The organism is Arenibacter amylolyticus (assembly GCF_002150785.1).
In the GTDB taxonomy this organism is placed as follows: Bacteria; Bacteroidota; Bacteroidia; order Flavobacteriales; family Flavobacteriaceae; genus Arenibacter; species Arenibacter amylolyticus.
This window is the reverse complement of the sequence record NZ_MTAZ01000059.1, coordinates 1-57671: the sequence shown is the minus strand read 5'-3', so window position 1 is coordinate 57671 and position 57671 is coordinate 1. Positions and strand designations below refer to the sequence as shown.

General features: G+C 40.5%; 44 protein-coding genes and 1 tRNA gene (1 of these 45 running past the window's edge). 22 read left to right on the top strand and 23 right to left on the bottom strand.

Annotation, left to right across the window (positions count from 1 at the left end; translation table 11 throughout):
• Positions 1 to 704 carry the 5' portion of a PPK2 family polyphosphate kinase gene (locus tag BV214_RS15525; RefSeq protein ID WP_086478420.1) on the bottom strand. Its footprint begins 175 nt before the window's first position, so 704 of the gene's 879 nt are visible here — the first part of the coding sequence; it begins with the start codon at positions 702 to 704; its stop codon lies off the left edge, out of view.
• A gap of 483 nt (positions 705 to 1187) precedes the next feature.
• Here BV214_RS15525 and BV214_RS15520 point away from each other — a divergent pair, with 483 nt between their 5' ends.
• Positions 1188 to 1910, top strand: a complete 723-nt coding sequence (locus tag BV214_RS15520; protein ID WP_086478419.1) for a hypothetical protein — start codon at positions 1188 to 1190, stop codon at positions 1908 to 1910.
• 100 nt (positions 1911 to 2010) lie between these two features.
• Here BV214_RS15520 and BV214_RS15515 read toward each other — a convergent pair whose 3' ends face one another.
• The 9 genes from BV214_RS15515 to BV214_RS15475 all read right to left on the bottom strand — a co-directional run bounded on the left by BV214_RS15515 (position 2011) and on the right by BV214_RS15475 (position 10728).
• On the bottom strand, positions 2011 to 3174 hold the full coding sequence (locus tag BV214_RS15515) for a sigma-54-dependent transcriptional regulator (RefSeq protein WP_086478418.1): 1164 nt from the start codon (positions 3172 to 3174) through the stop codon (positions 2011 to 2013).
• A 9-nt stretch (positions 3175 to 3183) separates the two neighbouring features.
• On the bottom strand, positions 3184 to 4062 hold the full coding sequence (locus BV214_RS15510) for a DUF6268 family outer membrane beta-barrel protein (RefSeq protein ID WP_140157777.1): 879 nt from the start codon (positions 4060 to 4062) through the stop codon (positions 3184 to 3186).
• Positions 4063 to 4109: 47 nt separating this feature from the next.
• On the bottom strand, positions 4110 to 5447 hold the full coding sequence (locus BV214_RS15505) for an ABC transporter permease (protein ID WP_086478416.1): 1338 nt from the start codon (positions 5445 to 5447) through the stop codon (positions 4110 to 4112).
• Positions 5444 to 6376 carry an ABC transporter ATP-binding protein gene (locus BV214_RS15500; protein WP_086478415.1) on the bottom strand — a complete coding sequence of 311 codons (933 nt, stop codon included), beginning with the start codon at positions 6374 to 6376 and terminating at the stop codon, positions 5444 to 5446. Before BV214_RS15500 ends, BV214_RS15505 begins: the two co-directional genes overlap by 4 nt.
• Positions 6377 to 6615: 239 nt before the next feature.
• On the bottom strand, positions 6616 to 7737 hold the full coding sequence (gene dnaJ / locus BV214_RS15495; RefSeq protein ID WP_086478414.1) for a molecular chaperone DnaJ: 1122 nt from the start codon (positions 7735 to 7737) through the stop codon (positions 6616 to 6618).
• Positions 7738 to 7746: 9 nt separating this feature from the next.
• The gene (locus BV214_RS15490; RefSeq protein ID WP_086478413.1) at positions 7747 to 8337 is read right to left on the bottom strand and encodes a nucleotide exchange factor GrpE; all 591 of its coding nucleotides are present in this window, start codon (positions 8335 to 8337) and stop codon (positions 7747 to 7749) included.
• A 139-nt stretch (positions 8338 to 8476) separates the two neighbouring features.
• The gene (locus BV214_RS15485) at positions 8477 to 9436 is read right to left on the bottom strand and encodes a TIGR01777 family oxidoreductase (protein WP_086478412.1); all 960 of its coding nucleotides are present in this window, start codon (positions 9434 to 9436) and stop codon (positions 8477 to 8479) included.
• Positions 9437 to 9557: 121 nt separating this feature from the next.
• A complete protein-coding gene (gene mnmD, locus BV214_RS15480; protein WP_086478411.1) occupies positions 9558 to 10223 on the bottom strand; it encodes a tRNA (5-methylaminomethyl-2-thiouridine)(34)-methyltransferase MnmD in 666 nt (221 codons plus the stop codon).
• A gap of 1 nt (position 10224) precedes the next feature.
• Positions 10225 to 10728: a DUF4920 domain-containing protein gene (locus BV214_RS15475; protein ID WP_086478410.1), complete on the bottom strand. Its 504-nt coding sequence runs from the start codon at positions 10726 to 10728 to the stop codon at positions 10225 to 10227.
• Between the two features lie 106 nt (positions 10729 to 10834).
• Here BV214_RS15475 and BV214_RS15470 point away from each other — a divergent pair, with 106 nt between their 5' ends.
• A complete protein-coding gene (locus BV214_RS15470) occupies positions 10835 to 11905 on the top strand; it encodes a branched-chain amino acid aminotransferase (RefSeq protein WP_176328536.1) in 1071 nt (356 codons plus the stop codon).
• Positions 11906 to 12031: 126 nt separating this feature from the next.
• On the opposite strand, the gene BV214_RS15465 is transcribed toward BV214_RS15470, so the two are convergent.
• Positions 12032 to 12427, bottom strand: a complete 396-nt coding sequence (locus BV214_RS15465; RefSeq protein WP_086478409.1) for a pyrophosphohydrolase domain-containing protein — start codon at positions 12425 to 12427, stop codon at positions 12032 to 12034.
• A 687-nt stretch (positions 12428 to 13114) separates the two neighbouring features.
• Between BV214_RS15465 and crcB the strand changes: the two genes are divergently transcribed.
• From crcB to BV214_RS15440, 4 genes are all read left to right on the top strand, one after another.
• The gene (gene crcB / locus BV214_RS15455) at positions 13115 to 13486 is read left to right on the top strand and encodes a fluoride efflux transporter CrcB (protein ID WP_086478408.1); all 372 of its coding nucleotides are present in this window, start codon (positions 13115 to 13117) and stop codon (positions 13484 to 13486) included.
• Positions 13487 to 14005: 519 nt separating this feature from the next.
• Entirely contained in the window at positions 14006 to 14344 is a 339-nt protein-coding gene (locus tag BV214_RS15450) for a P-II family nitrogen regulator (protein ID WP_086478407.1), read from the top strand.
• A 32-nt stretch (positions 14345 to 14376) separates the two neighbouring features.
• Positions 14377 to 15627, top strand: a complete 1251-nt coding sequence (locus BV214_RS15445; RefSeq protein WP_086478406.1) for an ammonium transporter — start codon at positions 14377 to 14379, stop codon at positions 15625 to 15627.
• A 112-nt stretch (positions 15628 to 15739) separates the two neighbouring features.
• Positions 15740 to 16807 (top strand): outer membrane beta-barrel protein, encoded by a 1068-nt coding sequence (locus BV214_RS15440; protein WP_086478405.1) that lies wholly within the window; start codon positions 15740 to 15742, stop codon positions 16805 to 16807.
• A 54-nt stretch (positions 16808 to 16861) separates the two neighbouring features.
• Here the strand turns inward: BV214_RS15440 and BV214_RS15435 are convergent, their stop codons facing one another.
• From BV214_RS15435 to BV214_RS15425, 3 genes are all read right to left on the bottom strand, one after another.
• Complete coding sequence (locus BV214_RS15435) at positions 16862 to 17503, bottom strand: DUF1684 domain-containing protein (RefSeq protein WP_086478404.1); 642 nt, start codon at positions 17501 to 17503, stop codon at positions 16862 to 16864.
• 161 nt (positions 17504 to 17664) lie between these two features.
• Positions 17665 to 19077, bottom strand: coding sequence for an alpha/beta hydrolase (locus tag BV214_RS15430; RefSeq protein ID WP_086478403.1), 1413 nt, complete (start codon positions 19075 to 19077; stop codon positions 17665 to 17667).
• Positions 19078 to 19417: 340 nt separating this feature from the next.
• Entirely contained in the window at positions 19418 to 19870 is a 453-nt protein-coding gene (locus BV214_RS15425; protein WP_086478402.1) for an Lrp/AsnC family transcriptional regulator, read from the bottom strand.
• 119 nt (positions 19871 to 19989) lie between these two features.
• Between BV214_RS15425 and BV214_RS15420 the strand changes: the two genes are divergently transcribed.
• Positions 19990 to 20385 (top strand): hypothetical protein, encoded by a 396-nt coding sequence (locus BV214_RS15420; RefSeq protein WP_086478401.1) that lies wholly within the window; start codon positions 19990 to 19992, stop codon positions 20383 to 20385.
• 73 nt (positions 20386 to 20458) lie between these two features.
• Here BV214_RS15420 and BV214_RS15415 read toward each other — a convergent pair whose 3' ends face one another.
• Positions 20459 to 23917 (bottom strand): methylmalonyl-CoA mutase family protein, encoded by a 3459-nt coding sequence (locus BV214_RS15415; RefSeq protein ID WP_086478400.1) that lies wholly within the window; start codon positions 23915 to 23917, stop codon positions 20459 to 20461.
• 249 nt (positions 23918 to 24166) lie between these two features.
• On the opposite strand from BV214_RS15415, the gene purU reads away from it, so the two are divergent.
• The 11 genes from purU (at position 24167) to BV214_RS15355 (ending at position 46539) form a co-directional block, all read left to right on the top strand.
• Positions 24167 to 25018, top strand: coding sequence for a formyltetrahydrofolate deformylase (gene purU / locus BV214_RS15410; protein ID WP_086478399.1), 852 nt, complete (start codon positions 24167 to 24169; stop codon positions 25016 to 25018).
• Positions 25019 to 25119: 101 nt separating this feature from the next.
• On the top strand, positions 25120 to 25827 hold the full coding sequence (locus tag BV214_RS15405) for a DUF4197 domain-containing protein (RefSeq protein ID WP_086478398.1): 708 nt from the start codon (positions 25120 to 25122) through the stop codon (positions 25825 to 25827).
• A gap of 932 nt (positions 25828 to 26759) precedes the next feature.
• The gene (locus BV214_RS16855) at positions 26760 to 27689 is read left to right on the top strand and encodes a helix-turn-helix domain-containing protein (protein WP_176328535.1); all 930 of its coding nucleotides are present in this window, start codon (positions 26760 to 26762) and stop codon (positions 27687 to 27689) included.
• Positions 27690 to 27851: 162 nt separating this feature from the next.
• Positions 27852 to 28034, top strand: a complete 183-nt coding sequence (locus BV214_RS15395) for a hypothetical protein (protein WP_086478396.1) — start codon at positions 27852 to 27854, stop codon at positions 28032 to 28034.
• A 427-nt stretch (positions 28035 to 28461) separates the two neighbouring features.
• Positions 28462 to 29952, top strand: a complete 1491-nt coding sequence (locus BV214_RS15385) for a helix-turn-helix domain-containing protein (RefSeq protein ID WP_176328534.1) — start codon at positions 28462 to 28464, stop codon at positions 29950 to 29952.
• A gap of 713 nt (positions 29953 to 30665) precedes the next feature.
• On the top strand, positions 30666 to 33779 hold the full coding sequence (locus BV214_RS15380; RefSeq protein ID WP_086478393.1) for a SusC/RagA family TonB-linked outer membrane protein: 3114 nt from the start codon (positions 30666 to 30668) through the stop codon (positions 33777 to 33779).
• 11 nt (positions 33780 to 33790) lie between these two features.
• Positions 33791 to 35263 (top strand): RagB/SusD family nutrient uptake outer membrane protein, encoded by a 1473-nt coding sequence (locus tag BV214_RS15375; protein WP_086478392.1) that lies wholly within the window; start codon positions 33791 to 33793, stop codon positions 35261 to 35263.
• An 806-nt stretch (positions 35264 to 36069) separates the two neighbouring features.
• Positions 36070 to 39273, top strand: coding sequence for a SusC/RagA family TonB-linked outer membrane protein (locus BV214_RS15370; RefSeq protein WP_086478391.1), 3204 nt, complete (start codon positions 36070 to 36072; stop codon positions 39271 to 39273).
• Between the two features lie 6 nt (positions 39274 to 39279).
• A complete protein-coding gene (locus BV214_RS15365; RefSeq protein ID WP_086478390.1) occupies positions 39280 to 40875 on the top strand; it encodes a SusD/RagB family nutrient-binding outer membrane lipoprotein in 1596 nt (531 codons plus the stop codon).
• A 955-nt stretch (positions 40876 to 41830) separates the two neighbouring features.
• Positions 41831 to 45037, top strand: a complete 3207-nt coding sequence (locus BV214_RS15360; protein ID WP_086478389.1) for a SusC/RagA family TonB-linked outer membrane protein — start codon at positions 41831 to 41833, stop codon at positions 45035 to 45037.
• 20 nt (positions 45038 to 45057) lie between these two features.
• Complete coding sequence (locus BV214_RS15355; protein WP_086478388.1) at positions 45058 to 46539, top strand: RagB/SusD family nutrient uptake outer membrane protein; 1482 nt, start codon at positions 45058 to 45060, stop codon at positions 46537 to 46539.
• 295 nt (positions 46540 to 46834) lie between these two features.
• Here BV214_RS15355 and BV214_RS15350 read toward each other — a convergent pair whose 3' ends face one another.
• Positions 46835 to 47614, bottom strand: a complete 780-nt coding sequence (locus tag BV214_RS15350; protein ID WP_086478387.1) for an alpha/beta fold hydrolase — start codon at positions 47612 to 47614, stop codon at positions 46835 to 46837.
• A 205-nt stretch (positions 47615 to 47819) separates the two neighbouring features.
• Between BV214_RS15350 and BV214_RS15345 the strand changes: the two genes are divergently transcribed.
• Entirely contained in the window at positions 47820 to 48017 is a 198-nt protein-coding gene (locus BV214_RS15345; RefSeq protein ID WP_086478386.1) for a hypothetical protein, read from the top strand.
• A 3-nt stretch (positions 48018 to 48020) separates the two neighbouring features.
• Here BV214_RS15345 and pyrF read toward each other — a convergent pair whose 3' ends face one another.
• The 5 genes from pyrF to BV214_RS15320 form a co-directional block, all read right to left on the bottom strand.
• Complete coding sequence (gene pyrF / locus BV214_RS15340; protein ID WP_086478385.1) at positions 48021 to 48836, bottom strand: orotidine-5'-phosphate decarboxylase; 816 nt, start codon at positions 48834 to 48836, stop codon at positions 48021 to 48023.
• A 5-nt stretch (positions 48837 to 48841) separates the two neighbouring features.
• Positions 48842 to 49918, bottom strand: coding sequence for a peptide chain release factor 1 (prfA, locus tag BV214_RS15335; protein WP_086478384.1), 1077 nt, complete (start codon positions 49916 to 49918; stop codon positions 48842 to 48844).
• Positions 49919 to 50318: 400 nt separating this feature from the next.
• Entirely contained in the window at positions 50319 to 50777 is a 459-nt protein-coding gene (locus tag BV214_RS15330; RefSeq protein ID WP_086478383.1) for a Rieske (2Fe-2S) protein, read from the bottom strand.
• A 48-nt stretch (positions 50778 to 50825) separates the two neighbouring features.
• Positions 50826 to 52004 (bottom strand): AIR synthase related protein, encoded by a 1179-nt coding sequence (locus tag BV214_RS15325; RefSeq protein ID WP_086478382.1) that lies wholly within the window; start codon positions 52002 to 52004, stop codon positions 50826 to 50828.
• Between the two features lie 90 nt (positions 52005 to 52094).
• A complete protein-coding gene (locus tag BV214_RS15320; protein ID WP_086478426.1) occupies positions 52095 to 54281 on the bottom strand; it encodes a glutamine synthetase III family protein in 2187 nt (728 codons plus the stop codon).
• A gap of 192 nt (positions 54282 to 54473) precedes the next feature.
• Between BV214_RS15320 and BV214_RS15315 the strand changes: the two genes are divergently transcribed.
• Positions 54474 to 55502, top strand: a complete 1029-nt coding sequence (locus BV214_RS15315; RefSeq protein WP_086478381.1) for a glutamine synthetase beta-grasp domain-containing protein — start codon at positions 54474 to 54476, stop codon at positions 55500 to 55502.
• Between the two features lie 105 nt (positions 55503 to 55607).
• Here the strand turns inward: BV214_RS15315 and BV214_RS15310 are convergent, their stop codons facing one another.
• Complete coding sequence (locus tag BV214_RS15310) at positions 55608 to 56546, bottom strand: calcium/sodium antiporter (RefSeq protein WP_086478425.1); 939 nt, start codon at positions 56544 to 56546, stop codon at positions 55608 to 55610.
• Between the two features lie 255 nt (positions 56547 to 56801).
• Here BV214_RS15310 and BV214_RS15305 point away from each other — a divergent pair, with 255 nt between their 5' ends.
• Positions 56802 to 56954, top strand: a complete 153-nt coding sequence (locus BV214_RS15305; protein ID WP_086478380.1) for an SsrA-binding protein — start codon at positions 56802 to 56804, stop codon at positions 56952 to 56954.
• 16 nt (positions 56955 to 56970) lie between these two features.
• Here the strand turns inward: BV214_RS15305 and BV214_RS15300 are convergent, their stop codons facing one another.
• Positions 56971 to 57483, bottom strand: coding sequence for an adenine phosphoribosyltransferase (locus BV214_RS15300; protein ID WP_086478379.1), 513 nt, complete (start codon positions 57481 to 57483; stop codon positions 56971 to 56973).
• 86 nt (positions 57484 to 57569) lie between these two features.
• Between BV214_RS15300 and BV214_RS15295 the strand changes: the two genes are divergently transcribed.
• Positions 57570 to 57643, top strand: a tRNA-Arg gene (locus BV214_RS15295).
• Positions 57644 to 57671: the final 28 nt, after the last annotated feature.

The window sequence follows — 57671 nt, the reverse complement described above, 5'->3', positions numbered from 1 at the left end:
TTAGAGGTTTTATTGATTGCTTCCTCATAACAAACTTGATACTTACCCCATAAAAGACGCTCCTTTAAATCTCCAGGGGAGAATTTCCAGTTTTTTCTTTTTAGTGCCAAGCGTCTTAATAGTCGCTGCCGTTGCTCTTCCTTGGATAAATGAAGAAAGAATTTAAAGATAATGGTTCCATTTTGGGCAAGATGTCGTTCAAAGCTATTGATTTGTTCAAAGCGTGTATCCCAAAACTCTTGATCTAGGTCCGACACCTTATCAATTCCCGGAATATTTTCATTTAGGATGTATTCTGGATGCACCCGTGTTACCAATACATTCTCGTAATGAGTACGATTAAATACGCCGAATTTTCCCTTGGCTGGCAAAGCTATATAATGACGCCAAAGGTAATCGTGTTTTAACTCTAGTGCGGTAGGTACTTTAAAACTATGTACTACTACCCCGCGTGCGTTGAAATCTTTAAACACTTCCCGGATTAAACTATCCTTCCCTGCGGTATCCATGCCTTGGATACAAATGAGTACACTGTATTTAGAATGGGCATATAGGGTATCCTGAAATGCCCCTAGCATTATTCTAATCTCCTTTAATGACTTTCGAAGTTTTTTATTGGAAGTTCCAAAATCATTATAGGTTGCAATGGATTCCAGGTCTATCTTCTCGGTTACCTTATAATTGGCAGATGTTATATTTTTCATATGTTGATGGTAATTAGTTTTACGACTGTACAACCACTTCGCCTAGTTCCATTCGTATATGCAACGGGTTTTCTGTCATACTCAATTCATAAACTATAGTTAGGTCCAGAAAAAAAGGAGTAGTTACAAGGGTAAAATATAAGAAATTATAGTGATGTACTCTTTATTCCTTGTTAACAAAACGATTACCCACCTTAAATGGTGGTTCTATTAAATCTTACAACCAGGTGAATTACCCAATAACCATTTTTTGGAAGCAGCTAACTTTCCAATCAGCATCTATATCCTCCCATTAACCTTTACATAATGGTAACTTATCTACAAAATCCCAATAAAGCATGAACAACACCCACCCAAATACTAATTATTTTACGAAACATACACCATAAAACACCCCTTATCGAATAAATAAGGCATTATATTGGGGTAAGACTATATTTATGGCGTTGTTTCCCCAGATATAACCAATAATAAACCTACGGTATGAAAACTCTTTTTCACCTACTTTGTGGATTAGTCGTCCTGGTTTTTGCTTCCTTCACCACCAGCAAACCATGTGACTATGCCGGGTCTAACATGGGCTACATCCTTACACAGACCAAAAAGGCTATATCTGCCGAAGACCATAAAATGACCAAATTCTTCACCTATAGGGCCCTGAATGCCCTAGAAAAATCCAAACCCAGTTTAGCTGAATGCGGTTGTGAACAAGGGACCCAATTAATTATTGAAGGCTTAGACAATCTTAAGAATGCTACTAAGGCAAGCACTCTTGCCAGTTCTAGAATCCTGTTAAATAAGGCACTGACTAATATAGAAGACGGAACAGAATCATTGGAGCAGCACGACACCCATAACTCGCAATTCAACAGTGACCTCTTAACTTTAAATACGTCCGAATCCATAGCGAATAACAAGGTATTAAAGAAATTGAACAATACGGAATTGCAGAAAAAGATAGACCAATCCTTGAAGCGCTTTAAGGCATCTTTAAATGAAGTGGTCCAATCTGTAGATTGCGAGATGGCCTACAATTATGCTAAGTCGGTCCAAAACCTTTCCGACAAAGAACTTGCGCTACCCAGTCTCAGTGAAGGAAAACGATATTACCATCTAAAAACCAGGGAAATAGTCACCCAAGCCCTGAAAGACCTTGGGGATTGTGCCAAGCTGGCACAGAGCTCAAAGAATCAGCCTGATGATTGATTTCCGCAGTCTAGCCCGCTAAGTTAAAGTGTCGCTTACACCCCCTACAATAGCGGTATAAAGACATTCTTTTTCATTCACCTACTGCCATGGGTCCTTGCTATTTACTGGCAAACATCTTTACATTTTCCTCGGTGACTTCTTTCCCACCTAGAATAATAAGTCTTTCCACTACATTTCGCAATTCACGGATGTTTCCAGTCCAATCGTAGCTTTGCAATAGCGAAATAGCTTTTTTAGAAAATGTTTTTTCCGCTGTTCCCTGTTCCTCTGCAATTTTTTTTGCGAAATGGGATATCAGTAAGGGGATGTCTTCCCGTCTTTCATTTAAGGATGGCACTTCTATAAGTATTACCGCCAACCGATGGTAAAGGTCTTCCCTGAATCTCTTTTCGGCAATTTCTTTTTTCAAATCTTTGTTGGTTGCGGCCACTACCCTTACGTCTACTTTTATATCCTTATCCGATCCTACTCTAGAAATTTTATTTTCCTGCAGTGCCCTCAGCACTTTTGCCTGTGCAGATAGGCTCATATCCCCAATTTCATCTAGGAAAATAGTTCCTTTTTGGGCGGCTTCAAATTTTCCGGCCCTATCTTTCACAGCAGAGGTAAAAGCGCCTTTAACATGACCGAATAGCTCACTCTCAATTAACTCTGACGGAATTGCAGCACAGTTAACCTCTATCATGGGAAAGGAACTGCGTTCACTTTTTTCATGGATCCAATGGGCCACCAGTTCTTTTCCGGTACCGTTGGCTCCGGTAATAAGTACCCTGGCGTCTGTGGGAGCAACTTTCTCTAGGATCTCTTTCACCTTTTCTATCTCCTTGCTCTCCCCGATCATTTCATAGTTCTTACTTACTTTTTTCTTAAGAATCTTATTCTCCACTACAAGTTCCTTACGGTCCAAGGCATTGCGCACCGTAGTCAGGAGGCGGTTTAAATCTGGTGGTTTGGAAATATAATCAAAAGCGCCCAAGCGCATCGTATTCACTGCGGTATCTAAATCGCCGTGACCCGAAATCATAATAAACGGAATTTCGGGCTTCAACTTTTTTGCAGTTTCCAATACTTCCACCCCATCTATTTTTGGCATTTTTATGTCGCAGAGCACAAGGTCGAACTCGCCCTTTTTAATGGCCTCTAGCCCTTGTTGCCCGTTTTCAGCCTCTTCTACCGTATACTTATCATTTTCCTCCGATAGAATTTTCACCAAAACCCTTCTAATAGCGGGTTCATCTTCAATAACCAAAATTTTTGCCATCGTTGTAATTTAAATTCCTATTCTAAAACCAGTCCTAAAATAAAAACTTGGCTCGTCATTCAAAGTAAAAATATCATTTCTTTCTTTATCCCTTAGCACACCATCCTGAAATAGGGTATGTCCAAAATAGCCATAAAGGAACATATTTTTTGCCAAGGTATATTGGTACCCCAAGGTTACCAAGGCTGCAGAACTGGAAATAGAGGAGCCTAGCCCAGAATCTGAACTGATCACCGAACTCTGGAGGTTTACATAATAACCATCTAAAATAAATTCTGTCTGCAACATATGGTTTTCACCTAAGTGATATTTCATTCCACTTTTTGGCGCCCCTACCACATAGGTCCAATTGGGATGAAACCGCTTTTCAAAATATATAACAGGTAGTGGTATCCTTAGGGCAACGGTAGAATTGTACGCTATTCCCAATACCAAGCGTGTTGGTTTGTCGGCCAAGGGCCTATCCATAATAGCCCCCACAGTTGCGTTTATAGAAACATCTCCCTTTTCCAACGGCTGTACAAGGGTAGAGGCGATACGAGGAGTAAGGACCCCCACAAAACGCCAATCTGATCGAAACTGATAGATATAGGCCATATTTATGTCCATCACATGAAAATTATTCAGAATTTGGTCGTTATAGGGCTCACCCCTCATTAAATCGAACGTAATCCTATTGTATTCCGCTCCCACAATAATATTATCTTCCTCTCCTACCTTTATGGGTAGGTTAGCTACGAGTTTTATTCTAGATAGCTTGGCGTCCGCATTATTTCTGGGCATCAACATATACTCCAACCTAAATATATCTGGAGTCTGTGCCATTGCCATTTGGCTAATTATGCCCATTGCAAGGATAGCAACTATCCTTATCGATCTTTTATTCATTTTTGTAGTAGTGTAAAAAACTGGAAGAAATCTGGTGTCAATCCATTTTAGTATTTCAGCCATTTAAACAATTCCTTATAGGAAGGCTTTTTCCCGTACATAAGAATACCTACCCTATAAATTTTTGCGGCCACCCACACAATGCCAATAAAGGTAACAATAAGCAAGGCAATGGACACCAATAACTCCCAAAGGGGAACTCCGCCTTCTCCAATGCCACCAGGAAGACGCATAAGCATCACAATGGGGGACGTAAGTGGAAATAAGGAAAACCCTACTGCGATAGGACCATGCGGATTATTAAATACGGAAAAGAACCCCACATAGATTGCCAGCATCAAGGGCATAATTATAGGAAATATAAACTGCTGTGTATCGGTCTCATTGTCTACCGCTGCCCCTATTGCAGCATATATGGAGCTATAGATTAAATACCCCAGGATAAAATAAATCATGAAAAAGGTGATCAGCAAAACCCATGGAATCCTAAGAAGCTCATTGGCGTACAATTGCATCGTAGTATCCGAATTGGCCATAGATGCTGCTCCACCTATGAGTCCGGGGGTATTTTCTGTTCCTGCGTTCAGCGCCGCAAGATCAATCCCAAAAATCAAGGTAAGAATTCCCAACAACAAGCTGGCAGAAATAATCCAAATTATAAACTGGGTGATACCCGCCAAGGAAGTTCCTATAATTTTACCCAACATCAATTGAAATGGCTTAACAGAAGATATAATAACCTCTACTATTCTACTCGTCTTCTCTTCGATGACGCTTCGCATTACAAACCCACCGTATATGATGATAAACATCATGATTAGGTATCCAAATCCTCCCCCGATAAAAGCTTTAATCTCATTGATTCCTTTTAGGTTTCGTTCTCCGGAAAAGGTGGCGGTATTAATTTCGAATTGCAGCTCCAATCGCTTAAAATCTGAGGCCGAAACCCCCAGTTCCTGTAGCCTTTCCATGCGCAGTCTATTTTCAAAAACCGACTCCAGACTAGATACTACGGAAGATCCCGGAGCATCTTTGGTGAAAAACACGGCTTGCTCTGCTACCTGTTCTACGTCTGGATGATCTGGGAGGTATAATAGTCCGTACAAACCCATTTTAACAATAGAATCCTTTGCGGCCTCCAGTTCCACATTTCTAAAAGAAACATAGGAGGTATGGTCTGTACCTTGAAAGTCGTTGGAGAAATACCCACTTTCGTTCAATATCCCGATAACCCGTGTTTCATTGTCATTCACCTTGGCAAGATACACGATCAGGGCTACCATGGCTACCATAAGAATAGGACTCAAGAAGGTCATTACCACAAAGGATTTATTCCGCACCTTGGCCAAATATTCTCGTTTTATAATGAGTGCTAACTTACTCATGACACCTGTTGATTTTGGACTGTTCTTATAAATATATCATTTGCCGAAGGAATGGTTTCCGTAAAATTATTCACATTCGCCTTCCCAGAAACATGGGTTAAAAAGGCTCCTGTATCCCCCGAAGGCAGTTGTACGGTAAAATTTAATTGCTGCCCGTTATCCACATATTCAAAGGACAGTATCCGAAACTTCTCTTGAAGCTCTTCTAAGACCCCATTGGCATGCGGCACCCCCAAGCCTACCTGAAAAACATTGTTTTTATAGGCATTCTTTATATCGCTTAGCTTTCCATCCAACAATTTTTCCGATTTATGGATTAACGCGATATACTCGCACAGTTCCTCTACAGACTCCATCCGGTGGGTTGAGAATATAATAGAAGTACCATTTTCTTTTAGGCGTAGAATCTCATCTTTGATAAGGTTGGCATTAATAGGATCGAATCCACTGAAGGGCTCATCAAAAATAAGGAGTTTGGGTTGGTGAAGTACGGTAACTATAAATTGGATCTTTTGGGCCATCCCTTTGGAGAGCTCTTGTATTTTTTTGTTCCACCAATCCCCAATATCCAACCGCTTAAACCAATAGTCTAATTTAGCCTTAGCCTCTGTTTTGGACATTCCTTTCAATTGAGCCAGATAGAGGGCCTGTTCTCCCACCTTCATACTTTTATAAAGACCTCTTTCTTCTGGCAAATAGCCAATCATGGCAATGTGTTTTGCCTCCAAGGGTTGGCCATCAAATAGTATGGTGCCTTGATCTGGATAGGTAATTTGATTGATTATTCGGATAAGGGTAGTCTTTCCTGCCCCATTGGGTCCCAATAAGCCATAGATGCTATTCCTAGGAATTTCCAATGATAGGTTGTTGAGTGCCAAATGATCACCATACCTTTTGGTAACCTTATCAGCGATCAAAATATTGTTCATTTTCACAATTTCCTCAAAGATATATAATTGCCACAGAAGAGGGTGGTAGGAAAATTATAAAATCTCTTTTCCCTGGTATTTTTTGGAACAATTAATACAGGGCGGGGTAAGATTAGCAGTGGCCAAAAAAAACAAAACCCACCCTTAACGAATCAAGGATGGGAAAAAAATTGCTATGAAAAAGAAGATATTGGTTACCCAACATCTTCTCAAATATACATTTTTATTTTAAATCCCCTTTAAGAAAACATATCCTTTACTTTTTCAAAAAAGGATTTATCCGATCTTGCAGGGTTAGGCACAAAATTCTCGTGTTCTTGCATACGCTCAAAAAACTCCCTTTGCTCCTTATTAAGTTCTTGGGGGGTCCACACATTTACGTGTACCAAAAGATCCCCACTTCCATAACCATTAAGGCTAGAAATACCTTTACCACGCAATCTTAGGATTTTACCTGACTGGATACCAGCCTCCAATTTTATCCTAACCTTACCGCCTACGGTATCTATTTCCTTAGAGGTACCTAATACCGCGTCCGAATAACTAATATACAGGTCGTAGTGTAGGTTATCCCCTTCCCTTTTTAGGGTTTCGTGCTCTTCTGTTTCAATAGCTACCAAAAGATCACCTGGGATACCATCCCCTGGGGCCTCGTTTCCTTTATTGGGAACTTTTAGCTGCATACCGTCCTCAACTCCCGCAGGAATATTGATACTTACGGTTTCCTCGGAAATTTTTAATCCGTGGGCATCCGCATCACTAGGTCGCTTATCGATGATTTGTCCGCTACCACCACAAGCGCTGCAGGTGGCTGCCGTTTGCATCCTTCCCAAAATAGTATTGGTAATTTTGGTTACCTGCCCTCTACCTCCACAGGTATCACAGGTTTTATAGGTTACCCCTTCGGCTTGGACTTTACGTTTTACTTTTACTGTTTTTTCTACGCCATTGGCAATTTCCTCTAAGGTAAGTTTAACTCGTATTCTTAAGTTGCTCCCCTTAACTCTTCTTTGGCCACCGCCTCCGAAACCGGAAAAACCGCTAAAGCCACCGCCGCCAAAAGCACCTCCGAAAATATCACCGAACTGACTGAAAATGTCGTCCATGTTCATTCCGCCGCCACCGAATCCGCCGCCGCCTTCAAAGGCTGCATGACCATATTGGTCGTAACGTGCCTTCTTATTAGGGTCACTGAGTACCTCATAAGCTTCGGCCGCTTTTTTAAACATATCCTCCGCCTTGGAATCCCCCGGATTCTTATCTGGGTGATACTTAATGGCTTTTTTACGATATGCTTTTTTTATTTCAGCTGCGCTGGCATTTTTTCCAATGCCTAAAATGTCATAATAATCCTCCTTCATACTCTATTTTTAGTTTCCTACGACCACTTTTGGATGACGAATGATTTTATCGCCCAATTGGTAACCCTTTTGGACCACGTCTATAATTTTTCCCTTTAATTTTTTCTCTGGGGCGGGTATTTGTGTTACAGCATCATGTATTTCAGCATCAAAAGCATCCCCTTCCTTCACCTCAACATTCAAAAGCCCTTTGCTCTTAAGTGTTTCCACCAATTTGTTATTGATGAGTTCTACACCTTTAAACATCGCTTCATCCCCAGATTTGGAAATTTCCGCCATGGCTCTGTCAAAATCGTCCAAAACCGGCAATAATGACAAAATCACCTCTTGTCCGGCCGTTTTAAACAATTCCATTCTTTCTTTGGAGGTACGTCTTTTATAGTTTTCGAACTCCGCAAACAAACGTAGAAACTTATCTTTTTCCTTGTCTAGGTCCTCCTGTAGCTTTTCTTCCAAACTAATCTCTTCCTTTAACTCCTCTTCCTTTAACTCCTCTTCCGAGGCAGTTTCCTGGGTAGCGGTTTCTTGATCTATATCCTTCTGACCCTCATTTTTTAGGATCTCATCCTCCATCTCTTCTGTTTTATTTTCCTTGCTCATTTAAAATACATTTAGATACTTCCGATTTCAATTGGCAAAAGTACTGCCAAATCTTTTAAAATGTCATATTGTCATATAAGTTTTCAAAAAAAACATCCGCACAATGCGGATGCAAACCTATCGTCTAATTTTATTGGAGCTATGAAACATATTCTTCCCGATAGGTAGAACCAGAACCACAATTTCGTTCCTTTTTATAAATCTCCCCCAAAGCGGTGCAGATATTGGTGTAGGTAAAATTAAATCCGGTATTTTCTATTTTTTTACTACTTACCCGCTGACTCGCAAAAAGCAAATAAGACATTTCCCCCAAAGCCAACTGCAGGGCTACTTTGGGTATATTGGGTAAGAACAACGGTTTTTCCAGTGCTTTGGCAATCTCTCTAGTAAGTTTGGCATTGCTCACAGGATTGGGCCCCACCCCATTATAAACACCGGTAAGCCCTAATTCCAATATATGAAGGAATATGCCTGCCAGGTCCTTTATATGAATCCAAGATTGCCACTGTTTTCCAGAACCGATCGGTGCCCCCAAATAATACTGTATAGGCTTTGCCATTTTAGGTAAGGCACCCCCTTTACCAGACAATACCAATCCGATCCTTACTTTGGCGACCCTGATATTAAATTTTTCAAACTTATCAACCTCCTGCTCCCATAAGCTTACCACCTCACCCAAAAAACTATCATCTACCGCTGTATCATCTTCTCTGTAGTAGTTAGACGGGGAGTCTGGATAGATCCCCATAGCAGATGCCGATACAATACTATCTATATCGTGATCTTTGAGTTTTTGGAGTGCCTCTGCCAAGGTTTTTAGGGCATCTAGCCTACTTGAGAGTATTTTTTTCTTATTGCTTTTTGTCCACCGTTGTGCGATACTTGCTCCTGCAAGATTCACTATGGCACTTACCCCCTCAAAGCAATTACTGTCTATTTCATTTTCGGCCGGATTCCAATAAAAACCTTTATAGCCCTCTTTAGAAACAATTTTTTCCCTGCTGGTAGTCAGGTAATTCACCGCAATACCCTGTTCCTTACACAACTCAGTAATTGCTGTACCCACCAAACCAGTAGCACCTGTAATTAAAATTCTCATAGCCTATTTCTAAACTTTGGGATAAAGGTATAGGTTTTTGGGCACGACGGGGGTCTATTTAGTGTAGGTTTAACAATCCAACCCCTTAATTCCTAAAGGTTTCCAATAAACAGAACCAATACTACCCTTCTTTTTTAGCGCGCAGCATCTCCCTTTTTCCTGGAGGACCAGGGAGTCTTTCCACGGCAAATCCCACTGAAAGCATGGCCCGCCTTACCGCGCCCTTCGCGGCATAGGTAACCAACACCCCATTAGGTTTTAAGGCCTTGAACATTATTTGAAAAATCTCTTCTGTCCACAGTTCTGGTTGCACCCTAGCCCCAAAGGCATCAAAATAGATTAAATCAAATTTTTCAGAATCGGTGATATCCTTAAAATCTGCCTGATGTTTTAAAAGGGCGAAGTTATCCCCAATCTTATCTGGAGTGCCCCAAGGAATTTGATGTATTTTTAAAAATTGAGGGTTGTACTCCTCAGCGTTCAAGGCGGCACTATAATCCAACTGCGCCAACTCTTCCTCCTTAACGGGATAGGCCTCTACCCCTGTATAATCTATTTTGAGACCGTACTTTTTCGCTTCCAGAAAGGTAATAAAGGCATTTAGTCCGGTACCTAGACCAATTTCCAATATTGCCAGCTCCCGGTCTTTAAAGAGCGCGAGCCCATTCTTTATAAAAACATGATAGGCCTCTTGTATGGCCCCATGTGTAGAGTGATACTGCTCATTCCAGTCCTCTATTTGAATGGTTTTAGAACCATCTGCTGTTGTTATGATTTTTCTTTTCACCCTATTTTTTTAACAATACTCCATCTGCCTCAAAGGAAAAGGTTTTTTTGGGATCTACAATAGCCGCAATCTCCTCTTCCGTCTTACCACCATCCTCGGCAAAATGTCGTTGGTCTTCCACACCCATCTCCTCTACAAATGCCAAACCGTTCACTACCACTTCTTTACCAACAATGTCTTTGGGCATAAAAAAGCCATAATCCTTAAATTTTACCATCACCTCCTTTTCTTGCCCCAGTTGCAATTTCATCCAACAGCCTTTGGACTTGCACACCTCGGTTACCTTGGCTGTAAATCTGGTAGCCGTAGTGTCTGTCACCGCCATTTCCTGATATTTGGTCAACATTTCATTTGCATCATAGGCATCATTCCCATCCATGAGCGCCCCAAAGGCCTCAAAATTTTCTGTTTCTATGCTTGCTGTTTGCTCCTCAGCGGTTTTCTCCTGCTGTTTACATCCAAAAAAGACCGAAAAAACTATGATTAAAATGTTAAAATATTTCATTATCGTCAGTTTTTAAAACCTCATTACAAAATTGGTTATTTTTAGTTGATAAACGAAGCAACAAAGCTGTTTATTGTTTAATTTTATTCCTTTAAATAAAATTGCTATGCAAACTATTTCAGATACAATAACCGTAGAGAAAGTAAAAACTTCCAAGATTGAAAATGTAGATTTTAATAATTTGGAATTCGGGAAGGTGCTAACCGATCATATGATGGTATGCGATTTCAAAAATGGATCATGGGAAACCCCAAAAATTGTTCCTTACGGACCGATTAGCTTGGATCCCTCGGCCAAAATCTTTCATTATGGGCAATCTGTTTTTGAGGGTATGAAGGCCTACAAGGATTCCGATGGGAAGGTATGGTTGTTCCGACCTTTGGAAAATCAAAAACGAATCAATATTTCATCCAAGCGTCTTGCCATTCCAGAAATTCCAGAAGCGTACTTTATGGAGGGATTGAAAGCCCTTTTAAAAGTAGATCACCAATGGATTCCTACCGCAGAGGGCAGCTCCTTATATATTAGACCCTTTGTTTTTGCATCGGGCAAAGGATTCCATGCATCCCCAGCAGATGAATACAAGTTCATTATCGCTTGCGCCCCCGCTGGTTCTTATTTTGCTGGTAAGGTAAAAGTATTAATCGAGGAAAAGTATTCTAGATCCGCCAATGGCGGGGTTGGTTTTGCCAAGGCAGGTGGTAACTATGCCGGTCAATTTTACCCAACCCAACTAGCAGTAGATAAAGGTTATAACCAAGTAATTTGGACGGACGATAATACTCACGAGTATATAGAGGAGGCGGGTGCCATGAACATTTTCATCAGAATTAACGACACCTTGATTACGAGTCCGACTAGCGATCGAATCTTAGACGGAATCACAAGAAAAAGCCTTATTGAAATTGCCAAAGATGAAAATATTGAGGTAGCGGTTAGGCCAATTACGGTGAAGGAGGTTATAGAGGCATCCAAGAATGGAAGCTTAAAAGAAATGTTTGGAGCCGGTACTGCCGCGGTGATTTCCCCCATATCTACCTTTGGATACCAAGACCAAGACTACGATTTACCTAGCTTGGAGAACAGCTACGCTACTATTCTTAAGAAGAGAATAACGGATATCCAATACAACAAGGCGGAAGATAAATTTGGCTGGAGATACCCTGTTCAACTTTAACAGCTCTCCACCTCCCTGTTTTCCATAACAATGGAGGCTACGGACCCCTATAAAAGAAAAGAGCCACCCAGGACACATCCAATGGGTGGCTTTATTTTTTTGACTTAAACGTCTTGGAACCCCTATCTAGAATATCTTTCCCTCTAAAACTTGTGCTATATTGGGCTCCCTAAATTGAGGACCTTTCAACACTTTCCTATCTTCCCTATAAATTGGTTTACCATCCTCCCCTAGTTTACTCATATTACTTCTCTGAATTTCGTTAAACACTTCATCAATCTTATGCTGCATGCCATGCTCCAATATGGTTCCACATAAAATATATAGCATATCTCCCAAGGCATCTGCCACCTCTACCATATCTCCCTTATTGGCAGCTTCCAAATATTCCTTATTCTCCTCCTCCATAAGCTGGAAGCGAAGTTGATTTTTTTCCGGTCCCAAATCTGCCATAAGCGTATGGGAAACACCCAGTCCAAATTTTTTATGAAACAATTTTACCGCATTTAGTTTAGCTTGCATTAATTAGCGTTTTTTAGATTAGCTTTGCATAAAAATATGCATATGTTCAGTACAGGACAATTAATTTTTGCCGCCCTTTTTTTTATTTCATTCGTCATTATAATCGTTTACACCTATAAAAAAGACAAAGCCCTGCATCAAAAGTACTACAAAGGAGCTAAGTGGGTGGGACTTTTATTCTTAGTATTTGTGTTGATTCTTTTCATTATTAAGCATTACATAAAAAATTAACACTTCCCTTGCCACTCCCATAAAAGCAAAGTATCCTACTCTATTTCAATATTTTACAGCTACTATTACAATAAATCATTTAATTTTGCGTTATATAGCTAAATCTCAGTTCAATGGTCTTTTTCTTCGGTATATTTTCCTTTCTGGTCGTGATTAACGTGCTATTGTTTTTGGTAAGCTATAACCATGCCCCCAAGAAGAACGAAAAATCCACAAAAAGCATTGCTAAATCTACCCCGATAATTACTCCGCTAACTATGGATGTAAGCTACAAGAAGGCAGTATAAGCATTGTAACCCCACTCTTTCCATCTTCTTTTATATTCTCTACTACTTGGAAAAGTATGCCGATGAAAATACTTCTTTAGAGCTAATTGAACGTTTTTTTTGCATCTATCGACCTATCGGGTCCGTCTTTTTTTAGTTACTTTGACTGTCAATTAAAACAACATTCCGGATGAAACAACTATTACTTGTGTTCTTGGGAGGTGGCACTGGCAGCATCTTACGGTATCTCATCAGCAAAGCGTTAAATAACTCCATCCCCCACTTTTATCTAGGCACTTTCCTTGTTAATGTTTTAGGATGTTTAATCATAGGATTCGCCCTTGGCCTTTCTGCAAGGAATAATTTATTGAGTCCAAATCAGGCACTCCTACTCACCACTGGATTTTGCGGAGGCTTCACTACTTTTTCTACCTTCGCCCTGGAACAGCAAACCTTCCTGAAAAATGGCGACATACTTCACTTCATCATTTACACCCTTACCAGTATTGTATTGGGAATTGGGGCAGTAACCCTTGGTTTTTGGTTGTCTAAAAGCTATTAATAAGGTATAGTTAACCTCCCTTTCTAGGCAGTATCCAGTTTACATACGAAGTGAAATTTTATTACTCAGCCGCTTCCCTGCCTGTTTCGTTCGGACTGGCATAGCATTGTTATTGGCAGTTTTCGTCCTACCCACCCTGAGTTTGCCGTGAGAAAAGGAGAAAGACCAGCTACCTATACACTTCCTTTTAAAGCACCTCAACATCATAATAGCAGTTGATATTTAGTTGTTCTTATGCACTTGCTGGCCATTTATAGAATGGATACTTCTCAACGAATACCACAAAACCTTCCACATTCCTCAAGAAAACAACTCATTCTAAAAACATTCCCTCTTCAATCACTGCAATCCCTATCAAAAACTAATACACCTACACAAAATAACCCTACTTATTTTATCACACCCCTATTATAAGTGGGGGTCATTTTCATTTTATCGCAAAAATACTCAACCACACCCCATTTAATGTAGGGGGTATTTCATTTTATTCTACTTTTAAAAAACAAAATCAAGATAATTATGAAGAAAATCGAAGCAATTATTCGGAAATCGAGGTTTGATGACGTAAAAAAAGCATTGCATCAGATCGAGGTCAATTTTTTCAGTTACTGGGATGTGACCGGAGTAGGAAACGAAAAACAGGGACATGTGTACCGAGGGATCTCCTATAGCACTACGGATATACAACGCAGGTATTTATCCATTGTGGTATCGGACGAATTTTTAGAGCGAACCATCCATACCATTTTAGAAACGGCTTATACCGGGAATGTAGGAGATGGAAAAGTATTTGTCTCGGAAATCCAAGAAGCCTATCGGATTAGGACCAAAGAGCGGGGACACGCAGGAATCAACTAAATAATTAAATAACCAAAAAAAACAACTAGAGGATGGACACAGGAATATTTACAGCAAACAATGTATGGATGATGATCTGTACGGCACTCGTATTTTTCATGCATTTAGGATTTTCACTACTGGAGATTGGGCTGACTAGACAAAAGAACACAATCAACATTTTATTTAAAAATATATTTATCATCTGCACCGGCCTGATTCTTTACTACTTTATAGGATTCAACCTGATGTACCCTGGCAGCTTCAATGGGTTTCTAGGCTTTTCGGGTTTTGGTTTAGACGCTCCCTTAATGAGCAATGGCAGTCTAGATCTAAGTTATAACGAAGGCTATACGTACTGGACAGACTTCCTCTTCCAAGGAATGTTTGCAGCCACAGCGGCTACCATTGTTTCTGGGGCAGTTGCCGAGCGGATAAAACTTGCACAATTTATGCTATTTACGGTACTCTATATCGCCTTTGTGTACCCCATAGTAGGTTCTTGGCAGTGGGGTGGTGGATTCTTATCTACTCTTGGCGGAGAGGAAGCCGGCTTTCATGATTTTGCGGGATCTACCTTAGTACATTCCGTTGGCGGATGGGCCGCATTAATGGCCATCTACTTATTAGGGCCTAGAATAGGAAAATTTGGAGAAGATGGTAAGCCTAACGCAATTCCTGGACATAATATTCCATTGGCTACAACAGGCGTTCTTATCCTATGGTTAGGCTGGTTTGGTTTTAATGGGGGCTCTGTATTGTCTGCAGACCCAAGCAGTACTTCCATAGTTTTGGTCACCACGTGTCTGGCTGGTGCCGCAGGTGGAATAGGTGCTTTTATCCTCTATTATATTCGCTATAAGAATTACGACCTCACCATGATGCTCAACGGAATTTTAGGGGGATTAGTAGGCATTACCGCTGGGGCAGACCTTATGTCGCCCTCCCAGGCTATCCTAATTGGTTTCGTTGCAGGATGCATTATTGTATTTGCAGTGGCTTTGGTAGACCGCCTAAGACTGGACGACCCAGTTGGAGCCGTTGCAGTTCATCTAATTTGCGGAATTTGGGGAACCCTAGCAGTTGGGTTAATGGGAGCCAAGGCGGGCTTCAACCAATTTTTCTATCAGCTTGCAGGCGTAGTCATCATTGGCTTGTTCTGCTCTGCCATGGCGTTTGTGATGCTGACTATCATAAAAAGAGTATGGGGCATAAGAGTTTCCAAGGTAGAGGAAATGGAAGGCTTGGACAGCCACGAACACGGCATGGATGCCTATGCAGATTTTAATCTAAACCGGCATTAACAGAAGATCTAAAAATAAAACGGAGCGTTTTGCAGAACGCTCCGTCAATAATCTTTCCATTTAAAACATCAATAAATTTAATCATCCGTCGCAGGATATAAACCATTGAATTATGAAAATAATTATCAAGACAAAGTACGTAAAACATTTGCTATTTTCCATAGCATCGCTCCTTTCCTTGCTTACATTTTCACAGGAAAAGGAAGCTGATTCCAAAAAATTCTCGCTTTCTGGAAGTGTGGATGCTTACTACCGAGTAAACCTAAACGGGGACAACGGATCTAACACCACTTCCAATCTCCCCCATGCCGCGCCTGGAAGCTCTTTTGCCAATTTGCCTGGTTTTTCCCTAGGAATGGCCAATGTGATAGCCACCTACGAAGGACAGAAAGTGGGCTTTGTTGGCGATTTGGTTTTTGGCCCTAGGGGCACGGATGCCATTTTTGCCTCTCCCCTCTACTCGGCCACTGGAAACATTGTAAACCAACTATACGTTTATTGGAAAGTACATGAATCTGTAAAATTAACTTTTGGAAATTTCAATACCTTTTTGGGGTATGAGGTAATTTCTCCCACCGGAAATTATCAATACAGTACTTCCTATCTATTTTCTTACGGTCCCTTCTCCCATACAGGTCTTAAGGTAGATTTTGCTCTTTCCTCAGATTTCACCCTAATGCTAGCGGTTATGAATCCCACTGATGCCACCGAATTAAACCCAACAGGAAAATATGCCTTTGGTGCCCAATTGGGGTATAAAGGACAATTTTTAAATATACTTACCGATGACGGGGCCTTTGAAATTGACTTCACAGGCGGATTTAACCTTACGGAGGAATTTTACCTGGGCGTAAACGCCGCCGTTTTTGAAAAGGACGACTTAGGCTTTGCAGGAGTAGCACTATACCCTCAATACACCATTGATGAGCAATTCTCCCTAGGATTAAGAGGTGAATATTTCGCGGAAAGGGGTAATTATGGCGCCATAGGAACAGAAACAGCAGACTCCGATGTACTGGCGATGACCCTAACCGCTAACGTTAAGTTGGGAAATTTAACCCTTATACCAGAATTAAGACTGGACAGTTCTTCCGAGGCATCCTTTAACTTCTTGGATGAAGACTTATTACCTCAAAAAAGCCTATCCTCTTTTGTACTTGCAGCAGTCTATGCTTTTTAGACCAAAAAAGTAATAAGGGCCCATCGTATGGTTGATGGGCCCTTATTTTTCATCTTATTTATTAAAAGCTTTCACCCCAGCCCTAATATGCGTATCCAATCTATTTTGTTTAGGCACCAAGGGACAGGAATATTTAGCATTATAGGCACAGTAAGGATTATAGGCCTTATTGAAGTCTAATAGAATGGTATCTCCCTCCGGGATGGACAAGTCCAAGTACCTACCACCCTCATAGGTTTCCTCCCCATTGGTAAGGTCGGAAAATGGCAGGAAGAGATAATCCTTATAATTGGCTTGTTGAATTAGTTCTGTGTTTTGATAAACCTCCAACTCGTGCTCCTTACCATTTAGCTCAAAACTAATTTTTGCATATACCACCTCCTCGGTTTTATCACCGGTATTGGTAGGCATCAGGAACGGTAAGGCTTCGGGTGTCCTAGTGAATTTTGCCTTGACCTGGTAAGTGCTGTCCGGTGCAAAAAAGTCCAACCCCTCAAAATCCTTTCTAAAACGATCGGGCAAGGGGGATGTTTCTGGATCTCTAAAGGTGGCGTTCAGATTCTGCTGAAATCTAACGACATCTGCCCATTCTCCAGCATTGGCGATCAATTCATTTACAGCTTGCTCATCATGATATCTTTTGTTTTGTTTACATCCCAAAACCAATACCAACAAAATCAAACTAACTCTCCACATATCTCCGTTTTTCCTGCAAAAATACACAACTTTTCCGCTTAAATAAATCAGAACACCACTAAAACCTCTGCCCCTAGGGACTCAATAAAATTCTATAGTGTTAGGGCGACAAACAAAATCAACCTACAAGCTAAACTTATTGCTGCATTCATTTAGTAAGACTACTCCTCTATGACTTCGTAGCGGGCCTTTTTTAGATACTTCTCTACTATTTCATTGAATTCTGGCGTTATCCTTAATAAGGCTGTATTTTCCAACTCATACAATTTTTCCTTGTCCGTATAGCCATTCTTAAGCAGTTCTTCCAAATAAAATAAGGAAGTACCATAATCATCTATCTTGGCACTGTAAGAAATAATTTTCAGATAATAACTATACTCTTTGGGCTGCGTAATGGTCTTCAGCATCCATAATAAACTTAAGGCATCGTAGTCTACCTCTTTCTCTGACTCCAAAAGATCTATTTTATCTTCAATAAGCGCATTCACAAACCCTAGGAGTCGCTTCCCCATTTGCTGCTCTGCAAGGAGCTTACTTTTTTCATACTTTTTAAGCTCCTCCATTTGGTACATCCACCATCCAATATTCTTGAAGTTATAGGTAGCAATATCCTCTTCTAGGTAGTAATGGTAATCTTCCAAAATAAATGATTCTTTTAGCAACGCACTGTTTTCATTGCGTTTCATAGCCTTATACCCCTTATCTCTTCTCAGCTCTCTTTTTATTTCCTTTAAGGTAACTGTTTCCCTGAGGGGGCCAAAAGAAGCCTCCATTCCCTCCAAGTAGGCATAGGCCTCCAACAGTTTATTGGAATTTATAAGCGCATTTAGCTCGGCAAGATTCTGCGAATAGGTTTTATTGATGTAGAGACTATCTTTATCAGCATATCCTTTTTCCATTGCATACAAGGTCCACCGTTCCATTGCAGTTCTAAAATAGCTACTTTCTGGCCACTGGTGCCCCCCATCGAAGGCCATTAAAAGATTGGGGAATTTTAATTTATCGAATTTGGATTTGGTTGCCAACATATCTTGATAAGCAAAATCTTCCCTCCCAACAACCCCGATAAAATAAAAAGGCTGGTTAACTTTCATTACCTCCAAGCTTTGAAATACTGCGCCACTGGAAAGCACACCCGATATTCCATTGATAAAAAGGGGCAATACACTAGCAAACTGGCCCCCTTGGGCAAATCCTCCTACATAGGTTCTATTTTTTTTGATAGGTAATAAATTGACTACCGTATTAAACAATCTCCCTGCAATCATAATGTTTTGCGAAGTAGATAGCGTATCACTCAGATTATCGGAGGCAGCCAAAATATAGCCTTGGTCTTCTGCGGCTACCCTAAACATACTTAAGGCCTGCTTTCCTTTTCCCTCCATATCAAAGACAAAGAGAATTGGCCAATTCTTTCCCAACTCAAAACTAGAGGGCAGATACAGGGAGAAAGTTTCAGAAATGGAATCCTTTACCGAAATGGAGTCCATTACCACCCCTTTTTTGAAAGTTATCTCTTGTGCATTGCCACCAATCACTGTTCCCAGGAACAGCAGTATAATTAATTTCCTCATAGACGAAACCTCATCAAATATCTAGCCAAATTATTAAATCCCACCCAACAGAACAACTATTGGGAGCACTCTAAACCACCTAATCGCACCTTTAGAAGCATACGCCTCCCTCATCCGATTATTAAAGAAAACAATAAAAACCATGGTATCAAAACCATACCACCTAGCTTTCTATAAAAAGCCAACATTTACCTTTAAAAGCATCTTGTTATTTCTATTCACTTTTAATAAGCCATACAAAAGCATATTCGTTGAATTTCATGCTTCATTTTCACCAAGGTATAAGTACTACCTTAAATATTGCGCAGAGCCCTAACCAAAAACTGAAAAGCAAGTTCTTCTAGTTTTCAACTCCTTTGATTGGAGCATTAGATACCACATCGGACAATACGATATGGGTTCTAGTTTCCCCGTATTGGATAAGCTTATCGATAAACATTTCCAAATGAAACTGATCCCTTAATACCACCATCATTATTATATTTTCATTTCCAGTAATTCGGTAACAGTTCACCACTTCTTCAAATGAATTTACGGCCTCTAAAAACGGTTTCAACTTCCCCATAAAGGCACGCAAGGTAATGATGGCCTTTAATTGATAACCAGCATGGGAATGGGAAACCACAGCCTTGTAGCCGGAGATGATTCCCACGTCTTCCATCTTCTTCACCCGCTCCCCTACTGCAGGGGCAGTGAGTCCCACTTTCCTACCTATATTCGCGAAAGATTCGCGGGCATTTTCCTGTAGGGATCTTAAAATCTTCCAATTAAGCCTGTCTATTTTTGCTTTCAAAATAAAATTGATTGATAATTTTTGCTTTCGATAGCTAATTTACGCTTTTACCATACAATCCAAAGTCCTTTTCAATTAATTCCACGTAACTTTATAATATAAAAGTTGTTGAATTTAAAATGACCTACAAAAATCTTAGTTCGTTGCCTATTTACCGTAAATCTCTGGACCTCTTACAGATGAGCAGGGAAATTGCGTCTTATGTTACCCATAACAAAGATTTGCTAAAGCTTTATCAATCCAACAGCTTACGCGACAATATTGCCGATTCCCTACTTACCGATTCCATTCTTATCCCGCAACAGATTGCAGCTGCCGAAAGGTCTGAATCCTATGCTGCGCGGATGAGAAGTGCCACCTTTATTAATATTATTATCAAAAACATCAATTCCTATTGTATAGGATTGGAAAAAGATGGGGTGAAGGAAAAGGAATACCTAAACCTGCTTCGAAAGGAGGTTAAAAGCTTTAGACGCTTGTACAAGGTATGGAGGCGCTCCATGCGTCGCCTATAAAAAGACCCTAGCCCCTTAGGCATGGTCTATAATGCTAGCTCAAGACTACATTATTTAGATACCCAGCAACCATTTACATATTTCGCCTGTACTGTCCGCCCACCTCAAAGAGGGCCTTGGTTATTTGCCCTAAGGAACAGTATTTGGTTACTTCCATTAGACATTCAAACATATTTTCGTTTTTAATGGCCGCCTGTTGCAAATGCTTCAATTGAGCATCTACCTTGTCTTGGTTCCTTTGATGCAAATTATTAAGGGTCTCTATCTGATTCTGCTTCTCTTCTTCCGTAGCTCTTATCACTTCTGCAGGTAAAATAGTGGGCGACCCTTGATCACTTAGGTAGGTATTTACCCCAATTATAGGAAACTCTCCACTGTGCTTTAGATGCTCATAGTAAAGACTCTCTTCCTGGATTTTAGATCGTTGGTACATGGTCTCCATGGCACCCAGCACCCCGCCCCGTTCGGTTATTCGATCGAACTCCATTAACACGGCTGCCTCTACCAAATCTGTTAATTCCTCAATTATAAAAGAACCTTGCAGCGGGTTTTCGTTTTTGGCTAACCCCAATTCTTTATTAATAATCAACTGAATAGCCATTGCCCTACGCACCGACTCCTCTGTTGGAGTCGTTATTGCCTCGTCATAGGCATTGGTATGCAGCGAATTACAATTATCGTAGATAGCGTATAAGGCCTGTAAGGTGGTCCTTATATCGTTAAAATCAATTTCTTGGGCGTGCAGGCTCCTACCTGAAGTTTGTATATGGTACTTTAACATCTGCGCTCGGGGTCCTGCCCCGTATTTCCTCTTCATAGCCTTGGACCAAATTTTCCTTGCCACCCTACCTATTACCGCATACTCGGGATCTATTCCATTGGAAAAGAAAAAGGAAAGGTTGGGTCCAAATTTATCAATATCCATTCCCCTACTTAAATAGTATTCCACATAGGTAAAGCCGTTGGCCAGCGTAAAAGCCAGCTGGGTGATAGGGTTGGCCCCTGCCTCGGCAATATGGTAACCAGAAATGGATACCGAATAAAAATTGCGGACTTTATTTTTGATAAAGTATTCCTGTACATCCCCCATCAATCTAAGGGCGAACTCCGTGGAGAATATGCAGGTATTCTGCGCTTGATCTTCCTTTAAAATATCGGCCTGCACCGTACCTCTTACCTGGCGTATGGTCTTGCTCTTTATTTCACGATACACTTCTTCTGGCAAAACTTGATCCCCAGTAACCCCTAATAACATGAGTCCCAAACCGTTGTTGCCCTTGGGCAGCTTACCGTGGTATTTAGGCCTTAAATTTTCCTTTCCACTAAAGAGGGAGGCAATTTTTTTCTCTACCTCATCTTCAAGTCCGTTCTCCTTGATATATTTCTCACAATTTTGATCGATGGCCGCATTCATAAAATACCCCAATAACATGGGCGCCGGCCCATTGATGGTCATACTTACCGAAGTCATAGCATCGCTTAAGTCGAATCCTGAATACAACTTCTTAGCATCGTCCAAGCAACATACGGAAACCCCGGCATTCCCGATCTTACCGTAAATATCGGGTCGTTTATCCGGGTCGTTACCGTAGAGTGTTACCGAATCGAAGGCAGTAGACAACCTTTTTGCGGGAAGACCAAGACTCACATAATGAAACCTCCTATTGGTCCGCTCCGGACCGCCTTCCCCTGCAAACATCCTTGTTGGATCTTCACCAGCGCGTTTAAAAGGATACAATCCGGCCGTATAGGGGAACTTTCCAGGTACATTTTCTTGCAGCATCCAAAGTAGGAGGTCTCCCCATGCTTTGTATTTGGGAAGTGCTATTTTGGGAATTTCGGACTGTGAAAGGGAGGTGGTATGGGTGGCCATTTTAATTTCCTTTCCCCTCACCGTAAAAACATACTCCGGGTTTCTGTACAAACTTACCGTATGCTCCCAATTTAGAATCAGTTTCCAATGCTGAGGGTCTAAGAGTGTCTTTAATGATTGAAATTGATCTATCAACAATTGGATCAGTTGCTTTTTCCCTTCATCCTCTACCAAAGGAAGTAACTTTTCTGCATCAATCCCCGCCTCTGAAAGCAGTATGGAAGTATTTCTCAGGGCTTTGCTCCCCAAAACAGAAACCATTGCTGTATATACACCATATAGTTGTTGCGCCAGTTCTGATTGAGCTTTGGCATTACGATCGTACTCCCTATTGTTATCTGCAATTTCGGATAGGTATCTAGTTCTGGAAGGAGGGATCACAAACAGCCTCTCCTTGTTCCCTTCCGCATGCACAAAGTTAGATTGCAAGTTAGATTCCGTTTTCTCTTTAATACGCTTCATAATAGAACCGTACAGGTTGTTCATACCAGGATCGTTAAATTGTGAGGCGATGGTACCAAACACAGGAAGTTCTTCCTGGTTTGCATCCCACAGGCCATGGTTACGTACAAATTGTTTCCTTACATCTCGGATAGCATCTAAGGCGCCTCTTTTATCGAACTTATTGATAGCCACTAGATCCGCAAAATCTAGCATATCGATTTTCTCCAATTGAGTAGCGGCTCCAAACTCGGGCGTCATCACATAGAGAGACACATCACTGTGCTCTACAATAGCGGTATCGGATTGCCCAATTCCCGAGGTTTCTAAGATAATTAGGTCAAACCCTGCTCCTTTTAGCACCCGCACCGCTTCATCTATATGTTTGGACAGTGATCGATTAGATTGCCTTGTGGCAAGGGAGCGCATATACACCCTAGCATCATTGATGGCATTCATGCGGATACGATCTCCCAGCAAGGCACCTCCCGTTTTTCGTTTAGAGGGGTCTACCGAAATTATCCCAACAGTCCCCTCCTTAAAATCCATTAAAAATCTTCTTACTAGTTCATCTACCAAGCTAGATTTTCCTGCCCCACCCGTTCCGGTAACTCCTAAAACGGGCACCTGCTTGCCATCCCCTTTTAAAATTGGGACATACTTTTGAAAATCGGCATTTCTATTTTCGGCCAAACTAATTAACCTAGCAATAGTGGGCACATGCTTTTCCCGCAACAAATCTTTTACTTCTTCGGGATCCTCTGGCTTTAGCCCTGGCGTGGGGAAGTCGCTTTGCTCCACCAAATCATCAATCATTCCCTGGAGTCCCATAGTCCGACCATCATCTGGGGCATAAATCCTTGTTATGCCGTAATCCATCAACTCCTTTATTTCTTGGGGAAGGATAACGCCACCACCACCGCCAAAAATTTTTATATGGTCTGCCCCACGCTCCACCAATAGGTCGCGCATAAACATAAAGTATTCGTTATGACCACCTTGATAGGAAGTAATAGCAATGGCATTCACATCTTCTTGTATGGCACAATCTACCACCTCGGAAACACTTCTATCATGCCCTAGATGAATTACCTCAACTCCTGTGGCTTGCATAATTCTCCGCATCATATTAATGGCAGCATCATGACCATCAAACAAGGAGGCCGCCGTTACAATACGCACATTATTAACAGGTTTATAGGAAGGCTTTTTTTTCATTTTCAATCTATTTTACACACTACGAGCTAACAAACACCCATTTCCGTATATCTGGGCTGTAGTATTACTAATAACCAAACAGCTTCAACCCGGTATTAATCCATTCGCAAAACACAGGTATCTATTCCATCGCAATTTAATGAATTCGCAATAATAAAGACCCTAAAGCTACAATATTATAAAAACAGCCAGCACTGGACATTTTTCGCTCTCAAAATCCTAATTTTACTATTTTTAAAACCATACCACTTGAAAACAACCATTCTTATTCATTGTCCCGACCAGGCAGGGATCATCAGCAAGGTTACGGGCTTCATCTACAAGAACGGCGGGAATATTATCTACATAGATCAACATGTAGATAAGGAAGCCGGTGTCTTTTTTATGAGATTAGAAAGCGATTTTGAAAAAAACATTCCAGTAGTTCAAAGCTTAAAGCAACGCTTTGAGGAAGAATTGGCACTCCCCTATCAAATGGAATGGAGTCTTCACTTAGGATCCACAAAACCAAAAATGGCGCTGTACGTTTCTAAATACAATCATTGCCTTTACGACCTATTAAGCAGGTTCCACTCCGGGGAGCTAGCAGTTGAGATCCCCTTTATAATGAGTAATCATCCGGATCTTGCCTATATAGCGCAACAATTTGATATACCCTATCACCATATTCCACATCTAAAGGAAGACAAGCAAGCTTCGGAAAAGGCACAATTGGAGCTTTTAGAGAAATATAAGATAGATTTTATAGTACTTGCGCGCTACATGCAAATCATTACCCCAAAGATCATAGACCGTTTTCCGAACAAAATCATCAACATCCATCATTCCTTCTTACCTGCCTTTGCCGGGGCCAAACCCTATCATGCCGCTTTCCAACGAGGGGTAAAGATAATAGGTGCCACCAGTCACTATGTTACGGAAGAGTTGGATGCCGGACCTATTATAGAGCAGGATGTTACCCGAGTGACCCATGCACATAGCATAAAAGACTTTATCTCTAAAGGTAGGGACCTGGAAAAAATTGTACTCTCTAGGGCCGTTAAACTTCATGTAGACAGAAAAACCATGGTATACAACAATAAAACAGTGATTTTCTCCTAGGGCGTATTCAATGGCCACCTAAAAATCCTTTTAATACCTTACGCATACAGGACCATTTACCTATATTGGGAACAATAACGATAACGAAACAACCATAAAAAATGAAGAAAATAATCCTATTTATAGTCCTATGCCAGTTTTTAGGATGTGCGGAATTACAACAGGTAGTAAACCAGATACCCCAAGGGGGCGGTACGCTAGGAAATAACGAAATTGCCCTTGGACTCCGAGAGGCTTTGGATATGGGCATCCAAAAACAAGTTGGCAAACTCACGCAACAAGATGGTTTCTACCAAAATGAATTGGTTAAAATACTATTGCCTGAAGAATTACAAAAGGTAGACAAAACCCTAAGGGATATTGGACTCTCCAATTTAGCAGACGAAGGATTAAAGATCCTAAACAGGGCAGCTGAGGATGCTGTTAAGGAAGCTACTCCAATCTTTGTAGATGCGGTGAAAGGGATCACCTTCACAGATGCCAAACAAATATTGATGGGACCGGACAACGCAGCCACCCAATACCTTGAGCAGACTACACAAACCCAACTCTACGATGCATTTCACCCAGTAATAGAACAATCCTTCACTAAGGTAGGTGCAGACCAGATATGGAACAACTTAATTCACCGGTACAACTCCCTTCCCTTTACCAATTCCGTAAATCCAGACCTAACAGATTACGTGACCCAAGAAGCACTACAAGGCGTATATACCATGATTGCGGTTGAAGAGCAACAAATTAGAAACCAAGTTTCTTCAAGAACCACCGCATTGCTTAAGCGGGTTTTTGCCTTACAGGATCAATAGGCTAAGGGAATATCCATATTGCCGGAGGTGGGATATAAAACCACTCCGGCACACTTAATTCTAGTAAAAAAGTCGCTATAGCCTGTCTAGACAGCTTTTCGCACCTTTGATAATTAGGGCTTCTGGTCCTACCTACGCTTACAATAGCCGCTTTTGGCATTCTTTATGCCCTGTCCAGATTTACAAAATACTTATCCCATACAACCCTCACCATCATGCTTTTAACATTCAACTAACAGCAATGAAATTGCCCAAAGCGACATCAAATTAACTTTTTATTGGGAGAATTTGGGGCATTATTAATTAATTTAAAAAGGACTAATTCATCAATCACACCTTCCATTACTATGCAATCGCTATGGGTCATACCAATTATGCTACTATTTTCCATTTCCTTCAATTACCCTACCCAAACCATAGTTACGAGCAACGCCAACCAAGCTGATTTGGAAATATCTCCCCTTCAATTTCAAGCTACCATCCCCCCTTCTATACCCTTATCCCAAAATGTCACCTACTCCCCCTTACATCAACTAGGCGCTTGTCCCCATTTGAGAAGGAACCTATTTAGGACAACCAACCAACCAAAGTTAGTCTTGATGTCTGCTCTTACCATATGGGTTATCAGTTATATTCATATTTCCCCCTTCCCAGCTTCCCTATATCATTCCTTTAAAATCCCGGATACTCAACTAGACTCCACCTCCCCTTCTATCCCTATACCCGCTATAGAAGTAACCCTTTTCTCATTTATCTACTTATTTATTGCGCTAATCGGTTTTTTTGTTGCTATCATAATAAATTTCAATCCAACGATCAATACTATTGCAAAGGCGCTAATCAGCAGTTTTATATTTATCCATTCCTTTTTTATTTTCCATATCTTCTTCAGCTTAACTAATTTCCAGTATCATTTTCCCAACTCTTATAGAATGTCTACCATATTTTCCTTCCTATATGGTCCGTTGTTATATTTCTATTTTAAAAGGATTACCCAAGATTACAAGTTTAAGGCTTGGGACTTGTTGCATTTATTACCCAGCCTTGTATTGGCGTTTTACCTGGTTCCCATATACTTATTGACTAAAGATGAAAAGTTAGCCTTACTATTAGCAAAGGCTAGCGGAGAGTTTACGCAGACCAAGGATTTTGAGGTAATCACCTTGGTAGCCACCAAGCTTTTATCCTTGGTGGTTTATGGTATTTTAATCGCCAGATTATACTTAAAAAGCAAATACAAAACCCTGTATGACCAAGAGCACCTAAGATGGCAAAAGTACATTTTAGGTATACATATAGTATATGTAGTGGCATACGCCATATATGGCTTTATGATTATCAACAACTTATACTCTAACCTACTATTTCATGCTCAAATAATAGCGATGGCCCTAATGGTGTTATATATCGCTTATTCTGCCTATATACAACCCAATGTTTTTAGTGCGATGGAATTTACCACAGGCTATCCTTTTCACAAGTATGAAAAATCTGGATTAACGGATAGTTTATCCTTAGAGCTAAAATCTAAAATCCTACAGCTCATGGAAAATGAGAAAATTTATAAGGAAAACAACCTCAATTTGGAGCAGTTGGCAGACAAGTTGAACACTAACCGCCACAACACCTCTCAGGTAATAAACGAACACTTTAACCAGAGTTTCCATGAGCTGGTGAATACTTATAGAATAAATGAAGCCAAACAACTTTTAAAGGACGACCAGGAAAAATCCTTAAATATTATTGAGATCGCTTATGAGGTAGGATACAACAACAAGGCAACTTTTAACAAAGCATTTAAAAAACATACGAACCTTACCCCAAGCCAGTTTCAGAAAAAACAACTTTCCTCCCGTAATTAAGGTGGCGGTATTATCTAGCCAGAAGCGTAACTTATCCAAAGGTATACCCAAGGAGTGCTCCTTTTCATTCAGTTTAATATTCCTTGATTTAGAAATATAAAATTCCCTAAGCAGAGAGTATAGATCGATTAGGAATCGGACCGAAACTTCCAAAAGCAAATCATGGAATACAACAATGAATGGATATTAGGTTACAGACATCACAACCTACAAAAAGGAAATGCTATGATAAAAGCTAATAAATGGGATGTGAAAGATGTGTACTTAAGAGGTAAAATGCTTACTTCCACCATCTCGTTTATTGCAAAATTAAATTATGGAAATTTCACCGTAAACACATCGTAAGACTACAGCAAGCAAGGGAAGCCGGTTAAAAATAAATGGTTAACCCCTATCGGATTGGTAAAGGTTGATAAGTGTTTACCTACATTTGTCTTAAAATCGATTAATTTGTTCTGCAGTAAAATAAGTTGTAATGCAGCTCTGATATACTCTTTTAGAAAAGACAGTACCATCTGTTTTGTTTTAAGAATTATTATTTGAATTAGCGTTAAAATAATATTTTCGGAGCTGCATTTTATGATTTCACCCATTTTCCCGCCTGGAATCCACTACATCTGTAAAAACACCACTACTTTTTAACGCTCATTTAAGAATATTACAAAGCACAAACCGCCTTAAAAATGTTATTTTTGTGCCTTTATTGGCGTAATTCACTATGGGCATAAAACAATTCCCCTTATTTTTCTGCATATGGACCTGCATTTTATTAATGCAACCTACATGGGCAACCAACACCATACTGACGAAGAATTCGGATTGTAGTCCTATTGAAAACGGGATGGTTACCCTATTAAATATAGAGGGCCTAAGCGCTGAGGAGTGCTTTGAATATGGCAAATGCGAGTACTCTCACCAAAATTACAGCAACGCCTACACCTTTTTGCTCTCTGCCCAGCTAAAAGGACATAGCAGCTCAGCATCTTTCAACAAGTATTTTGCCGCCACCAAAGCGGCCTTAGATTCGCTACAAAAAACTAACAGTCCGCAACTTAATCTACCTGCGACTAAAATTGAACCGAGCAACCAAATAGGTACGGAGAAGCTAACAACAAAGAGCACGGTAGCTCACGACAACTACCTTCATTCCCTTCAAAATTATTTAGTTAACTACATTTCCCTATTGGTGGCAATAGGCGGTATATTTATAGCTATCCGATTGTTGATTAGGTTTCGAAAGGAGGACACCCACAATATATTTTTAGCGATTTTCCTAATAGGTATCTCTATAATGATACTGGAATTAGCCATTTATTGGCTAAATCACTTCAACTACCACCCTAGGGTTTACTTCTTTAAGATGCATTTTTTCTTATGGGCCCCGTCCTTGTATTTATACATACGAAAGAAATTAAGCATTGGAACCAAAACCACTATTAGCGAGTTACTAAAACACTACGGCACCTTTTTTGTTTTTTGCCTACTACTTCTAATAGCGGTCAATACAGACGGCAACGGATCCAGCAGTGATTTCAATCAGATAATTACCCAGATTCTTCACAGTCAATTCATAAAATCTATCCATAGCACACTTTACCTACTGCTTCTGATTGCACTTTACAGGAAGCATAAAAGCATCCTAGATCCCACCAATAAAAAATGGCTTTTTCTCGCCATAGCCTTCTTGGGATTGCTAATGCTTATCCTATACTCGCGTGCTATTTTTAGCCATATAGAGAGCTTTGACTACATCTCCAAGTCGTTTACCGCAATGATCTTATCCCTCTTTGTATGTCTATGCGGCATCATGTTTTTCATTAAACCGGAAATCATCACCGAAACGGAGGTTTTAATTCCAGCAGAGGACAATGTAAAGTACAGAAATTCTGGTCTCACAGAAGCTATGACCAGCACATTAAAATCCCAATTAGTGGAGTTGGTAGAGTCCAAAAAGGTGTATTTAGACAATGGGATCACCTTAGAAAAATTAGCGAAGGAACTAAACACAGATAGATATAGTCTTTCTCAGGTAATAAACCAGGAGTTTGAAAAAAACTTTTATGAGTTTATCAATGATTACCGGGTAGCGGAAGCAGTAAACATCATTGAGAAGAATCAAGGCAAAATTAAACTGGTTGCAGACCTAATATACGAATCAGGCTTCAACAACAAGGTATCCTTTTACAAGGCCTTTAAACGTCGCAAACACATGACCCCCACCCAGTATATTAAGGCCAAATACAAACAACCCAAACCAAGGTAAACCAGGGATCAGCCCAACAACCTCTATATTTCATAGCAACACCTCCATCCTACCTATAAAGTAACACTTTCACTTACAAAAATCACCACCCATACCACTACATAGCTTCTCTAAAACCAGCACGCCTAAGACCTAATTTGGACTACTGGCACCCTACAATACATTTAATCGCTCCAAACAACCGATCCTCATTATCACTAAATAGTCAATCCAAAGCTCCTTCATACAAAAACACCCATTTAAACCAAGGAAATAACCTGCTCCACCCCTACACCATCAACACTACCTAAAAACAACGACTAACCCTTAAAGCAACTCCCAAAAGGGGTATCACCTCCTTAACCACCTGTACTAATTTTGCTATAAACAACATATAAAGACCCATTAGTCGGCTCAAAAAACTCAAAAACCATAGCTTTTTTAAGCAAAAGTTAATTAAATCTTAAAAACCGTTAAAAAGCGTATAACTCCCACAATCACCTATGTATCAATTACTTCCTAATCGCGTAAATGTAATCTTACATCGGGAGAAAGATAATCTAGGTCGGAACTGAATGTAAATATAAACGTCTTACTTTAGTTTGCAGATTGGATCTAATGACTAGGCCTTATAAAAATCTTATGTTTTCAACCAATTATTTGGATTAGCTACCGAAAAACCACCTAGTCATTAGCAATCCAAAAAAGCATTAACTAACTCAAATTAATTTTGTATGAAATTTAAGTACTTTTTATTCTTAAAGCTTTTTCTGGCGTCATTGGTAATGATGGCACAAGAAAAAACTATTACCGGAACGGTAACTGACAAGGATGATTTGCCACTCCCCGGGGTTTCCATAGTTATATCTGGAACTACTAGTGGGACACAAACCGATTTTGACGGTAACTATACCATAAACGCTGCCGTAGGCGACGTTTTAAGATTTAGTTATATCGGGCAGACCACGGTAAGCGTCACCGTAGGAGCTGCTAACACCATTAATGTAAAAATGGAAGAGGACGCACAGGCCCTAGAAGAAGTAGTGGTTACTGGAGTTGCCGGTGCTACGGATAAAAGAAAACTATCTGTAACAGTTGCCTCAGTATCTGCCGACGATCTGGAAAAGGTTCCGGCTAGTTCAGCTGCCAGTGCTCTACAAGGGAAAGTTGCTGGTGTATCCGTAAGCAACCTTGGACGCCCCGGAGAAGGAGCTACCATTATAATGAGAGGAGCCGCCAACCTATACGGATCACAGTCACCTTTAGTTATCATGGACGGTGTTTTCATTGAAGGCGGAATGGCCGACATCAACGTAGATGATATTGCCTCCTTTGAATTGGTAAAGGGAGCTTCCGCATCCTCACTATATGGATCACGTGCAGGTAATGGGGTTATTGTAATTACCACCAAAAGAGGAAAGATTGGAAAGACATCTGTTACCGTAAGAGCAGAGACTGGTATTTCTAGAGTGAACAATTTCATCGACACCAACCAGTCGCACAACTTTGAACTAGCTTCAGATTGGGAAAACTTTAAAGGACAATACACCAAATACGAAGGCGTTACCTATCCAGCTGATTACCAGAGCGTTTATGCCAACTCGGGTCCAACTGCAGTTACTGGCGATCGTATCTTGAAGGCAGACGGTTATGCCGATAATCCTTTTGGTGTATATAACGATTTCCAGGATATCTTCTTTAAGACCGGTATCAATAGAACACTATACACTTCCATATCCTCTGGAGGGGAGAATGTAAGGACCTTCTTCTCCGCAGAAAACACTGATATTGAAGGAGTACTTGCCGAAACCGAAGGGTACGAGCGAAGCAGTATTAGAGCCAACATTGATTACGACATTTTTGATTGGTTAACCTTTAAGGCGAGCAACAACTTTGTACGAGTTGTAGATAACAGCCCAGGAGGAGGAACTGGTATTTACAGAACCATGACCAGATTAAATCCAGACTCCAACGTATTGGCTAGCAACCCTGACGGCCAGCCTTACTACTATTTACCAGACCCGTGGGAATCTGAAATTTCCAACCCACTTTACGCTCTGTACAACAGAGATGCTAGATCGCAACAACAGCGATTCTTAGGAGGATACCTACTAAACGCCAAGTTTACCAACTGGTTAAACATGGACGTAGAGTATTCTTTTGAAAACAACGCGTATAGATTCTCTAGCAATAACAAGTACGAAACGTACACCACTACTGGAGATCAAATTGGATTTGGATATAGCAAAGGATCTTTAAGCAAGAACAATTTCTTGGAAATTTCCCAAAAGGTACAGGCCACTCTAAACTTCAAGAAAGAATTTGGAGAACTAGATTTTATGGCTAAGCTTAGTTATTTAGCTGAGGACAGATCCTATGACTACAATTCCATTACTGGTATTGATTACAAATTTAAAGATCTACCAACTATTGATAACTTTGAAACTAGCAGTATTTATGGAAGCTCTGACTACCAAAGCGAAAGAGCACAGAATATGTTTGCTATTGGAGGTCTTGTCTACAAAGACAGATATATTGTAGATGGTCTATTTAGAAGGGATGGATCTTCCCTATTTGGATCTGAAAACAGATGGAACAACTACTACAGACTTTCTGGTGCCTATAGAATCTCTGAGGACATAGACATCCCAGGAGTCCAAGAATTAAAAATAAATGCTGCCATCGGTACTTCCGGACAACGCCCTGGATTTGACTGGCAGTATGAGCAGACCAACATCAGTCAAGGAAGCCTTTCTTCGGTAAGAAGAAAAGGAAACCCATTCTTGAAGCCGTCTTTAACCACGGAAACTGAATTTGGTTTAAATGCCAGCTTCTTAAACATGTTCGATTTACAGTTTGTTTACTCGGACCAAGTTGTATCGGACCAGTTTATGATTGTAAACCTATTCTCCCCTGCAAATGCTGGAAAAGCAACACAGTGGCAGAATGTGGGTGACCTAGAGTCCCAGACTTACGAATTCTCCCTAAATTCCAGGATTATTGATCAATCCAAACTAAAATGGAGAGTTGGCGTAAACTTTACTACTACCGAAACCATGATTACCAAGTTAAATGCACCGGAGCAAATTGTTGGCCCTACCGATGGAGCTAATGACGAAGGAATTATGTTCCTAATTCGCGAAGGAGTAGAATTTGGAAGCATGTTTGGTAGAAGCTTTGTTACTGATCTGGCAACTATGGAGAAACAATTACCAGCCGGAGCATCTATTTCTGATTACTCAGTAAATGCGGACGGAGTGGTTGTAGAAACTGCAAACATTGGGACAAACAATGAAAAAGCTATCATTAAGGTAGATGAGGACGGCATTCCTGCTTTTGAAAAAATAGGAAATCAAAATGCTGATTTCAGAGTAGGATTAACCTCCAACCTAACCTACAAAAACTTCGATTTCTATATGTTATGGGATTGGAAAAGCGGTGGAGATATCTACAACAAGAATGCTCAGTGGAACACCATTGCAAAAAGAAACGTTATGGTAGATCAGGCAGGAAAGCCAGCTGATCAAAAGAAAACCGTAACTTACTACGAATCTCTGTACGATGTGAACCAAAACAATAAGTTCTGGGTAGAGGACGGTTCTTTTGTAAAGCTTAGGGAGCTATCCTTAGGATATACTCTTCCTGAGAAATACATCAGTAGAATTGGCTTCTTTGATGAAGTGAAATTAAGTTTGATTGGTAGAAACCTATTAACCTTTACAGATTACTTAGGTTGGGATCCGGAAGTTTCTAGATATGACGGCAATACCCAACAGTATTTCTCTCTAGATTATGGCGTATACCCAAATCAGTCTTCCTACTCCATGTCTATCCAGTTTAAATTTTAATAAATAAACACATGAAACATATTAATAAAATAGCATACCTATTACTGCCAATTTTCTTTTTGGTAAGTGCTTGCCAAGACTTCGAAACAGATTTGGAGGTGGTTAACCGTGAAAATCCAAACGATGAAATATTGGCTTCAGATCCTGTTGCTCTGGAATCTACCGCAGGAAACATTCTTCAGAGCTGGTATAGAACCGTACACAGCACCAATGGTCCAGCAGCAGCATTAGCCACTATGGCAGACGTTTCAACAGCATCTTGGGGTAACTTTGGAATGAGAGATCTTTCCAGTGAACCAAGAACATCCTTTAACAACTCTACTGGCTATAGCAATGACGTTACGGACACTTACTTTAACTCCCTATACTCGTTGTTAACAGACTCTAACACCATTGTTGGAGCGGTAGAGGCTGGAACCGAATTTAGCAACCCAAAAATGGTTGAAATGATGGGTAAATTGGGACAAGCCCTCTCGATTGGACATTTAGCATTAGTCTTTGACAGAGTTTGGATTTACGATGCCAATGGCCCTGTAGGGGAAAACGAGACTGGAGAGACTGACTATGTAAACGCCATGGAATACGCTCTTCAAAAATTGGATGAAGCGATCGCCATTGCAGACGCTAATACGTTTACCCTACCTGAAGCTTGGTTACCAGGTGTAAATGCAACTAGTGAAAGAATGTCCGAGATCATGAACAGTATGGGAGCGCGTATGCTCGTTGGCAATCTAAGAAACAGCGCCCAAAAGAGTACTTTAGATTGGAACAGGGTTTATGAATATGCCGATAATGGTATAACAACTGACTTCGACATATTAATGGACGATATTAACTGGTATGCATTAGTTCCACAGACCTACCTGGTATATCCTGGTTGGGGAAGAGTGGATATGAGAGTTATCAATATGATGGATCCAAACACTCCTGCCTATTGGACTGATGACATCAACACCTTACCGGAATCTACTTCAGCTGACGCAAGGTTAGCCACTGACTATGAATACCTTGCCTCCAACAACTTTAGCCCAGATAGAGGTAAATACCACTTCAGCACCTATAGGTATGCAAGGTTAAACGAGTACATTACAGAATGGACCGTTCCAGTAACGGAAATTTCCAAATCTGAATCCGATCTTTACAAAGCGGAAGCATTATTACACATAAACGGTGGAGACGCTGCAGCTGCAGCCGCCATTGTAAATGCAGGTACAAGAACCACAAGAGGGGAGCTTCCTCCAGTTTCTGCTAATGCAGACGAGGTATACGATGCTATACACTATGAGCGTATGGTAGAATTTGCCTATACTGGAATGGGGATATCCTTCTTTGAAATGAGAAAGGAAGACCTATTACAAAAAGGAACTTTGTTACACTTCCCAGTTCCTGGTAAGGCATTGGATGCAATTCCAGAGCCCTACTACACCTACGGTGGAACCAGTGGAGTAGCTGGAGAAGACTATTCTAATGGAGGTTGGAGATAATCCAATTTAACACCATAAAAGTAAAAGACCGTCCAAGCAATTTGGACGGTCTTTTTATATTGGGAGAATTGTTGCCGTTATAATTTCAAAATAGATAGGTCATAGATAATTTTACAGCAATTAATATTAACATCACAATTAGACAAGAGCTAGATCTTAAATATAATTGACTAATAGATTTTTATGATCAAACGCCATTAGACCTGCATATAAAAATTATCAGCTAAAAATCCTTCCTACTTCCCTATTCCCCGTCCAAAAAATCATATAAAAAACAAAAATATTCTAATAGGCAATAAGGAATATATCTACACTGCCATTATATAATAAATAGTTTTATTTAGCAACCACTTAACCTATATGCGTTCAAATTCTCACCATAATCTCCTTAAGCGAACCTCACCTTCCTCAAATTAACAAAACAAAAAAAATCAGCTTTACACTCCCCAACGAACTAAAATCCTTATAAAAACCTAAAGTCCGTTAATTTTATCATAAATACACAAATCAACAACAGGCAAACCACAAATAGCTGATTTTCAGATAATTCACAAAACAAAGGTTATAACTTAAAATCGGAGCAAATTTAATTTGCATCGGAGATCATCAAATATCACTTTCTCTATTGTTAATTTGTCTTAAGGAGGCTATAGACCCTATTCATAAAAAGCAGTAGCACACAAACAAAAAGCGAAAGTTTGTGGATTTAAAGAGACAAACAATCGCTCTGCAAAACAGTTATAGTATTAAATAACTAAAGTTTCACAAGTTCATTTTCTAACCTTTATTAATTCAAATTAATTTCTATGAAAATTAAGTATGTTTTATTTTTAAAACTCTTCATGGTGTCATTGGTACTGATGGCACAGGAGAAAACCATTACGGGTACGGTTACCGACATGGATAACTTACCGCTACCAGGCGTATCCATTGTTATAACTGGTACTACCAATGGTACACAAACCGATTTTGACGGTAATTACACGATCAACGCTACTGTGGGTGATGTATTGAGGTTTAGCTACATTGGCCAAACCACGGTTAACGTAACTGTAGGGGCATCCAACACCATAAACGTACAAATGGAAGAAGATGCTCAAGCCTTAGAAGAGGTTGTAGTTACTGCCCTTGGAATTTCTAGGGAGAAAAAATCTTTGGGGTATTCTACCCAAGAAGTTTCCGGGGATCAATTAACCGAAACAAGAAACTCTAATGCGCTAAACTCCTTAAGTGGAAAGGTTGCCGGGGTTCAAGTTTCAAATTCTACCGGTAGCTTAGGAGGTTCATCCAGAATCCTTATTAGGGGTGCTGGTTCCATTACCCAGGAGAACAAACCCTTAATAGTAGTAGACGGAATACCTTTAGACAATAGTAACTACAACAGTACTGCCACGCAAACTGGTGGTGGAGGTAGGGATTTTGGTGATGCCGCAGCAGATATTAACCCAGATGATATAGCCAGTATGAACATCCTAAAAGGTGGAGCTGCAGCTGCACTTTATGGATCCAGAGCGAGTAATGGGGTTATTTTGATTACCACAAAATCTGGTAGAACTGGAAAATCTGAAGTAACGGTTAATTCCGGAATTAGTTTTGAGCAGGTAAATGTTCTTCCCAAAGTACAAAAACTGTATGGTGGAGGAGCTGGAGACGCTACCACTATAGAGCAATCTGGATTTGGGCAAGCAACCATCAACGGAACAACTTATGATGTTGTAGATTACGGAACTGATGAGTCTTGGGGTCCTAGGTACGATCCCAATAGATTAGTGCTGCACTGGGATGCTTTTGATCCTGAATTTGCAGATGACTATTTAAAACCAAGACCTTGGATTTACCCTAATAAAGGAAAGGACGAATTCTTTAATACAGGATATTCCATAAACAATGGGGTTTCGTTTTCTCAAGGGTCGGAAAGCTCAACCATAAGACTATCTATTAACAACACCCAGACAAAGGGTATTGTACCCAACTCTAGTTTAGACAAGACCTCCGTTAATTTTAATGGAACATCTAAATTAAGTGATAAGTTAAAGATTGACGCTTCTGTAAACTTTACCGTTACAGATGGATTTAATAGACCTGCAGCCGGTTATACTGGTGAAGGAGTGGTACAACAAATGTATCAGTTTGGCCAAACCCAACTAGATTATGACCGATTAAAAAAGTATAAATTGGCCGATGGTACTCAGAGAACTTGGAACCGAGTTTCTGCATTGGATGGAAGTATTCGTTACTCTGACAACCCTTACTGGACCTTATATGAGAATACTGCCGAAGATAAAAGAACTAGATGGTATGGTAGTATAGGTGCTACCTATAACATAACGGACGATCTTTATGCAGTAGGTAAAATATACGGAGATACTTATGATTTCCGCATCAATAACCGTCGCGCTGTAGGCTCTCAAGCTCAGCCATTCTACACTGAAATTGCTAGGGATTTCCAAGAAATAAACTACGAAGGACGTTTACATTACGACAAGCGCTTTTTAGATAACAAGTTAAGTTTAAATTCCTTTATCGGTCTTAATAGGAGAGATAATGAATTCCATAGACTAACAGGAATCACTTCAGGAGGACTTGTAGTTCCAGGTCTATACAACATGAGTAATTCCAAGGACCCTGCACAGGTAACGGAATTTGACTCAAGAAAAAGAGTAAATAGCGCCTATGGTTCTGTTTCCTTAGGATATGATAGCTTCGCTTACCTAACAGTGACCGGTAGAAACGACTGGTCATCCACGCTACCTGCAGATAACAATTCGTACTTCTACCCTTCTGTCAGTGGTAGTTTTGTGTTCTCTGAGTTTACAGATGCTTCTTGGTTGACTTTTGGAAAGCTTAGAGGGGGTTATGCCGAGGTGGGTAGTGACACGGATCCATACCAATTAAGCAACACCTTCACCGGAAGCATTCCGTTCTTAGGAGATGTACCCTTTAACTTAGACACCACTAATAGAAACCCCGATTTACTTCCAGAATTGAAACAAACCTGGGAAATTGGATTGGAGATGGCACTTTTCCAAAATCGAGTTAGCTTTGATTTCACCTATTACAACGAAGAAACAAGCAACCTAATAACTCCGGTTCAAATTGATCCATCTTCAGGTTTTAGATCCAGATTTACCAATGCAGGAAGATTACAAAACAAGGGTATAGAGGCCTTGGTGAACATCACTCCAATACAAACTGAGGATTTTGCTTGGGACTTTACTTGGAACTTTGCCAAGAACAACAACAAATTACTTGAACTGATAGACGGAGTAGAGACGCTTCAAATTGGAAGATTTCCGTTTAATGCAGTATCTGTGAATGCAGTAGTAGGACAGCCCTACGGAATCATTAGAGGGACCAACTACGTATATGACGATGAAGGGAACCGCGTAGTAACTGCAAGCGGTAGTTATGCTGAAACCCAAAACGTAGAAAACCTTGGCTCTGTAATTCCAGATTACAATATGGGCTTTAGAAATAGCTTCACATACAAGAATGTTAGCTTAGGCTTCCTAATAGACGTTCAAAAAGGCGGAAAATACCGTTCATTAACCAACTTGTTTGGAATGTACTCTGGTATTTTAGAAGAAAGTGCAGCTAACAATATTAGGGAGGAAGGAATTGTTTTACCAGGTGTTACAGGAACCATTACCTACAGTGAAGATGGAAGTTCTTATACCGTAACCGACACAGCTCCTAACCAGAAAGTTATCCCTGCACAACAATATGGAACCGACTTCTACTTTGGTAACGATGCACAGAATGTTTTTGATGCTGACTATGTAAAGCTTAGAGAAATTACATTAGGATATAAGCTACCTAAAAAATGGCTTGGCGAGACCACAGATATCACCCTTAGTGCTTTTGGTAGAAACTTATTTGTATGGGGACTTGACAATGAGAATTTCGACCCCGAAGTTGCAACTGCAGGAAGTGGAAATATTCAAGGATCTGAAGGTGGTTCACTTCCTTCCACAAGTAGCTATGGTTTAAACGTTCAATTAAAATTTTAATATAAAATGAAAAATAAATTCAAAATACTTATAGCGTTAGCGCTCTTCACTGGTCTCTACTCTTGCGACAAGGGCCTTGAAGATCTTAACGAAAATCCAAATCAACCAGAGGTGGTTCCCACAAGCAATATCTTTGCCTACTCCACCAAAAGGTTTACAGATTTCAGTAGGGACGCTTTTAACTCTGGAAGACTTACGCTTCCATGGTTACAATATTGGGGACAGACTGCCTATGCGGACGAGGACCGTTTTCTATATCGCGAAACCTCCGCTCAGAGCCTTTATGACAACACTTATCTAGTAGCAGTTAATCTAAAGTCTATCATTGACCAAAACTCGAATGAGGAAACTAAGGATATTGCAGCTGCTTATGGGAACAATAACAACCAAATAGCAGCCTCAAGAATTATGTTGTCCTACATGTTCTATGAGTTGACTAACTTCTTTGGAGATGTGCCTTATTACTCTTACGGAAGTGATAATGAAACCTTCCAAGCATTGGACGTAAACAACACTTCTACACCTGTTTTTGCAGCCCAAGAAGACATTTACGACGATATTCTTAAGGAGTTAAGGGAGTCATCGGATATGATTAACACTAATGAGCCAGTTTTCACCAGTGGAGATAACATTTTTAATGGGGATGCTGTGAAATGGAAAAAGTTTGCCAATTCTTTAATTCTGAGAGTTGCCAACAACCTTAGAGGGGTAGACCCAGGGAAAGCTAATGCGGCCATAGATGCCGCTATCGCAGCAGGTGTTATGGAGTCTAATGACGACAACGCAGCGCAAGCATACGATTCTGCCGATGCTAATGCCTCCCCGTTTTGGGCAGCATTTATTGCAAGGACGGATTTTGCTGTTGCAGCACCCTTTGTTAACCTACTTAAAGGTGAAACTGGAAATTTTGGTCCAGACCCGCGACTTTTCCAAATGGCAGCACCGATTGATGCGTCAATAGGCGATATAAAGTCCGATACCTATGAGAAAAGCACGGATTACGATGATTACCTTGGAATTCCATACGCGTTTAGAAATACCAACTTTTTAGACCGTACCACTTATTCCTTTATGAGTAGTAATATTCTAAAGCCAGACTATAAGGAAGTCCTTATGGAGTATGCAGAAGTTCAATTCATCATTTCTGAGCGTAACGGTTTTTCCCAGGAAAATTACGAAAATGGTGTTCGCGCATCCATGGAAAGATGGGGTGTACCTTCCGATGAGATTGACACCTTTGTAAATAACCTACCCCCGGCAACGCAAGAAAACGTACTAAACCAAAAGTACATTGCCTTATATATGCAGCCGCATCAAGCGTATGCCGATTACCGAAGAACCGGCTTCCCCAATACCTTGGTGATGCCTGGTGATGAAGTTTTTCTACCAGCAGCTCAGGTAAATGGATTACCACCAGAAAACAGGGTTCCATCTTATACTTTTGAAGCGGGACCTGTAAACCCTTCGGTTACCGAGATTCCATTTAGATTGAGGTATCCACAAATACTTCAAACCCTAAACGGTACCAATAGAAACGCTGCCGCTGCAAAATTATCTGAAGGCGATTTAATCACCAGTAAACTTTTCTGGGACGTTAATTAATCAATACCCAGTTTGGTAGCTTTACGAACCATCCTCTTTTTAAGGGGATGGTTTTTTATTTGAACCAAACTCAGATTATAGCAACAACCTAGGGACACAGTTCCAAATACATAACAACTTAATTTGCTAGGGAGTCATTTTACGCTAGCAAGTCATAAAATAAGTTATAAAACCAAACGCCACCCACCCAAGGCAGCATCCAAAATTATTGGAATTCAATTAAACTTGGTCAAAGAAGGCAGTCAATTCCAATTAGAAGCGTGCACCATAAGCAGATTTAGCAAAACAAGGTACTCCCCTACCCTTTAAACAGACTCACGGAGGACACCTACCAACATCCCCACAAAAGACGCTACCAGCCCCTTTAATTATCCCTAACACACATAAAACTAATTGTCGCACTATCTAATGGGTTGACCTTATTCCCAACCCCACCAAAGAATAAGCCTTAGCACTCCGAATTTCCTCAACTTAACCTAAATGGCAACCTACTATCCTTATACCCTAGAAACCCTTTAAAAAAGATTTATAAAACCAACCCAAACTAAAAATAAACAGCTTAACCTATCTTATCAGCCCCCATCCACATGCATGGGTATTTAGAAAAAAACAGAGGATAAATGAGATGCCCATAGGCCAAAAACAAATCAGGATATGCAATAAACCTCATCACACCTTTACTTTTACAAAGAAAACCTCAAACCACTGTTTACCAAGTCTTTGAAAAATAAAAAGTAGTTAACCAAAATCAGGTTAACCTTATTTTAGGTCGGCATTGAGACATTATCCTTTCCACTGCGCTTAATTTGCAGATTTGGCTAAAAATATGGGGCAAAGAGACGTTTTAGTTCCCTGGGACAAATCCCTAGCTACAACTCAACACGTCAGGGAGAAAACCTTGTATTTACAGACCGAAAACACATTTTTAATCTTTAACTAACTCAAATTAATTTCTATGAAAGTTAAGTATGTTTTATTCTTAAAACTTTTCTTAGTGTCATTAGTGATGATGGCTCAGGAAAAAACCATTACCGGAAGTGTAGTGGATCAGGATGGCCTGCCATTACCTGGTGTAAACATTGTTGTTTTAGGAACAACCAATGGTACACAAACCGATTTTGACGGTAACTACGCCATCGTTGCAAGTGCCGGACAAACCCTATCCTTTAGTTATATTGGTCAAAAGACCTTGACTATTGTTGTAGGCAGTAGTGATGTAATTAACGCCACTATGGAAGAAGATGCTGAGGCTTTGGAGGAAGTAATTGTTGTAGGATACGGAACCACTACCAAACAATCTTTCACTGGATCTGTAAAGCAAATTGACTCTGAACTCTTAGAGCGTAAAAGCGTTTCTAACATTTCACAAGCCCTAACCGGTGAGTCTGCTGGGGTAAGAGTAATTAACACCTCTGGGCAACCAGGTGCAGCCGCTACTATCCGTATTAGAGGATTTGGATCTGTAAATGGAAACAGAGATCCTTTATACGTAGTAGACGGTGTTCCTTATAACGGAAATATCAATGCCCTAAATCCTAGCGATATTGCATCCACTACTATCTTGAAAGATGCATCTGCAACCGCTATTTTTGGTGCCCGTGGGGCTAACGGGGTGGTAGTAATAAACACTAAGAGCGGTAAAAGCGGTAACAATTACATTGAAGTAGAAACCAAAACTGGACAAAACTTTAGCTTGCTACCAAGATATAGCACTATTAGTTCCCCAGAGCAATACATCGCATTAAGTTGGGAAGGATTAAAGAATAGAGGAGCTGCCCTTGGCAATGATGAAGCTGCATCCATAACTTATGCTAATGACAACCTATTCTCAGCAAGAGGAATCTCTCCAAATTACAACATGTGGAATGTTGCTAATGGGGGCGAGTTAATTGATCCAACTACAGGATTAGTAAGAGACGGTGTTACTCGTAAGTACAACCCGGAAAACTGGGAAGATTACGCTTTTCAGCCTTCTACTAGAACAGAAGCTAACTTAAAAATTAGTGGCGGTAACGAAACCACCAACTACTTTAGCTCTATTGGTTATTTAAACGACAAGGGATACTCTATCAATTCAGATTTTGAGCGTTATTCTGCCCGTTTAAATGTAAACCACAAGGTTAAGGAGTGGTTGCACGGATCCATGAATTTGGGTTACACGGTTTCTGAAACCAATAATGGTGGACAGTCTAGCGACTCTGGAAGTGTTTTCTGGTTTGTAGATAATATTCCTTCTATTTACCCATTATTCCTAAGAGACGCAGATGGAAATACTATCCCCGACCCTTATTACGGTGGCAATGTATACGACTATGGTCAAGGTAGAGGTTTTGGCGCTTTAACCAACGCGATCTCCGATGCTCATAACAGCATTCAAAACAGGTTTAACCACGAAATTAACTTCAACACCTCTTTAAACGTTAAGTTTACAGACTACCTTACCTTGGAGAATAGGTTTGGAGCCCAGTATTACAACAGCTCCTATGACGAACAAAATGGTCCCTTCTACGGACCTAGTGCCACCAGTGGTGGATCTATCTGGAAAACCAAAACCGAAGTTTTCTCTTATAATATGTTGAATCTATTGCGTTTTAAAAAGCGTTTTGACAGACATAACATAGAAGCTCTTGTAGCTCATGAGAACAACTCTTGGGAAAGAAAATATCTATCTGCTTACAAAACGAAGTTAGTAGATCCTTTTGGTACTGAATTGAACAATGCGGTTGTTTCTTCTCCAGCTAGCTCCTACACTAGGGATTACACCTTGGAAAGTTATTTTGGACAGCTTAATTACGACTACAACAACAAGTATTTCCTTTCTGGAACTGTTAGAAGGGATGGATCTTCCCGTTTCTTGAAAAACAAATGGGGTACCTTTGGTTCTTTAGGTCTTGCATGGGCAGTGATCAATGAGGACTTTATGCAAAACCAAGACGTATTGAGCAATTTAAAGCTTAAAGCAAGTTACGGTCTCATTGGAGAGCAAGGCGGAGTTGGATACTATCCTGGATACGACTTGTACGAAGTAGCCAACTTAAATGACCAAATCTCTTTGTCTTTTGACTCTAAAGGAAACCCTGATTTAACTTGGGAAACTTCAAAAATGTTCCAAACCGGAGTTGAATTCGGTATTGGCAATGTGGTGGATGTAGCCGTAGATTACTATATTAAAAATACGGATGATTTGATTTTTGACAGAAGAGTAGGTCCTTCTATTGGATATTCACTTATCAAAGTGAACGATGGAGCGCTACGCAACAAAGGTTTGGAGTTTGATGTAACTGCCCACCTGGTAAATACAGATGACTTTTTCCTAGATTTCACTGTTAACGGAGAGCTATTGGACAACGAATTGACAAGAATGCCAATTGAGCCAGCAACTGGTGAAGAGAAAATCATCGATATTTCCGGAAGATTTGGAAGATCTAAGGGAAGTAGCCTTTACGACTTCTATACACGCGAATTTGCAGGTGTGGATACCGATAGCGGAGTAAGCACATGGAATGTGTACTACTTTGACGAAAACAACGATGGTGTTTATCAGCCAAGCGAAAGAGTAGCTTCTATGGCGGATTATGTTGCAGAATTCCCAGACAGAGCCAATGCTCTTTCTATGACTACAACCGAAACGTACTCACAGGCTACCCAGAAATATGTTGGTAAGTCGGCCATTCCTACTGTAAGAGGTGCCTTTAACATTAGCACTGGTTATAAAGGGTTTGACCTTAGCGCTCAGTTCTTGTATAGTGTAGGTGGTTATGCTTACGACGCGGCTTATGCCAGATTAATGGGCAATGACCAAGCAGGTGGTAACAACTGGCATACAGACATCCTAAACAGATGGCAGAAGCCAGGTGATGTAACCGATGTACCACGTATCTCTAGCGACTACGATAAGAACGTAATCTCTTCCTCTACGAGATTCATTACCAAGTCTGACTTCCTTAACTTAAACAACATCCGATTGGGCTACACCATCCCCTCTGTACATGTTGAGAAATTAGGAATGTCTAACATTAACCTTTGGGTATCTGGAGACAACCTTTGGTTGCTATCCGAAAGAAAAGGCTTTAACCCATCTACGGATGAGGCTGGTACTTCTGATATGTATCGTTACTCTCCATTATCGACCTTTACTTTTGGAGTAAGAGCTAAATTTTAATCAAAAAATAAAATTGACTTATGAAATCTAAATTATATATAACCATTCTTGCTACCGGCCTATTAACCCTAGGCTGTAGCAAAGATTACCTAGAAACAAAGCCCACCGAGTTTATTTCTTCCGATCAAATTGCGGATGCTTCTGAGTTAAACCCAGGATTGCAGGCAGCAAACGTTACGGGAATATATGAGACCATGTACAAAGTAGGTACAGGTGGAACTAACTTAAACCACGATGACTTTGGTCAGAAAGGGTACGACATCTACGGAGATATGTTGTCTTCAGACATGGTCTTAGGAGGAACTACCTACGGATGGTACAGTACATTGGCAGACATGACCTCTACCATGGACTACACCAACATCAACAACTATAAAGTTTGGAGATACTACTACAGAATTGTCTTTGGCGCCAATAACGTTATTGATGGTCTTGGTGGCAATGATGCCGAATTGGAAGTAGCTGAAGCGCGTCACTTTATGGGACAGGCAAAAGCTATGCGTGCTTACGCATACTTTTACCTAGCCAACTATTTTTCTAAAGGCTATGACCCTTCTGCCTTAATACTACCAATCTATACGGATACCAAGGCTCCTAACCAGCCATTAAGCACCGCACAAGAGGTGTACGACTTAATTATCGCTGACTTGGAAGACGCAGTAACACTTCTGGATGGTTTCACTAGAGCAGCGAAGAATGAGGTAAACCAGGATGTTGCCAGGGGTCTTTTGGTCTATGCCTATGCCGCTATTGGAAAGAACGCAGAAGCCGCTACTGTAGCCAACAAAGTAATTACCGATGGCAACTTCACCCTTATGAGCAAGGAAGAGGTTACCGGTGGCTTTAATGACGCTACAACTTCCGGATGGATGTGGGGTGTGGATATCACTTTGGACAATGATTTGGACTTGGTTTCTTGGTGGGGCCAAATGGACCTATTCACCTATAGTTATACGTGGGCTGGAGATCCTAAAGTGATTGATGTTGACCTTTATGAGGCTATTCCTAACAACGACGTTAGAAAATCACAATTTGAGGATCAAGATGGCACAGAAGACAACACCCTACTATACCCTACAGGTAAATTCTACGCTCCAGAGCGTAAAATAGGAGGTCAAAGAAGCGTTACTACGGATTACGTTTATATGAGAGTTGCAGAAATGTATCTATTACATGCAGAGACTGCCGCAAAATCTGGGAACGAAGCTGCGGCTAAAGCCTCCCTTAAAGCTTTGCTAAAAGAGCGTTTAGACTCGGAGTTAGAAACTCTTTATGTAGATCTACTAAGCGGACAAGCTTTATTGGACGAGATTTATTTACAGACAAGGATAGAGCTATGGGGAGAAGGAAAGAGCTACTTAGCAATGAAGAGAAACAAGGCAACTATTACTCGTGGGGCTAACCACCTTTTCGCTGCAGGAGAATCCATTTCTTATGACGATGCTCGTTTAAGCTTTGAAATTCCACAGAGTGAAATTCAAAACAACCCTAACATTAACTAAGCAGCACTAAGTTGATGTAGTAATACAAACGCTTGTCAAAATTATTTTTGACAGGCGTTTTCTTTTATACGTAGCTATATAACTAGACAACCATTTAAATGATGCTAGGACTTCATAGGACAGCTCCTGCTATTTTATTGAACACATGATAAGGGAACAAAGCAAGGGTAAGGCAAAAGCCGCTACAATAAGAAACCTTTAAATTAGATCTTATAAGGAACTACACGCCCATTTCATTAATTACAGAACAATGGCAAGGCAATGAAAGGAAAAGAGTAGTAAGGAAGCACACTACCTATTTATCCAACAAGTATTTAACAACCGTTTCGTTAAAGAATAATGGCTGCTCTACATTTACCACATGGCCACATTTTTCTACTACCACCAAAGAAGATGAAGGGTGCTGGGAAACCATTTTCCTTATCGTGGGCAAAAACAGATAATCTTCCTCCCCCATCATATACAAGGTAGGGATATTGATATCTACCGACCTGAAAAATCGCAACAAAGGATTAATCTCCGAGGTAAGCTTAAACCATCTAATAAATTCCTTTTGATATAACTTCTTAGCCTCCCTAACAAATAACAAGCGCGATTCCTTGTGGTTTTTATTAGGCATGATTACAAATGCGAAAAATTTATACAACCACAAATAAGGAACTATAGACTTAAAAATAACACCTAGGCGTATAAGCACCTGAGACCTAAAGTTCAACTTCATAATGGCTCCCCCCATTATCATACTTTCTACCCGGGAAGGGTGTTTTTCCGCCAAATTCCTAATAAGGATAGTCCCCAAGGAAATACCTATAAAATGGGATTTTTGGATTTTCTCATGGTCTATAACCTCCAGGATATCATTGGTTATGGTATCAAAGGTATATTTATCCAAAAAGGCATCTTTTAAATGCAACTTGGAATTACCATGTCCTCTTAAGTCTAAAAGAAGCACGTTAAAGTGCTTTTTAAACTCCCGCAATTGCTTGTACCATATGGTAGAACTACCTCCTGCTCCGTGCACAAATGTGACCCACTTGCTAGAAGACTTATGGAGATACGTGGTGTAACTGATCAATTCTAAACTAAATTTATAAGGTATCTATTGGTATTACAAACCAAATAAACATCAAAAGTAACCAAACTTGGCTTAGGGTTTTAATTTAAGGTTAAATTAAAATCAAATTAACTGATTTTTAACCATATACACGTTTTTAGGTGCATTTCAACACCTAATTTAGGTGTATATTTGAAGGAAATAAATTGATAAAAATGAAAAAACTATGAAGAATCAAAATTGCAGGGTAGGAAGTGTTACCCAATTAAACATGGGCGCCAATGCCGTTCCGCTGTTAGAACTACAATACCGTAATTTTATGGAAAAAGCATCCCAGTTAAAATACACCAATACCCAATTGGCAGAATTTCTAGAATGCAAGGCGGAACGCATTAATGCCTTATTGAAAAAGCTCTCAAAATAGTCTCTATTTTTTGAGCTGCAGACTCATTTGCGTTTGCAGCTCCTCTGCCTTCTTCGCGGCGGCTTCAGCAAAATCTTTCCCATTAGACGCATAGATAATTCCCCTTGAAGAGTTCACCAAAAGCCCAATATCATCGGTCATTCCGTACTTACACACCTCTTCCAAACTACCTCCCTGGGCCCCCACTCCAGGAACTAAGAGAAAACTAGTAGGAATAATAGTGCGTATTTCTTTCAAATACTCAGCTTTTGTTGCCCCCACCACATACATCAGGTTTTCTGAATTTACATAGGATTTGGAGGTTTCTAAAACCTCTTTATACAACTCCTGGCCATTTACCATTTTAGTTTGAAAATCGAACGCCCCTTTATTGGAAGTTAATGCCAATAGTATGGTATGCTTCTCTTTAAACTCCAGGAACGGCTCTACGGAATCTTTACCCATATAGGGTGCAATGGTCACGGAATCGAAACCGAGGTCTTCAAAAAAAGCCTTGGCATATCTAGTGGCCGTATTCCCTATATCGCCTCGTTTGGCATCTGCAATAGTAAATTGCTCTGGATAATGGGTATTTAAATAGGCTATAGTCTTCTCCAATGCACGCCACCCCTTAATACCATAGGCCTCATAAAAGGCCATATTAGGCTTGTATGCCACACATAAGTGATGTGTAGCATCTATGATAGCCTTGTTAAAGGCAAAAATAGGATCTTCCTCCTCTAAGAGGTGTGCTGGAATTTTATCGAGGTCGGTGTCTAAACCGACACATAAAAAAGATTCTTTCTTCCGAATCTGTTCAACTAAAAATTGGGTGGTCATTGTTATTAGAATATCTCGGAAGCCTCTTTTAATTTTTCTGTATTTTCTACCATGCTCAGCTCATCGATTATACGCTGGATATCCCCGCCCATAATATTCTGCAAGTCGTACAAGGTTAAACCAATTCTATGGTCTGTAACCCTGCCCTGAGGGTAGTTATATGTTCTAATTTTTGCCGAGCGGTCACCACTACTCACCTGAGAGTTTCTTTTAGCAGCATCCTCTTCCTGCTTCTTAGCCAACTCCAAATCGTACAAACGAGAACGCAATACCTTAAAGGCTTTTTCTTTGTTCTTGTGCTGCGACTTTTGATCTTGACACTGCGCAACCAATCCGGTGGGAACGTGGGTTAATCGCACTGCAGAATAGGTGGTGTTCACCGACTGCCCTCCTGGACCTGAAGAACAGAAATAATCTACACGTACATCCTTGGGGTCTATTTGCACATCAAAATCATCAGCCTCGGGCAATACCATCACGGTTGCTGCACTGGTATGCACCCTGCCCTGCGTTTCGGTTTGTGGTACCCGCTGTACTCGGTGTACCCCTGCCTCAAATTTTAAAGTACCATATACGTCCTCCCCGGTAACCTCAAACTGAATCTCCTTATAGCCACCACTTGTACCTTCACTCAGGTCTATCACATTGGTTTTCCATCCTTTAGATTCACAGTATTTGGTATACATCCGGAACAAATCCCCAGCAAAAATACTGGCTTCGTCCCCACCGGTACCGGCGCGAACCTCAACCACTACGTTTTTGGAATCTTCTGGATCCTTAGGGATCAGCATTAACTTGATCTCTTCTTCCAAGCCAGGCAGTTTACTCTTGGCTTCCTCTAACTGCATCTTGGCCATTTCGGACATTTCCGGATCACTGCCATCTGCTAAGATCTCTTCTGCTTCGGCAATATTATTGGTGATTTCTATGTATTGCGTTCTTTTATCAACCAGCTCCTTAAGGTCCTTATACTCCTTATTCAACTCCACATACCGCTTCTGGTCCGAAATAATATCGGGCTGAATGATAAGGTCTGAAACCTCATCAAAACGCTGTTTTACTATATTTAATTTATCAATCATACACTAACTTCTATCGTTATGCGAATTTACGATAAATTTGAACATAACCCCCAATTCCCTTTCAATAGATAGGATCATTTTATCCGGATTTCTTCCCAAATTCCAATTTCGCCTGTTAAATATCGCCCTCCTAAAAATTGCTCTGCAATGAAATCCGCAGTTACACTCTCCTCCAAAACCACTAGAACACACGCAATTAATGGTAAACAAGACAGCCACCATGATTAATTTAAAGAGAAAGGCAATCCATGGTAGAACAAGCAGTTAGGCTGCTAATACGGATTTGTAATAGGCGAAAACATATGAGATATTAATAGTCCTAATATAAGCCACCAAGCGGTACGCTCCTGGATATAAAAAGCGTGTTATATTACCTGCATTCAGACGGAGAACCCTTGACCTAGTCAAAAATCCGCAAGATAGTATCTGTAAGCTGGGTCTTAAATATTTTTAAAGGATTGTTGGTCACCTGGTTTATAGGTGTCCCATTCTGATTAAATTCCGACCCATGGGTAGCACATGAAAAAATACCCCCTTTTTCCGCATAGAACCTCACCTGATCCGTTTGCTCATGACTACAGATTTGACTAGCCGCCACATAATTCCCCTCCAAATTTTTTGCCACGACGATATCGGTGTACTTAAGGGATGGTTTGGACTTCACTAAAATAAAGCCCCCTTCTTCCGCTAAATTATCTGCCATTGGTGTACTTAGATCGATGGTGAAATCTACCCCTGTAGCCACTGGATTCTTATCCAAATTGTCTTCACTATCGGAAGAGCAACCATGCAAACAAGGAAATGCAAGCGCAAAAGCTGCCCCCGTACCCAAGGTGCGTAAAAAATCCTTTCTTTCCATACCCTCCTTTTATAAAAGGAAAACGCTGGAATTGATTAAAAAGTATTTCTAATACTCAAAGGTACCAAACTCACTTTTTATAGTGAGCTTTTTCTGGGCTCCTTCCGCTACCCTTCCTACGATCTGTGCATCTACCCCAAAGCTCTCTGAAATAGCTATCAACTCTTGTGCAATCTTGGGATTTACATAAAGCTCCAAACGGTGTCCGCAGTTAAATACTTGATACATTTCCTTCCAATCCGTCCCAGATTGCTCTTGTATCAGTTTAAAAAGCGGTGGAATAGGGAACATATTGTCTTTTACAATATGCAAGTCATCTATAAAATGAAGAATTTTGGTTTGGGCACCCCCACTACAATGGATCATACCATGGATATCCTGGGAGTTGAATTTGCTCAACATCTTTTTTACGATGGGCGCATAGGTACGGGTAGGAGACAACACCAATTTCCCAGCATCCAAAGGAGCACCTGGCACGGCATCGGTTAATTTTACATTCCCAGAATACACCAAGTCTTCTGGAACGGAAGCATCATAACTTTCTGGATATTTCTCGGCTAGGTATTTGGCAAACACATCGTGCCTTGCAGAGGTAAGGCCATTACTTCCCATCCCTCCATTGTACTCGTCCTCATAGGATGCCTTACCAAAGGATGCCAAGCCTACAATAACATCTCCTGCCTGTATATTAGCATTATCAATAACATCACTTCGTTTCATCCTAGCGGTTACCGTAGAGTCTACAATTATGGTGCGGACCAGGTCTCCCACATCGGCCGTTTCACCCCCGGTAGAACGAATAGTAATTCCGTGTTTTTCAAGATCGGAAATCAATTCTTCCGTACCGTTGATGATGGCAGAAAGCACCTCTCCGGGTATTAAATTTTTGTTTCTTCCTATGGTAGAAGACAACATAATATTGTCCGTAGCCCCCACACAAATTAAGTCGTCAATATTCATAATCAGGGCATCCTGGGCAATCCCTTTCCAAACCGAAAGGTCGCCAGTCTCTTTCCAGTACATATAAGCCAAGGAAGATTTTGTTCCCGCACCATCTGCATGCATCACAAGGCAATGGTCGTCATCATTGGTAAGATAGTCCGGGACTATTTTACAAAAGGCCTGTGGAAACAATCCTTTATCAATATTCTTTATTGCGTTATGCACGTCTTCCTTGGAGGCAGAAACCCCTCTTTGACTGTATCGTTTACTATTAGATGAACCCATGATCAAATATTTGGCACAAAAATAGCAGAATCCACTAAAAAAAGCCCATAAATTATGGGCTTTTAATACAACTCTTTTAGAAAAGGGATCTTATTTGATAAAGAGAAGCTCCCTGTATTTAGTAAGCGGCCAATATTCATCGCCCACCAATCGCTCTAATTTATCACAATGGTAACGTATTTCATCAAAATGGCTTCTCACCTTATCACAATAAGCAAAGGCTTTTTCCTGAACATCTACCATTTGATTAGCTTTTTTACGCTCCTCTACCATGGCATCGGTCTTTACCTTAATAACCTTTAAATGCCCAGAGATACGAGAAACAATATCCAGTTGACTTTCGGCCATCTTCTTAAATTCGTCTCCATAAATAGCCTTTAGACCATTTATATTCTCAATTAAATCATTCTGGTACTTTACGGCTGCTGGAATAATATAGCTATATATTAACTCGTTAAACACCCTACCTTCAATTTGGATGTGCATAATATACTCTTCCAGCTCCACTTCTTGCCTCACCTTCACCTCAATGTCGCTCATCACATTCATGGATTTAAAGAGCTCTAGGCTTTCCTTTGAGGTAAGCACTTGAAGGGCTTGTGGGGTATTTTTATTATTACTGAGTCCCCTAGTTGCTGCTTCTTTCTCCCAAGCTTCACTATACCCATCTCCTTCGAACCTAATTCTCTTGGAGGTTTTAATGTACTCTCTTAGCACATTAAAAATAGCCTCATCCTTTTTAAGGCCCTTGTTAGCTATTAGTCCATCCACTTCCTTTTTAAACACCTGCAACTGTTTAGCCACAATGGTGTTTAGAATCATCATTGGCTTAGCGCAATTTGCCTTAGAGCCAACCCCCCTCATCTCAAACTTATTACCAGTAAAAGCAAATGGCGAGGTACGGTTACGATCGGTATTATCCAGTAGTATTTCTGGTATCTTACCTACCACGTTCAGTTTCAGGTCTGTTTTCTCCTCTGGAGACAACTTCCCCTTAGTAACCCCTTCCAACTCATTGAGCACTTCGTTTAACTGCTCCCCTATAAATATGGATAGAATGGCAGGAGGCGCCTCACTAGAACCTAATCTATGGTCATTACTAGCAGAGGCGATAGAAGCGCGCAACAATTCCTCATAGGTATCCACTGCTTTAATGGTATTAACGAAGAAGGTTAAAAACTGTAGGTTTTTCATGGGTGTAGACCCAGGACTTAAAAGATTCACCCCTGTATTGGTAGAAAGCGACCAGTTATTGTGTTTTCCAGAACCGTTTATCCCAGCAAAAGGTTTTTCGTGGAAAAGCACCTTAAAGTTGTGCTTATCCGAAACCTTCTCCATGACATCCATTAATAGGAGGTTATGATCTACCGCCAAATTGGTCTCCTCAAAGATGGGAGCAAGCTCAAATTGATTTGGAGCCACTTCGTTATGACGGGCTTTTACCGGAATACCCAATTTGGTACATTCCTTTTCCAATTCTTTCATAAAGCTGAGCACTCTTTTTGGAATTACCCCAAAGTAGTGATCGTCCAACTGCTGTCCTTTGGCTGCAGACTGCCCTACCAAGGTTCTCCCAGTAAGTCCAATATCTGGACGGGAATATGCCAAAGCTTTGTCTACCAAGAAGTATTCTTGCTCCCATCCTAGGGTAGCAATCACCTTGGTAACGTTTTTATCAAAATATTTAGCAACCGCCGTGGCTGCCTCATCCATAGCATTCAGCGCCCTAAGTAAAGGTGCCTTGTTATCCAAAGCTTCCCCAGTATAGGCTACAAACACAGTGGGAATACATAAGGTATTACCATATAGGAACGCAGGGGAGGTAGGATCCCATGCGGTATAACCGCGAGCCTCAAAGGTGTTTCTGATACCACCATTAGGAAAACTAGAGGCATCGGACTCTTGCTGAACCAACTCTCCACCCCCAAATTTTTCCATTGCCCTACCATTTAATGGTAGATCAAAAAAGGCATCGTGCTTTTCAGCCGTAGCATTGGTCAAGGGTTGAAACCAGTGAGTATAATGGGTAGCCCCCATAGTAATAGCCCAAGACTTCATTCCTTCGGCCACCTGATCTGCTACCTTACGATCTATTTTAGTCCCAGACATTACCGCCCCCTTAATTCGGTCAAAGGCTTCTTGAGTCAGGAACTGCCTCATTCTTTCCTCATTAAATACGTTGACGCCAAAATATTCTGAACGTCTTCCTTTCTCTTTAACCTCTATCCTATTCCGCTGATTACTACGGGCTATGGCACTAAACCTTTGTTTTGACATGTATAATTTTTTTACAAAAGTAACAAATCCACAAAATAAACCGCCTAAAAAATAAAATATAATAATACACCCCATAAAATATGGGGGTGTCAAAAAAAATAACCACTTTTTTAAAATTAACCCCCTAATTTTTAAGGGTGCTTTTGTAAAAATAGTAAATTTGTTACTGTAATTAAAAACCAATAACACATTATGGGCAAGTCTAAATTAGAATACATTTGGCTGGATGGATACCAACCCACCCAGAACATGAGGAGCAAAACCAAGGTAGTAGATAACTTCAGCGGAAAGCTAGAAGACTGCCCCGTTTGGTCCTTTGACGGAAGTTCTACCCGACAAGCGGATGGAAACTTATCGGATTGCGTATTGCAACCTGTTGCTATTTACCCAGATCCGGGTCGCACCGATGGATATTTGGTAATGAACGAAGTAATGAACGCTGATGGGACACCCCACCCCTCCAATGCAAGAGCCCTCATTGATGATGACAATGATGATTTTTGGTTTGGTTTTGAGCAGGAATACTTTATAATGGATGTAAAGACAGAGCTACCTTTGGGATTCCCCAGAGGAGGATATCCTAAACCTCAAGGAATGTACTACTGTTCTGTTGGAGGATTAAACACCCATGGCAGGGACTTGGTAGAAGAGCATGCCGATGCCTGTATTGAAGCTGGTTTAAATTTTGAAGGAATCAATCAGGAAGTAGCCTGCGGACAATGGGAATTCCAGTTATTTGCAAAAGGAGCTAAAAAAGCAGGTGATGAAATCTGGATAGCCCGTTATTTATTAGACCGTTTAACGGAAAGACACGGGTATTATATTGAATACCACCCCAAACCACTAGGTGATACCGATTGGAACGGTTCCGGAATGCACGCAAATTTCTCTAACACCACCCTGAGAACCTGTGGATCTAAAGAAGTTTATGAGAAAATATGTGAAGCCTTCCGCCCTGTTGTTGAAGAACATATTGCCGTATACGGGGCGTTTAACGACCAGCGTTTAACAGGAAAGCACGAGACGGCTTCTATTCATGATTTCTCATATGGCATTTCCGATCGCGGTGCTTCCTTACGGATTCCGATCTACACCGTCTCTAATGGATGGAAAGGATACCTAGAAGATCGTAGACCCGCCTCTAATGGGGATCCTTATAAAATTGCGGGACGAATTATACAAACCGTAAAATCCGTAGTACTGGAACCTCAACACGCTTAGAAGAAATTATTTCTTTTACGAAAAAGTCGCTAAATCAATTTAGCGGCTTTATTTTTTTTTCCGCCAACCTAGAGTTCTTAATAAAAAAACTAGTTATCAGCTATTTTACGACAAAGTAAGATATACAAAGACGCCATAGCTAGTCAAGAGAATTAACCCATCTCTCCACCCCAAACGCAAGCCCTTAGGAAAGAATACCAAGGGTAGTATCAGGAATGAGATGCCCAGCATCCAAAAAATATCACTGGTTAGCAGTCCCTGATCCATTACAGTTATAGGTGTTATCATCGCAGTAATTCCCAACACGGCCAAAAGATTGAAAATATTGGATCCTATAAGGTTACCCAATGAAATAGCTTTCTCCTTTTTCAACACGGCTATTACGGAAGCGGCCAACTCTGGAATACTTGTTCCTATAGAAACAACGGTAATAGCTATTACACGCTCACTTACCCCATAAGATTTAGCGAGACCCACAGCGCCAGAAATCAACCATTCAGAACCACCCCACAGGGCCACTCCCCCTAAACCTAAATACAATATTGTTTTGAATAATGGCAAGGGCACGTCATCTTCTGGCAACTCATCTTCCACCGCTGTCTTCTGGAATCGCAGGAGATAGACCAAAAAAAAGAAGAGTAAAACCACCATTGCTAAGCCTTCCCATCGCTGCAACTCCCCATCAAAATATATAAATACGAAAAACAACAAGGAAGCCAACATCATTACTGGCCAATCCGTAGTATAGAAACTTTTCTTGACGTCTATTTTAGACAATATAACGGTAATCCCCAGCACCAATCCGAGATTGGCAATATTAGAACCAACTACGTTACCTAGGGCAAGATCAGGAAATCCTTCCAAGGCTGCATTTACACTAACAATTAATTCCGGAGCAGATGTTGCAAAAGAAACCACCGTCATCCCAATCACTATCTTAGGAATGCTCAATCGCAAAGACAGGGCAACCGCCGCTTTTAAAAGCCAGTTACCACCGAGAATCAATAATACCAATCCACCGATTATTAAAAGTATATCCTGCATCAGAAAAGTTTGTCGCAAATATAAACATCTCCCCATGTTTTGAATATTTTTTTTTGACCCAACCCGAGAATCCAGTAACGCAATCCCCAGACAGACCGTAAAAAGCAACAGCAACATACCGCAATTGGCTCCCACCATCAACAAGAAGACACCGGAAAACCATCAACACTATAAAAAGCATCCTAGGGCTCAAGAATTTTATTACAACTAGCTTACTATATTTGCAATTCTATAGTGATAATAAATCCAATAAAGATGAAAAAGAAATTCTTTAAATTTTTGGCTCAGATCAATAAGAGGATATTGCCATCATTCTCCAAAAAGGGGCTGGATTTGTCCAGAGCAACCAAATGGCAAATGGCCGTCATTGGGTGGCGATATTATGTAACCATTAATGCCTTGGACTAGCTATTCTGGGAGAGCCCTAGAATTTTATCAAGGAAGCAATAGGATAACCACTCAGCTTATCACTCCCCTTTAAATCTTGCAACTCCAACAGAAAGTTACACTGAACCACCTCACCTCCCAAGCGTTCTACCAATCTACAAACCGCACTTGCCGTTCCACCGGTTGCAAGCACATCGTCGTGTATTAGGACTTTATCCCCATAAACAATGGAATCTGAATGGATTTCCAGGGTGTCTTTCCCATACTCCAGGTCGTAGGTTTCGCTTATTTTAGAAAAAGGAAGCTTTCCCGGTTTGCGCACAGGTACAAATCCGGCCTTTAGATCTACCGCCAACATAGGGGCAAAGAAAAACCCTCTACTCTCCATTCCCACCACTTTATCTATGTTTTTATCTTCCAATAACTGCAAAAGTGCCTCTTTTGCAGCAGCCAACGCAGCGGCATCTTGCAATAATGGCGTTATATCCCTAAAAACAATGCCTTTTTCGGGAAAATCGGGTATGTTTCTTATGTATTTATTAAATTCCATTTATTTCGTCTCTGTTATTTTGCTGTAAATGTAAAAAGAAATATATTTGCAGCCCGAAACTAAATCATCTTTGATTTATTTCACTCGGCCTCGTGGCGCAACTGAATAGCGCATCTGATTACGGCTCAGAAGGTTACAGGTTTGAATCCTGTCGAGGTCACGAATAAATAGTTCGATAAGAAAAAACG

Excerpts from the sequence above, each read along its gene's own strand:
- BV214_RS15520 (WP_086478419.1), top strand. The coding sequence starts at position 1,188 with ATGAAAACTCTTTTTCACCTACTTTGTGGATTAGTCGTCCTGGTTTTT.
- BV214_RS15515 (WP_086478418.1), bottom strand. The coding sequence starts at position 3,174 with ATGGCAAAAATTTTGGTTATTGAAGATGAACCCGCTATTAGAAGGGTT.
- BV214_RS15510 (WP_140157777.1), bottom strand. The coding sequence starts at position 4,062 with ATGAATAAAAGATCGATAAGGATAGTTGCTATCCTTGCAATGGGCATA.
- BV214_RS15505 (WP_086478416.1), bottom strand. The coding sequence starts at position 5,447 with ATGAGTAAGTTAGCACTCATTATAAAACGAGAATATTTGGCCAAGGTG.
- BV214_RS15500 (WP_086478415.1), bottom strand. The coding sequence starts at position 6,376 with ATGAACAATATTTTGATCGCTGATAAGGTTACCAAAAGGTATGGTGAT.
- dnaJ (WP_086478414.1), bottom strand. The coding sequence starts at position 7,737 with ATGAAGGAGGATTATTATGACATTTTAGGCATTGGAAAAAATGCCAGC.
- BV214_RS15490 (WP_086478413.1), bottom strand. The coding sequence starts at position 8,337 with ATGAGCAAGGAAAATAAAACAGAAGAGATGGAGGATGAGATCCTAAAA.
- BV214_RS15485 (WP_086478412.1), bottom strand. The coding sequence starts at position 9,436 with ATGAGAATTTTAATTACAGGTGCTACTGGTTTGGTGGGTACAGCAATT.
- BV214_RS15475 (WP_086478410.1), bottom strand. The coding sequence starts at position 10,728 with ATGAAATATTTTAACATTTTAATCATAGTTTTTTCGGTCTTTTTTGGA.
- BV214_RS15470 (WP_176328536.1), top strand. The coding sequence starts at position 10,835 with ATGCAAACTATTTCAGATACAATAACCGTAGAGAAAGTAAAAACTTCC.
- BV214_RS15465 (WP_086478409.1), bottom strand. The coding sequence starts at position 12,427 with ATGCAAGCTAAACTAAATGCGGTAAAATTGTTTCATAAAAAATTTGGA.
- crcB (WP_086478408.1), top strand. The coding sequence starts at position 13,115 with ATGAAACAACTATTACTTGTGTTCTTGGGAGGTGGCACTGGCAGCATC.
- BV214_RS15450 (WP_086478407.1), top strand. The coding sequence starts at position 14,006 with ATGAAGAAAATCGAAGCAATTATTCGGAAATCGAGGTTTGATGACGTA.
- BV214_RS15445 (WP_086478406.1), top strand. The coding sequence starts at position 14,377 with ATGGACACAGGAATATTTACAGCAAACAATGTATGGATGATGATCTGT.
- BV214_RS15440 (WP_086478405.1), top strand. The coding sequence starts at position 15,740 with ATGAAAATAATTATCAAGACAAAGTACGTAAAACATTTGCTATTTTCC.
- BV214_RS15435 (WP_086478404.1), bottom strand. The coding sequence starts at position 17,503 with ATGTGGAGAGTTAGTTTGATTTTGTTGGTATTGGTTTTGGGATGTAAA.
- BV214_RS15430 (WP_086478403.1), bottom strand. The coding sequence starts at position 19,077 with ATGAGGAAATTAATTATACTGCTGTTCCTGGGAACAGTGATTGGTGGC.
- BV214_RS15420 (WP_086478401.1), top strand. The coding sequence starts at position 19,990 with ATGACCTACAAAAATCTTAGTTCGTTGCCTATTTACCGTAAATCTCTG.
- BV214_RS15415 (WP_086478400.1), bottom strand. The coding sequence starts at position 23,917 with ATGAAAAAAAAGCCTTCCTATAAACCTGTTAATAATGTGCGTATTGTA.
- BV214_RS15405 (WP_086478398.1), top strand. The coding sequence starts at position 25,120 with ATGAAGAAAATAATCCTATTTATAGTCCTATGCCAGTTTTTAGGATGT.
- BV214_RS16855 (WP_176328535.1), top strand. The coding sequence starts at position 26,760 with ATGTCTACCATATTTTCCTTCCTATATGGTCCGTTGTTATATTTCTAT.
- BV214_RS15395 (WP_086478396.1), top strand. The coding sequence starts at position 27,852 with ATGGAATACAACAATGAATGGATATTAGGTTACAGACATCACAACCTA.
- BV214_RS15385 (WP_176328534.1), top strand. The coding sequence starts at position 28,462 with ATGCAACCTACATGGGCAACCAACACCATACTGACGAAGAATTCGGAT.
- BV214_RS15380 (WP_086478393.1), top strand. The coding sequence starts at position 30,666 with ATGAAATTTAAGTACTTTTTATTCTTAAAGCTTTTTCTGGCGTCATTG.
- BV214_RS15375 (WP_086478392.1), top strand. The coding sequence starts at position 33,791 with ATGAAACATATTAATAAAATAGCATACCTATTACTGCCAATTTTCTTT.
- BV214_RS15370 (WP_086478391.1), top strand. The coding sequence starts at position 36,070 with ATGAAAATTAAGTATGTTTTATTTTTAAAACTCTTCATGGTGTCATTG.
- BV214_RS15365 (WP_086478390.1), top strand. The coding sequence starts at position 39,280 with ATGAAAAATAAATTCAAAATACTTATAGCGTTAGCGCTCTTCACTGGT.
- BV214_RS15360 (WP_086478389.1), top strand. The coding sequence starts at position 41,831 with ATGAAAGTTAAGTATGTTTTATTCTTAAAACTTTTCTTAGTGTCATTA.
- BV214_RS15355 (WP_086478388.1), top strand. The coding sequence starts at position 45,058 with ATGAAATCTAAATTATATATAACCATTCTTGCTACCGGCCTATTAACC.
- BV214_RS15345 (WP_086478386.1), top strand. The coding sequence starts at position 47,820 with ATGAAGAATCAAAATTGCAGGGTAGGAAGTGTTACCCAATTAAACATG.
- pyrF (WP_086478385.1), bottom strand. The coding sequence starts at position 48,836 with ATGACCACCCAATTTTTAGTTGAACAGATTCGGAAGAAAGAATCTTTT.
- prfA (WP_086478384.1), bottom strand. The coding sequence starts at position 49,918 with ATGATTGATAAATTAAATATAGTAAAACAGCGTTTTGATGAGGTTTCA.
- BV214_RS15330 (WP_086478383.1), bottom strand. The coding sequence starts at position 50,777 with ATGGAAAGAAAGGATTTTTTACGCACCTTGGGTACGGGGGCAGCTTTT.
- BV214_RS15325 (WP_086478382.1), bottom strand. The coding sequence starts at position 52,004 with ATGGGTTCATCTAATAGTAAACGATACAGTCAAAGAGGGGTTTCTGCC.
- BV214_RS15320 (WP_086478426.1), bottom strand. The coding sequence starts at position 54,281 with ATGTCAAAACAAAGGTTTAGTGCCATAGCCCGTAGTAATCAGCGGAAT.
- BV214_RS15315 (WP_086478381.1), top strand. The coding sequence starts at position 54,474 with ATGGGCAAGTCTAAATTAGAATACATTTGGCTGGATGGATACCAACCC.
- BV214_RS15310 (WP_086478425.1), bottom strand. The coding sequence starts at position 56,546 with ATGCAGGATATACTTTTAATAATCGGTGGATTGGTATTATTGATTCTC.
- BV214_RS15305 (WP_086478380.1), top strand. The coding sequence starts at position 56,802 with ATGAAAAAGAAATTCTTTAAATTTTTGGCTCAGATCAATAAGAGGATA.
- BV214_RS15300 (WP_086478379.1), bottom strand. The coding sequence starts at position 57,483 with ATGGAATTTAATAAATACATAAGAAACATACCCGATTTTCCCGAAAAA.